The sequence below is a fragment of the Novosphingobium sp. ES2-1 genome (assembly GCF_015169775.1).
Lineage (GTDB): Bacteria > Pseudomonadota > Alphaproteobacteria > Sphingomonadales > Sphingomonadaceae > Novosphingobium > Novosphingobium subterraneum.
The window spans coordinates 223,366-281,036 of the sequence record NZ_CP063445.1 but is presented as its reverse complement, the minus strand read 5'-3'; the positions used below and the strand labels follow the sequence as shown (position 1 = coordinate 281,036).

Annotated in this window: 49 protein-coding genes and 1 tRNA gene (2 of these 50 only partly in view); 26 read left to right on the top strand and 24 right to left on the bottom strand. The window is 64.7% G+C overall.

Annotated features, from left to right (window positions below; genetic code table 11):
* Window positions 1–40, bottom strand: partial view of a thioesterase family protein gene (locus IM701_RS01345; protein WP_193827554.1) — the beginning only. 356 nt of this gene lie to the left of the window's left edge; the window shows 40 of its 396 coding nt (coding positions 1–40); it begins with the start codon at window positions 38–40; the stop codon falls past the left edge of the window.
* Entirely contained in the window at window positions 37–2,127 is a 2,091-nt protein-coding gene (locus tag IM701_RS01340) for a S9 family peptidase (RefSeq protein WP_370584342.1), read from the bottom strand. The genes IM701_RS01345 and IM701_RS01340 overlap by 4 nt, the downstream gene beginning before the upstream one ends.
* Window positions 2,128–2,183: 56 nt before the next feature.
* Between IM701_RS01340 and IM701_RS01335 the strand changes: the two genes are divergently transcribed.
* The 6 genes from IM701_RS01335 (at window position 2,184) to IM701_RS01310 (ending at window position 10,209) form a co-directional block, all read left to right on the top strand.
* The gene (locus IM701_RS01335; RefSeq protein WP_193827552.1) at window positions 2,184–3,989 is read left to right on the top strand and encodes an aminopeptidase P family protein; all 1,806 of its coding nucleotides are present in this window, start codon (window positions 2,184–2,186) and stop codon (window positions 3,987–3,989) included.
* Window positions 3,990–4,044: 55 nt separating this feature from the next.
* Window positions 4,045–4,413 (top strand): VOC family protein, encoded by a 369-nt coding sequence (locus tag IM701_RS01330; RefSeq protein WP_039336487.1) that lies wholly within the window; start codon window positions 4,045–4,047, stop codon window positions 4,411–4,413.
* Window positions 4,414–4,649: 236 nt separating this feature from the next.
* Window positions 4,650–5,264 (top strand): EF-hand domain-containing protein, encoded by a 615-nt coding sequence (locus tag IM701_RS01325; protein WP_193827551.1) that lies wholly within the window; start codon window positions 4,650–4,652, stop codon window positions 5,262–5,264.
* A gap of 6 nt (window positions 5,265–5,270) precedes the next feature.
* Window positions 5,271–6,008, top strand: a complete 738-nt coding sequence (locus tag IM701_RS01320; protein WP_193827550.1) for a response regulator — start codon at window positions 5,271–5,273, stop codon at window positions 6,006–6,008.
* 6 nt (window positions 6,009–6,014) lie between these two features.
* A complete protein-coding gene (locus IM701_RS01315; protein WP_193827549.1) occupies window positions 6,015–7,406 on the top strand; it encodes a HAMP domain-containing sensor histidine kinase in 1,392 nt (463 codons plus the stop codon).
* Between the two features lie 136 nt (window positions 7,407–7,542).
* Window positions 7,543–10,209, top strand: coding sequence for a M1 family metallopeptidase (locus IM701_RS01310; RefSeq protein ID WP_193827548.1), 2,667 nt, complete (start codon window positions 7,543–7,545; stop codon window positions 10,207–10,209).
* 216 nt (window positions 10,210–10,425) lie between these two features.
* Here the strand turns inward: IM701_RS01310 and IM701_RS01305 are convergent, their stop codons facing one another.
* Together IM701_RS01305 and IM701_RS01300 are read right to left on the bottom strand one after the other, a co-directional pair.
* Window positions 10,426–11,094: a hypothetical protein gene (locus IM701_RS01305; protein ID WP_193827547.1), complete on the bottom strand. Its 669-nt coding sequence runs from the start codon at window positions 11,092–11,094 to the stop codon at window positions 10,426–10,428.
* Window positions 11,095–11,217: 123 nt separating this feature from the next.
* A complete protein-coding gene (locus IM701_RS01300; RefSeq protein WP_193827546.1) occupies window positions 11,218–12,792 on the bottom strand; it encodes a helicase HerA-like domain-containing protein in 1,575 nt (524 codons plus the stop codon).
* 118 nt (window positions 12,793–12,910) lie between these two features.
* On the opposite strand from IM701_RS01300, the gene pabB reads away from it, so the two are divergent.
* Genes pabB through arfB form a run of 4 tightly spaced genes read left to right on the top strand, consistent with a single transcriptional unit; the run spans window position 12,911 to window position 16,949 of the window.
* Window positions 12,911–14,680 (top strand): aminodeoxychorismate synthase component I, encoded by a 1,770-nt coding sequence (pabB, locus tag IM701_RS01295; protein WP_193827545.1) that lies wholly within the window; start codon window positions 12,911–12,913, stop codon window positions 14,678–14,680.
* Between the two features lie 4 nt (window positions 14,681–14,684).
* Window positions 14,685–15,854: a pyridoxal phosphate-dependent aminotransferase gene (locus tag IM701_RS01290; RefSeq protein WP_193827544.1), complete on the top strand. Its 1,170-nt coding sequence runs from the start codon at window positions 14,685–14,687 to the stop codon at window positions 15,852–15,854.
* Window positions 15,854–16,534 carry an RluA family pseudouridine synthase gene (locus IM701_RS01285; RefSeq protein WP_370584357.1) on the top strand — a complete coding sequence of 227 codons (681 nt, stop codon included), beginning with the start codon at window positions 15,854–15,856 and terminating at the stop codon, window positions 16,532–16,534. The genes IM701_RS01290 and IM701_RS01285 overlap by 1 nt, the downstream gene beginning before the upstream one ends.
* 1 nt (window position 16,535) lies before the next feature.
* On the top strand, window positions 16,536–16,949 hold the full coding sequence (gene arfB / locus IM701_RS01280) for an alternative ribosome rescue aminoacyl-tRNA hydrolase ArfB (protein WP_039336351.1): 414 nt from the start codon (window positions 16,536–16,538) through the stop codon (window positions 16,947–16,949).
* 10 nt (window positions 16,950–16,959) lie between these two features.
* Here the strand turns inward: arfB and murA are convergent, their stop codons facing one another.
* Entirely contained in the window at window positions 16,960–18,243 is a 1,284-nt protein-coding gene (gene murA / locus IM701_RS01275) for a UDP-N-acetylglucosamine 1-carboxyvinyltransferase (RefSeq protein ID WP_039336350.1), read from the bottom strand.
* 137 nt (window positions 18,244–18,380) lie between these two features.
* On the opposite strand from murA, the gene galU reads away from it, so the two are divergent.
* On the top strand, window positions 18,381–19,283 hold the full coding sequence (gene galU / locus IM701_RS01270) for a UTP--glucose-1-phosphate uridylyltransferase GalU (protein ID WP_039336349.1): 903 nt from the start codon (window positions 18,381–18,383) through the stop codon (window positions 19,281–19,283).
* An 18-nt stretch (window positions 19,284–19,301) separates the two neighbouring features.
* Here galU and IM701_RS01265 read toward each other — a convergent pair whose 3' ends face one another.
* Complete coding sequence (locus IM701_RS01265) at window positions 19,302–19,976, bottom strand: TetR/AcrR family transcriptional regulator (RefSeq protein ID WP_193827543.1); 675 nt, start codon at window positions 19,974–19,976, stop codon at window positions 19,302–19,304.
* 157 nt (window positions 19,977–20,133) lie between these two features.
* On the opposite strand from IM701_RS01265, the gene IM701_RS01260 reads away from it, so the two are divergent.
* The 3 genes from IM701_RS01260 to IM701_RS01250 all read left to right on the top strand — a co-directional run bounded on the left by IM701_RS01260 (window position 20,134) and on the right by IM701_RS01250 (window position 25,145).
* On the top strand, window positions 20,134–21,243 hold the full coding sequence (locus IM701_RS01260) for a Gfo/Idh/MocA family protein (RefSeq protein WP_193827542.1): 1,110 nt from the start codon (window positions 20,134–20,136) through the stop codon (window positions 21,241–21,243).
* Between the two features lie 13 nt (window positions 21,244–21,256).
* On the top strand, window positions 21,257–22,312 hold the full coding sequence (locus IM701_RS01255) for a sugar phosphate isomerase/epimerase (RefSeq protein ID WP_062343281.1): 1,056 nt from the start codon (window positions 21,257–21,259) through the stop codon (window positions 22,310–22,312).
* 388 nt (window positions 22,313–22,700) lie between these two features.
* Window positions 22,701–25,145: a TonB-dependent receptor gene (locus IM701_RS01250; RefSeq protein ID WP_193827541.1), complete on the top strand. Its 2,445-nt coding sequence runs from the start codon at window positions 22,701–22,703 to the stop codon at window positions 25,143–25,145.
* Window positions 25,146–25,221: 76 nt separating this feature from the next.
* Here IM701_RS01250 and IM701_RS01245 read toward each other — a convergent pair whose 3' ends face one another.
* A complete protein-coding gene (locus IM701_RS01245; RefSeq protein WP_230487751.1) occupies window positions 25,222–25,836 on the bottom strand; it encodes a thioredoxin family protein in 615 nt (204 codons plus the stop codon).
* Window positions 25,837–25,871: 35 nt separating this feature from the next.
* Complete coding sequence (locus IM701_RS01240) at window positions 25,872–26,039, bottom strand: hypothetical protein (RefSeq protein WP_193827540.1); 168 nt, start codon at window positions 26,037–26,039, stop codon at window positions 25,872–25,874.
* On the opposite strand from IM701_RS01240, the gene IM701_RS01235 reads away from it, so the two are divergent.
* From IM701_RS01235 to IM701_RS01225, 3 genes are all read left to right on the top strand, one after another.
* A complete protein-coding gene (locus tag IM701_RS01235) occupies window positions 26,038–26,790 on the top strand; it encodes an electron transfer flavoprotein subunit beta/FixA family protein (RefSeq protein ID WP_039337173.1) in 753 nt (250 codons plus the stop codon). The two genes, IM701_RS01240 and IM701_RS01235, sit on opposite strands and share 2 nt — an antisense overlap.
* On the top strand, window positions 26,790–27,722 hold the full coding sequence (locus tag IM701_RS01230) for an electron transfer flavoprotein subunit alpha/FixB family protein (protein ID WP_193827499.1): 933 nt from the start codon (window positions 26,790–26,792) through the stop codon (window positions 27,720–27,722). Before IM701_RS01235 ends, IM701_RS01230 begins: the two co-directional genes overlap by 1 nt.
* A 123-nt stretch (window positions 27,723–27,845) precedes the next feature.
* Window positions 27,846–28,721: an energy transducer TonB gene (locus tag IM701_RS01225; RefSeq protein ID WP_169745742.1), complete on the top strand. Its 876-nt coding sequence runs from the start codon at window positions 27,846–27,848 to the stop codon at window positions 28,719–28,721.
* A 168-nt stretch (window positions 28,722–28,889) separates the two neighbouring features.
* Here the strand turns inward: IM701_RS01225 and IM701_RS01220 are convergent, their stop codons facing one another.
* The 4 genes from IM701_RS01220 to IM701_RS01205 are packed head-to-tail and all read right to left on the bottom strand — an operon-like array spanning window position 28,890 to window position 31,844.
* Window positions 28,890–29,573 (bottom strand): glutathione S-transferase family protein, encoded by a 684-nt coding sequence (locus tag IM701_RS01220; RefSeq protein ID WP_062347572.1) that lies wholly within the window; start codon window positions 29,571–29,573, stop codon window positions 28,890–28,892.
* A 16-nt stretch (window positions 29,574–29,589) separates the two neighbouring features.
* Window positions 29,590–30,249 (bottom strand): CoA transferase subunit B, encoded by a 660-nt coding sequence (locus tag IM701_RS01215; protein WP_193827539.1) that lies wholly within the window; start codon window positions 30,247–30,249, stop codon window positions 29,590–29,592.
* A gap of 24 nt (window positions 30,250–30,273) precedes the next feature.
* Window positions 30,274–31,137, bottom strand: a complete 864-nt coding sequence (locus IM701_RS01210; RefSeq protein WP_193827538.1) for a hypothetical protein — start codon at window positions 31,135–31,137, stop codon at window positions 30,274–30,276.
* The gene (locus tag IM701_RS01205) at window positions 31,134–31,844 is read right to left on the bottom strand and encodes a CoA transferase subunit A (RefSeq protein WP_193827537.1); all 711 of its coding nucleotides are present in this window, start codon (window positions 31,842–31,844) and stop codon (window positions 31,134–31,136) included. Before IM701_RS01205 ends, IM701_RS01210 begins: the two co-directional genes overlap by 4 nt.
* Window positions 31,845–31,938: 94 nt before the next feature.
* Between IM701_RS01205 and IM701_RS01200 the strand changes: the two genes are divergently transcribed.
* Complete coding sequence (locus IM701_RS01200; protein ID WP_193827536.1) at window positions 31,939–32,820, top strand: LysR family transcriptional regulator; 882 nt, start codon at window positions 31,939–31,941, stop codon at window positions 32,818–32,820.
* 63 nt (window positions 32,821–32,883) lie between these two features.
* On the opposite strand, the gene IM701_RS01195 is transcribed toward IM701_RS01200, so the two are convergent.
* The 5 genes from IM701_RS01195 to lgt all read right to left on the bottom strand — a co-directional run bounded on the left by IM701_RS01195 (window position 32,884) and on the right by lgt (window position 37,835).
* On the bottom strand, window positions 32,884–33,705 hold the full coding sequence (locus tag IM701_RS01195; RefSeq protein ID WP_039337160.1) for a cytochrome c1: 822 nt from the start codon (window positions 33,703–33,705) through the stop codon (window positions 32,884–32,886).
* A gap of 32 nt (window positions 33,706–33,737) precedes the next feature.
* Window positions 33,738–35,030, bottom strand: coding sequence for a cytochrome b N-terminal domain-containing protein (locus tag IM701_RS01190; protein WP_193827535.1), 1,293 nt, complete (start codon window positions 35,028–35,030; stop codon window positions 33,738–33,740).
* 11 nt (window positions 35,031–35,041) lie between these two features.
* Window positions 35,042–35,605: a ubiquinol-cytochrome c reductase iron-sulfur subunit gene (petA, locus tag IM701_RS01185; protein ID WP_039337156.1), complete on the bottom strand. Its 564-nt coding sequence runs from the start codon at window positions 35,603–35,605 to the stop codon at window positions 35,042–35,044.
* Window positions 35,606–35,892: 287 nt separating this feature from the next.
* Window positions 35,893–36,939, bottom strand: coding sequence for a class I SAM-dependent methyltransferase (locus IM701_RS01180; protein ID WP_193827534.1), 1,047 nt, complete (start codon window positions 36,937–36,939; stop codon window positions 35,893–35,895).
* Window positions 36,936–37,835 (bottom strand): prolipoprotein diacylglyceryl transferase, encoded by a 900-nt coding sequence (lgt, locus tag IM701_RS01175; RefSeq protein WP_193827533.1) that lies wholly within the window; start codon window positions 37,833–37,835, stop codon window positions 36,936–36,938. Before lgt ends, IM701_RS01180 begins: the two co-directional genes overlap by 4 nt.
* 167 nt (window positions 37,836–38,002) lie before the next feature.
* Here lgt and IM701_RS01170 point away from each other — a divergent pair, with 167 nt between their 5' ends.
* The gene (locus tag IM701_RS01170; protein ID WP_193827532.1) at window positions 38,003–39,706 is read left to right on the top strand and encodes a class I adenylate-forming enzyme family protein; all 1,704 of its coding nucleotides are present in this window, start codon (window positions 38,003–38,005) and stop codon (window positions 39,704–39,706) included.
* 22 nt (window positions 39,707–39,728) lie between these two features.
* Here the strand turns inward: IM701_RS01170 and IM701_RS01165 are convergent, their stop codons facing one another.
* The 3 genes from IM701_RS01165 to IM701_RS01155 are packed head-to-tail and all read right to left on the bottom strand — an operon-like array spanning window position 39,729 to window position 41,665.
* Window positions 39,729–40,220 (bottom strand): asparaginase domain-containing protein, encoded by a 492-nt coding sequence (locus IM701_RS01165; protein WP_039337149.1) that lies wholly within the window; start codon window positions 40,218–40,220, stop codon window positions 39,729–39,731.
* Window positions 40,221–40,253: 33 nt separating this feature from the next.
* The gene (locus tag IM701_RS01160; RefSeq protein ID WP_193827531.1) at window positions 40,254–41,021 is read right to left on the bottom strand and encodes a hypothetical protein; all 768 of its coding nucleotides are present in this window, start codon (window positions 41,019–41,021) and stop codon (window positions 40,254–40,256) included.
* Window positions 41,021–41,665 carry an RNA polymerase sigma factor gene (locus tag IM701_RS01155; RefSeq protein WP_193827530.1) on the bottom strand — a complete coding sequence of 215 codons (645 nt, stop codon included), beginning with the start codon at window positions 41,663–41,665 and terminating at the stop codon, window positions 41,021–41,023. Before IM701_RS01155 ends, IM701_RS01160 begins: the two co-directional genes overlap by 1 nt.
* A 307-nt stretch (window positions 41,666–41,972) precedes the next feature.
* Here IM701_RS01155 and IM701_RS01150 point away from each other — a divergent pair, with 307 nt between their 5' ends.
* The gene (locus IM701_RS01150; protein WP_193827529.1) at window positions 41,973–45,149 is read left to right on the top strand and encodes an autotransporter outer membrane beta-barrel domain-containing protein; all 3,177 of its coding nucleotides are present in this window, start codon (window positions 41,973–41,975) and stop codon (window positions 45,147–45,149) included.
* Window positions 45,150–45,205: 56 nt separating this feature from the next.
* Here IM701_RS01150 and IM701_RS01145 read toward each other — a convergent pair whose 3' ends face one another.
* A complete protein-coding gene (locus tag IM701_RS01145) occupies window positions 45,206–46,531 on the bottom strand; it encodes a family 1 glycosylhydrolase (RefSeq protein ID WP_193827528.1) in 1,326 nt (441 codons plus the stop codon).
* An 86-nt stretch (window positions 46,532–46,617) separates the two neighbouring features.
* Window positions 46,618–47,529, bottom strand: coding sequence for a LysR family transcriptional regulator (locus tag IM701_RS01140; protein ID WP_039337142.1), 912 nt, complete (start codon window positions 47,527–47,529; stop codon window positions 46,618–46,620).
* A 156-nt stretch (window positions 47,530–47,685) separates the two neighbouring features.
* Here IM701_RS01140 and IM701_RS01135 point away from each other — a divergent pair, with 156 nt between their 5' ends.
* The 6 genes from IM701_RS01135 (at window position 47,686) to IM701_RS01110 (ending at window position 57,493) form a co-directional block, all read left to right on the top strand.
* On the top strand, window positions 47,686–48,975 hold the full coding sequence (locus IM701_RS01135; protein ID WP_230487750.1) for a tetratricopeptide repeat protein: 1,290 nt from the start codon (window positions 47,686–47,688) through the stop codon (window positions 48,973–48,975).
* A 17-nt stretch (window positions 48,976–48,992) separates the two neighbouring features.
* Complete coding sequence (locus IM701_RS01130; RefSeq protein ID WP_193827527.1) at window positions 48,993–53,759, top strand: hypothetical protein; 4,767 nt, start codon at window positions 48,993–48,995, stop codon at window positions 53,757–53,759.
* 139 nt (window positions 53,760–53,898) lie between these two features.
* The gene (locus IM701_RS01125; RefSeq protein WP_193827526.1) at window positions 53,899–54,780 is read left to right on the top strand and encodes an SH3 domain-containing protein; all 882 of its coding nucleotides are present in this window, start codon (window positions 53,899–53,901) and stop codon (window positions 54,778–54,780) included.
* Between the two features lie 99 nt (window positions 54,781–54,879).
* On the top strand, window positions 54,880–55,566 hold the full coding sequence (locus tag IM701_RS01120; RefSeq protein WP_039337291.1) for a response regulator transcription factor: 687 nt from the start codon (window positions 54,880–54,882) through the stop codon (window positions 55,564–55,566).
* Entirely contained in the window at window positions 55,563–56,909 is a 1,347-nt protein-coding gene (locus IM701_RS01115; protein WP_193827525.1) for a HAMP domain-containing sensor histidine kinase, read from the top strand. Before IM701_RS01120 ends, IM701_RS01115 begins: the two co-directional genes overlap by 4 nt.
* Entirely contained in the window at window positions 56,906–57,493 is a 588-nt protein-coding gene (locus IM701_RS01110; RefSeq protein ID WP_193827524.1) for a hypothetical protein, read from the top strand. The genes IM701_RS01115 and IM701_RS01110 overlap by 4 nt, the downstream gene beginning before the upstream one ends.
* Window positions 57,494–57,516: 23 nt before the next feature.
* On the opposite strand, the gene IM701_RS01105 is transcribed toward IM701_RS01110, so the two are convergent.
* Together IM701_RS01105 and IM701_RS01100 are read right to left on the bottom strand one after the other, a co-directional pair.
* Window positions 57,517–57,590: transfer RNA gene (locus IM701_RS01105), tRNA-Cys, on the bottom strand.
* Between the two features lie 75 nt (window positions 57,591–57,665).
* Window positions 57,666–57,671, bottom strand: the 3' portion of a protein-coding gene (locus tag IM701_RS01100; RefSeq protein ID WP_193827523.1) for an RNB domain-containing ribonuclease. Its footprint extends 1,383 nt past the window's final position; 6 of the gene's 1,389 nt are visible here — the last part of the coding sequence; the start codon falls outside the window, past its right edge; it ends in the stop codon at window positions 57,666–57,668.

The following is a 57,671-nucleotide window of genomic DNA, read 5'->3' as shown; positions in this document are numbered from 1 at the left end:
CGGGGCCTGCGGTAAAGGTGAGGGTGTGGCGGTTACTCAAGCATCCACCCCCAGCTGCCACAGGATGAAGGCGAACTCTTCCGCCGTTTCCTTTAAGGATTCGAACCGGCCCGACTTGCCGCCATGGCCCGCGCCCATGTTGGTCTTGAGGATCAGCTCGTTGCCGTCGGTCTTCACCTCGCGCAGCTTCGCCACCCACTTGGCAGGCTCCCAATAGGTCACGCGCGGGTCGTTGAGGCCTGCAGTCACCATCAGCGGCGGATAGCCCTGCGGCTTGACCTGATCATAGGGCGAGTACGACTGGATCAGTTCGAACGCCGCCTTGTCCTCGATCGGGTTGCCCCATTCAGGCCACTCGCCCGGTGTCAGCGGCAGGTCCTCGTCAAGCATGGTGTTGAGCACGTCGACGAACGGCACGTGGGCCACGACCGCGCCCCACAGGTCTGGATCGGAATTGATCACTGCGCCCATCAGTTCACCCCCGGCCGAACCGCCGGAAATGCTGATCTTGCCAGCCTGCGTGAACCCACGCTCGATCAGGCCCCTGGCGACGTCGACGAAGTCGTTGAAGGTATTGGTCCGCGCTTCCAGCTTGCCCGCCTTGTACCACGCGCGGCCAAGATCGTCGCCGCCGCGGATATGCGCGATGGCATAGGCAAATCCGCGGTCGACAAGGCTCAGCCGCGTGGTCGAGAAGCCCGGCCCGATGGCGATGCCATAAGCGCCGTAACCATAGAGGTGCAGCGGACCGCCCTGTTCCCCATTGATGGCCGCGCGGTCCTTGCGCCAGACCACGCTGACCGGGACCATCGTGCCATCGCGCGCCGCAATTTCCAGCCGCGCCGTGTCATAAAGCGAAGCATCGTACCCACTCGGGATTTCCTGCACCTTGAGCAGGGTCAGGCTGCGGGTGGCCACGTCATAGTCATAGGACGACGCCGGGCTGACCATCGATTCATAGCCGACGCGCAGCACGCTCATGTCCCATTCGGGATTGTCGCCAAGCGAAGCTTCGTAGCTTGCTTCGGGAAACTCGATCGGTTCGATGCGAGACGGATCGTCGTAATAGCGCACCTCGATCCGGTCCAACCCGCGCACACGCCCTTCGGTCACGTAGAAGTCGCGGAACAGGTCGAACCCGGTAAGGTAGAAATCGTCCGTTCCCTCGATCAGCGTGGTCCATTCGCCGGGGTTCGCGAGCGGCGCGGTGGCGAGGCGGAAGTTCTCGTGGGTATCGTTGGCGTGGATATAGAGAACGCCATCGCGCTCATCGACATCGTACTCCACGCCCTTCTGCCGGGGTTTGACCAGCAGGGGTTCGGCAAGAGGATCGTCCGCCGGAACCAGTCGCACCTCGCCCGTCTCGTGGTCGCCGGTCGAAATGATCAGCCACTTCTCGTTGGCCGAAAGCGACGCACCCACGCGGAAGCCCTCGTCGTCCTCGTGATAGAGTTCGACGTCGTTCTCCAGCGGCTGGCCAATCCAGTGCAGGCGCGCGTTGTCCGTCCGCCAGTTCTCGTTGGCAAGGCTGTAGACGAGGCCGGTGTCGTCCTTCACCCAGATCAGTCCGGAAAGCGTGCCGGGGATCTCGTCGGGCAGGACCTCCCCGGTGGCGATGATCTTGATGCGGGCCGTGAAGCGTTCGGAGCCGTTGTCATCCACCGACCAGGCGAGCTTCGTCCCGTCCTTCGACACCGCAATCGCGCCAAGGCGGAAGTAGTCCTTGCCCTCGGCCAGGGCGACTTCATCCAGAATCAGTTCATCCGCGCTGCCATCGTCGGGCGCGCCAACCGGCCTGCGCCACCACTTCTTGTATTCGGCGCCTTCCTCGAACTCGATCCAGTAGAGGAAGTCGCCATCCTTCTGCGGCACGGACTTGTCGGCTTCCTTGATGCGGGCGCGCATTTCCTTGAACAGGGCGTCGATGACCGGCTTGCGCTCGGCCATGCGAGCCTCGAACCAGGCGTTCTCGGCTTCGAGATGGGCAAGCACGGCCTTGTCGGTGACCTCGGGATAGCCGGGATCGCGCAGCCAGGCGTAATCGTCGGAGACGGTCAGGCCATGATGCGAAAAGCTGTGCGGAATGCGGGCGGCGACAGGAGGTGTGGCAATGCTCATCCCCCGCATCTATGTTGCGTGCATGATGCCCGCAAGGCGGGCCGCCCACATTCAGGACCGATCCCATGCTGATGCAAACTCATGAAGCCCGCCTCGACGCCTTGCGCAAGCAGCTTGCCAAGGACGGGCTGGACGGCTTCGTCATCCCCATTTCTGACGAACATATGAGCGAATATGTCGGCGCCTATGCCCAGCGGCTGGAATGGCTAACCGGCTTCGGCGGCTCTGCGGGCACGGCGGTGGTGCTGGCCGATGAAGCCGCGATCTTCGTTGACGGACGCTATACCCTGCAGGTGCGCGATCAGGTCGATGGCAAGCTGTGGTCGTACCAGTCGGTGCCGCAGACCAGCGTTGCGGAATGGCTCGGAAAACATGCTCCGCAAGGTGCGAAGATCGGCTACGATGCCTGGCTCCATGCCAAGAGCTGGGCGCAATGCGTTGCCTCCGCACTCGAACCGCGCGGCGCCTCGCTGGTGGCAGTCACAGACAACCCGGTCGACGCGGTATGGCAGGACCAGCCGGCGCCCTCGCTCGCTCCGGCCGTGCCTCATGCCACCGAACACGCCGGCAAGTCGGCAACGGAAAAGCGGGCCGATGTGGCCGAGTGGCTCGCATCGCAAGGGCTCGACGCTGCGGTCATCACTGCGCTCGATTCGGTGGCCTGGCTGCTCAACATTCGCGGCGAGGACGTGGATCGCACGCCCGTGGCGCTCTCCTTCGTCATCGCCAATGCCGATGGCACCGCCGACCTGTTCATCGCGCCCGAAAAGGTCACGCCCGAACTGACGGCGCATCTCGGCAACGCGGTTCGCGTCCAGCCGCGCGAGGCCTTCGTCCCGGCGCTCCAGGCGCTCAAGGGCAGGAAGGTGGCGGTGGATCCCGAACGGGCGGTGGCCGCGATCTTCCAGGCGCTCGAAGGGGCCGGTGCGCAAGTCGTTGCCGTCACCGATCCGGTCGTCCTGCCCAAGGCCATCAAGAACCCCGTGGAACAAGCTGGCCACCGCGCCGCACAGGCCCGCGATGGCGCCGCCATTGCCCGCTTCCTGCGCTGGATCGAGGTCGAAGCGCCCAACGGCACCGTGACCGAGCTTTCCGCAGCCGACCGCCTGCAAGCCTTCCGCGCCGAGGGCGGGCTGCTCCGCGACCTCTCGTTCGACACCATTTCGGGCGCCGGGCCGAACGGTGCGGTGGTTCACTATCGCGTCAGCGAGGAGACCAGCCGTACGCTCGAGCCGAACAGCGTCTACCTCGTCGATTCGGGCGGGCAGTACGTTGATGGCACCACCGACATCACCCGCACCGTCTGGGTCGGACCTGACGCGCCGCATGCGGAAGTGAAGGACCGCTTCACCCGCGTGCTCAAGGGCCACATCGCGCTGGCCCGCGCCGTGTTCCCCAAAGGCACCGCCGGCAGCCAGCTCGACAGCTTCGCCCGGCAGTTCCTGTGGTCCGCTGGCCTCGACTACGCCCATGGCACCGGCCACGGCGTCGGCAGCTTCCTCGCCGTCCACGAAGGCCCGCAGCGCATTGCCAAGGCCAGCGGCGGGCAGGCGGGCACCGGCCAGCCGCTCATGCCGGGCATGATCCTCTCAAACGAACCGGGCTACTACAAGGCCGGCGAATACGGCATCCGCATCGAAAATCTCGTGCTGGTCGAAAAGCGCGACATTCCCGGAGCTGAGGGCGAGTTCTACGGCTTTGAAACGCTCACCTTCGCCCCGATCGCCCGCGATCTGGTGGATATCACCCTCCTCTCACCCGATGAGCGCGAATGGCTCGACACTTACCACGCCAAGGTGCGCGACGTCCTCGCCCTGCAGCTTTCCGGTGACGATCTGATCTGGCTGGAAGCGGCCTGCGCGCCCTTGTGACGGGGCATATGTTCACGTATTGTTCCTTATCGACTCAAAGATGAGGAGCAATGCGATGATCGGATACGTCACTGTCGGCACGAATGACCTGGCCAAGGCCGCAGCGTTCTATGATGCCATCGCTGCAGAAATGGGCGTGGGCCGGATGATGGAGTTCGAGACCGGGATTGCCTGGGGCGTGCCCGATGGCGCTGCCGGAATTGCGGCGATGAAGCCTTTCGACGGGCAGCCCGCAACGGTGGGCAATGGCGTCATGGTCGCGCTACAGGCCAAGGACAAGGAACAGGTCGGGCGCCTCCACGCCATTGCGCTTGCCCATGGCGGCACTTGCGAGGGCCAGCCGGGACTGCGCGGTGGTGGCTTCTACGCCGCCTACTTCCGCGACCCCGACGGCAACAAGCTCAACGCCTTCGTGATGGGCTGAACGCAGGCATATCCGCCCGCGCTTGCACGCGGATGAACGCTCCGGTGCAGGCGCGACAAATTGCGACAATAAACCCGCGTCCCCGGCATAGTCGCGCGACAAGCTGCGCCTAGATAGGGACTACAGGAACTGCGGTCGCTGGTTTTCAGTCCCCCCTGAGCAAGGCACTCCCTCCCCCTCTCCTTGCCAAGTGCCAGTGGCCGCAGTCTCCTCCCTCTACTGACGGGAACTAACCGATGAAGAAATTCCAGATTGCGGCTGCCGCTGCAGTGACGGCCACGGCCTCGCTCGCGCTCTACGCCGCCTCGCCCGCCTTTGCGCAGAAGATGGATGCCGACGGCGACAAGACCATCACCTGGGCTGAAGCCAAGGCCAAGTCCGACGAGATGTGGGTAAAGCTCGACGTCAACAAGGACGGCAAGCTCGACCAGGCCGACAAGAATGCCAAGTGGGCCGAGAAGTTCGCCGAGATCGACACCGACAAGAACGGTTCGATCAGCCGCGAGGAATTCATTGCCCATCACCAGCAGATGAAGGGGCCTGAAGGCCGCGATGGTGACCGCAAGGCCGGTCATGGTGGCCGTGGCCACGGCGGCATGAAGGGCATGATGATGGGTGGCGGCATGGCCATGATGGCCGATGCCAACAAGGACGGCACCGTCACCCGCGCCGAATTCGACGCTGGCGTGAAGGCGCACTTCGACATGGCCGATGCCAACAAGGACGGCAAGATCACGCCGGAAGAGCGTCGTGCTTCGATGAAGGCGATGATGGGCAAGATGAAGGGCCCGCACGCCGGCCATTTGGGTGCGATGGGTGATGGACCTCCGCCGCCCCCTGAGGCTAACTGATCCACGATGAACGAAGCGCCGATCCGACTGCTCCTGGTCGATGACGAACCTGCGCTGCGCGAACCCCTGGCGGACTATCTGGTCCGGCAGGGGTTTGTCGTGACACAGGCCGGCACCGCCGCCGAAGCCCGCAGCCGCCTGCTCGAAGCAGGCTGCGACCTTGTGCTGCTCGACATCATGATGCCGGGCGAGGACGGCCTTTCGCTGTGCCGCCATCTGGTCGAGGCCAAGCGCCTGCCCGTCATCTTCATCACCGCCAAGGGCGAATCGACCGACCGCATCGTCGGGCTGGAGATCGGTGCCGACGACTACGTGGTAAAGCCGTTCGATCCGCGCGAACTTGTCGCTCGCATCCGCTCGGTCCTCCGGCGCGCGACCAAGCAGTCGAGCGAGGTTTCGGACGCGGTCATCTATGAATTCGAGGGCTGGCGGCTCGATCCATTGAAGCGCCGCCTGATCGACAGCGAAGGCGCGGTCGTCGCCATTTCCTCGGCGGAGTTCCGCCTGCTCATGGCCTTTCTCGACCACCCCCGACAGGTGCTCGATCGCGATCGCCTGCTCGACATGGTGCAGGGCCGCGAGGCGCATCTGTTCGACCGCGCTGTCGACAACCAGATCTCGCGCCTGCGACGCAAGGTGGAGGGCGACAGCCGCAACCCGCAACTGATCCAGACGGTGTGGGGCGGCGGGTACATGCTTGCCGCAGAGGTGCGCAAGCGTCCCGCCACTTCGGACGAAAGCTGACCGGGCGTGAAGAACCTCCGCTTCTGGCCGCGCAGCCTGCAGGGGCAGGTCCTGCTCGCCATCGCCTTGGCACTGCTGGTAGCGCAGACCATTTCCGCCGTGCTGATCTGGCGCGAACAGAATCATCGGCGCGAAGTTTCCATGGTGAGTTCGGCCGCTTTTCGGCTGATTGGCCCCAGCCCTGAAGAACGCCGCCATCGACACGGGGATGCCGATGATCGCCCGCCCCCGCCGTTCCGCATCGAACATTCGCAAGATTCACTCTATCGCCCCGGCGAGCGGCGGCTGCCCCGCGTCGAGCACGAACTGAGCGAAGTCCTGAACGCGCAGGGCGTGGAGACCGCCGAGGTGCTGGTCTTCGAACGCGATCCGATGCGTGACGGGCCGAGCATCGAATTCTGGAACCGCAATCGCCGGAAACTGGAATTGGTCTCGAAGGAGCCCATGCCCCGCTTGGTCATTGCCTCGATACGCAGCCCATCTGGCGGCTGGACCTCGACCCGCGTGTTCACCGAAGGCGGTGAAATGCGCGTGCTTGCGCCGCTCGTCGGCCAGACCATCGTGCTGTACCTGGTGCTGGTCGGCACGATGGCGCTGATCCTGCGGCGCATGGCCCGCCCATTGAAGGCCCTCACCCGCCGGGTCGAGGACTTCGCCGGCAATCGCACATTGGATGGCCAACTCCAGCCAGAGGGACCTGAGGACATCCAGGGCCTGATCGTCGCCCACAATGCGATGGAAGCGCGAATCGCGGCAATGCTCGATGAAAAGGACGTCATGCTCGGCGCGATCGGGCATGATCTCAAAACCCCGCTGGCGGCGCTACGCGTGCGGATCGAGGCCGTCGACGACGATGTCGAGCGCGCCCGCATGGCTGCGACGATCGAGGACATCAACCGCTCGCTCGACGATATCCTGTCGCTCGCCCGCGTCGGACGGCCGTCCGATCCACTCGAGCCCACCGAGCTTTCGGCACTGGTCGCCGACGTGATCGGCGAATTCGAGGACATGGGCGAACCGGTGGAACTGGGTGACACCGACCGCGTCGTCCTGCCTGTCCGCGCGACCTGGATGCGGCGCGCCCTGCGCAATCTCGTCTCCAACGCAATCCGCTATGGCGATCGCGCTCGCATCACGCTCGCCCGCGAAGGCCGAGAGGCTGTGCTGCGGATCGAGGATGACGGCCCCGGCATCCCCGAGCATAAGATTGCGCGGATGATGGAGCCGTTCACCCGGCTCGATGCCTCGCGCAACAGCGGCACGGGTGGCACCGGGCTCGGCCTGACGCTCGCCCGCGCCATCGCCGACCAGCACGGCGGCACGCTGACGCTCACCAACCGGCGCGGCGAGAATGGCATTGCCGGACTCACCGCAACCATGCGCCTGCCGCTCGGTTAAGCCACCGCTCATCCCCGCCGCAATAGTCAACCGACCTTCGTCGGTGCGCGCCTGCCGTTCGTCGAAAGGATTCGCGCAGTGGTCGACCGGTTGCTAGTGCAACCAATCTTCATTGCGCCGGGGAGTCATGATCGGCATGCGTACCATTTCACTTGTTTCCGCTTTCGCTCTCGCTGTTGCGACCGTTGCCGTCCCCGCCACGGCGCAGGCGCCGCTCAATCCTTCGGCTGCAGCGGGCGTCCACACCGATCTTCCCCGCGTGGCGCACCCCTCGCACTACACCATCTCGATCACCCCGGATGCCAAGGCGCTGACCTTCACCGGCACCTCCTCGGTCGATCTCGAAGTCACCGAAGCCACGCCCGCGCTGACGCTCCACGCGCTCGACCTGAAGATCGCCACCGCCACGCTCACGCCCGCAGGCGGCGCAGCCATGCCCGTCACCGTGACGATGGACGCCAAGAGCCAGACCGCAACCTTCACCGCCGCCGCACCCTTGAAGCCCGGCAAGTACCGGCTCGACACCAGCTATTCGGGGATCATCAACACGCAGGCCAATGGCCTCTTCGCGCTCGATTACCCTGACAAGGTGACCGGCAAGGAGGTGCGCGGCCTGTTCACGCAGTTCGAAGCACCCGATGCCCGCCGCTTTGCGCCGATGTTCGACGAGCCGATCTACAAGGCGACGTTCGACCTTTCCGCCACCGTGCCGGCCACGCAGATGGCCGTCAGCAACATGCCGATCGCCAAGGAAGAGCAGCTCGCGGGTGGCATGAAGCGCGTGACCTTCGGCACCAGCCCGAAGATGTCTTCGTACCTGCTGTTCTTCGGCCTGGGCGACTGGGAGCGGATGACCAAGGAAGCCGCCCCCGGCGTTCAGGCTGGCATCGTCGCGCCCAAGGGCAGCGGCGAGCAGGCCCGCTTCGCGCTGGACGAACTCGCGCCGCTGATCCCCTACTATTCCGAATACTTCGGCCAGCCCTACCCGCTGCCCAAGATCGACAACATCGCCGCACCCGGCCAGTCGCAGTTCTTCTCGGCCATGGAGAACTGGGGCGCGATCCTGACGTTCGAGCGCATCCTGCTCAACGATCCCGCCATCACCAGCGCTGCTGCCCGCCAGAACATCGTCACCACGCAGGCGCACGAAGTGGCGCACCAGTGGTTCGGCAACCTCGTGACCATGGCCTGGTGGGAAGACCTCTGGCTGAACGAGGGCTTTGCCAGCTGGATGGAAACCAAGGCCACCGCGCACTTCCACCCCGACTGGTTCCCGCTGCTCGAGCGCGTGAACGGGCGCGATGCGGCGATGGGCCTCGATGGCTTCAAGACCACGCACCCGATCGTGCAGGAGATCAAGACCGTCGACGAGACCAACCAGGCTTTCGACGCGATCACCTACCAGAAGGGCGAAGCGGTCATCTCGATGCTCGAGGCGTTCGCGGGCGAAAACGTGTGGCGCGATGGCCTGCGCGCCTACATGCGCGATCACAAGTTCGGCAACACCCGCTCGAAGGACCTGTGGCAGGCAATCGAGAAGGCCGGCGCTCCCGGCCTCACCGCCATCGCCACCGATTTCACCACCAAGCCCGGCATCCCGCTGGTCAAGGTGACGGGCATGACCTGCAAGAAGGGCGTTTCCACGCTGACGCTGCAGCAGAGCGAATTCAGCGTCGACCGCAAGGACGAAGTCGCCGCCAAGCCGCAGCAGTGGAAGGTCCCGCTGATCGTCTCGGCAGGATCGGGCGAGCCGGTGCGCACCATCCTCGATGGCGGAAAGGCGACGGTAACGGTCAATGGCTGCGGCCCGATCGTGATCAACGCCGGCCAGCTCGGCTACTACCGCTCGCTCTACACGCCGCAGATGCTGACCTCGCTGAAGAAGGCGATGCCGACGCTCCAGCCGGTCGACCAGATGGGCCTGATTGCCGACAACCTCGCGCTCTCGTCGAGCGGCTACCAGCCCTATGGTCCGGCGTTCGATCTGCTTGCCGCGATCCCCGGCAATGCCAATCCGGTGGTGCTCGGCAATGCCTTCGGCGATTTCGTCGGCGCGTGGCGCGTGCTCGACAAGGATCCTGCCGCGCAGAAGAAGCTCTATGGCAAGGTCGCCGGAACCTACAAGCCGCGCCTCATGGCGCTGGGCTTCGAGCCCAAGGCCGATGAGCCGCTGCGCGATGCCGACCTGCGCTCGACGCTGATCGCGGGCTTCGGCACGATGGGCGATGCCGACGTCGTGGCTGAAGCACGCCGCCGCTTCGCCATGCTCGCCAGCAACCCCAAGGCCCTGGACGGTCCGCTCAAGACGACTTGGCTCAACATCGTTGCCCGCAACGCCACCAAGGCCGATTGGGACGCGATCAAGGCCATGGCCGCGGCCAGCAACAGCGCGGTGGAACGCCAGTTCCTCTACACCCTGCTGGGCCGCCCTGCCGATGCCTCGCTGGCCAAGGCGGCGCGTGAGCTTGCGCTGACCGACGCGCCGGGCAAGACCACCAGCGCGGCGATGATCGTCGCCTCGGCAGGCCTGCACCCGGACGAGACCTATGACTTCGCGCTGGCCAACCGCGAGAAGATCGAATCGCTGGTCGACGCGCAGAGCCGCGTGACCTTCATCGCCAGCCTCGGCGGGCAGTCGAACGATCCGGCGATGATCGAGAAGCTCAAGGCGTTCAAAGCCACGGTCCCCGCCGAAGCCGCCCGCCCGGTCGACCGCGTGATCGGAGTCCTCACCGAAAAGGCCCGCACCCGCCCGCAGTTCATCAAGGGCCTGACCGACTGGCAGAACGCGAAGGGGAAGTAATACCGACCGCAGACTCATCCCCTCCCCGCCGGGGAGGGGTTAGGGGTGGGGGAGCGAGGCAAAGCCGAGCGTCCACGCTCGCCGTGGTACACCCCCACCCAACCTCCCCCTCAAGGGGGAGGAGCGTTACGGGCCGCGATCTTTTCCGCTCGCTGCCAGCAGACCGAGCGGCAGCAATTGAGTGGATTGCCGAACGTCCGCTTTCGTTGAGGCGGATCACATTTCGGAGTTAAGCTTTGCCCGTCTGCGAGCCGCTGCGTAGACGCTTTCATCAATTTTCAGCGATGGGGCCGACTCGGCGTGATAGGTCCAGTTAGTGAGGCAATTCCACGCACGATCGGTGGTGCCTGGCGCAATAAGCGTAAGCGTAGCGAAACCTTCTGACGATGTGCTGAACCGGTAATGCGCCGTATTGCTCCTGCACGCGGCCATAGCTTCGGGCAACGACCGCGCGGCACAAGCCGCTTGCTGCTGTTCGTTGTGATTAATGACGAGATACTGCACGCCGCACAGAACGGTTGGCAAGCCTACGGCGACCGCACAACGAAACCCTGAGGACTTGCGCGGCAGGAACAATAGCGTGCCTCCGAGGAAGAGTCCGACAGAACATGCCATTCGCGACCAGAACACTGCCTCGTCACTCTCGCACGGCGGCAATCCATAGCGCAGAAATGTTACGGCCAAGGAATAAAGCAGATAAAGATAGCCTGTAAAAGTCAAGGCAGCGAATAGAGTAACAACGAATTTTGGATTTTCACAAAACGGTGCCTTTCTGTTTGGAAGTGGATCGAAACCTGCGATCAATGAGGTGTGAGTTATTTGGAAGAGCCGGAGCAAAACCAAAGGGCCGAATAACATCGCAGCCAAGACTAAGTTTAAGATCATATCCCCTGCCCCTTACTGACGCTCATTCTGCCACGAACATTGCCAATAGGGGTTGGCAAGCATTCATAGAGAAAAGCTGAAGCCCAGCGCAGCCAACACGGACTTACCCGCCCAGTCCAAGACCTACCGCAACAACCCACCCAAAATCCCCCGCGCAAAGCGACCAAGCGCCTCGCCGCCGATCGAGGTAGCGATCGAGCCGACCATTGCGGTCACGCCCGATGCCACCGGTGCCGCGCGGGATTTCTTGCCGGTGATGCTGGCGGCGATCACGGCGCCTGCGGATGAGGCCACCGCGCCCGCCGCAGCTTTCCCTGCGCGCTCCCACATCGTCGTCGTCCGGCGCGGCGAGGCGCGTTGGGCCTCTTCGCCCTGCTCCTCCACCTGCTGTGCCGCCGCTGCCGCGTCAGCCGCTTTCTGCGCCAGCACTTCGGCGGCGGATTCGCGGTTCACTGCCTTATCGTACTTGCCATCGAACGGGCTGACCGACTGGATCACCGCGCGCTCCTTCGGCGTCAGTGGTCCAAGCCGCGAGCGCGGCGGGGCGATCAGGGTGCGCTGGACGACCGAGGGCGAGCCGTCCTCGTTCAGCGTCGAGACCAGCGCCTCGCCGACTTTCAGTTCGGTGATGACCGTCTCGACATCGAGATCCTTGTTGATGCGGAAGGTCTCGGCCGCCGCGCGGATCGCCTTCTGGTCACGCGGGGTGAACGCCCGCAGCGCGTGCTGCACGCGGTTGCCGAGCTGGCCTGCGATCTTCTCCGGAATGTCGATCGGGTTCTGCGTGACGAAATAGACGCCCACGCCCTTCGAGCGGATCAGGCGCACCACCTGCTCGACCTTCTCCATCAGCGCCTGCGGGGCATCGTCGAACAGCAGGTGCGCCTCGTCAAAGAAGAACACCAGGCAGGGCTTTTCCGGATCGCCCACTTCGGGCAGCGCCTCGAACAGTTCGGACAGCAGCCACAGCAGGAACGTGGCGTAAAGCTTGGGGCTCTGCATCAGCTTGTCGGCGGCGAGCACGTTGACCATGCCGCGGCCCTGATCGTCGACCTTGAGGAAATCGTTCACCTCGAACGCCGGCTCGCCGAAGAAGCGGTCCGCGCCCTGGCTTTCGAACGCGAGCAACTGGCGCTGGATCGTGCCGACGCTGGCCTTGGAGACATTGCCGTAACGCGTGGCAAGCGCACTGGCGTTCTCGGCACAGGCGACGAGAACGGATTGCAGATCGGGCAGGTCGATCAGCAGCAGGCCATTGTCGTCGGCATAGCGGAAGGCGATGTTGAGCACGCCTTCCTGCGTCTCGTTGAGGCCCATCAGCCGCGCCAGCAGCAGCGGGCCCATTTCGGAGATGGTCGTGCGGATGGGATGGCCAGATTCGCCATAGAGGTCCCAGAACACTGCCGGATTGTCGGAATAGGCATAGTCCTCGATGCCCAGTTCCTTGGCCCGCGATTCGAGGGAAGCGGCGTGCTTGAAGGTCGGGCTTCCGGGCATGGCGATGCCCGCAAGGTCGCCTTTCACGTCGGCCATGAACACGGGTACGCCGCGCGCCGAGAACTGTTCGGCAATGCCCTGCAGCGTCACCGTCTTGCCGGTGCCGGTCGCCCCCGCGATCAGCCCGTGGCGGTTGGCGCGGCCAAGGCGCAGCACCTGCCGTTCGCCGTTGGAACCGAGGCCAAGGTAGATATCGTCCATGCACAGCACCCCATCGATTTGGCCTGAGACTAAGACGCAGCCGCGCCCCTTGCGAGGGGTTTTTGCATCCGGAGCGGGGAACGGCTAGAGCGCGCTCGCCAGAGACAATGACCCGCCCATGACCCGCGCCCCCTTCATCCTGCTCGACGATGCCCGAACCGAAGGCGCCAGCGACGCGCGCCTCTATGAGGACGTGCGCGAACTCGTCGTTGCGCGCCGGGCCGATGAAGTCGAGGCCGCGCTGGCGCAGATCGCCGCCACACCGGGCGATTGGGCGGGCTACCTTGCCTACGAGGCCGGGCTGGCGCTCGAACCGCGCCTTGCCCCTCTGGCGGCAGAGCGCACCGGCGCGGCAGGCCCGCTGGTGTGGTTCGCCCGGTTCGGGAAGGTCACTCGCATGGCCAGCGCCGCCGTCGAACGCTGGCTCGCCGCAACCGCCACGGGCTCCGGGAGGCTCGGCCCGATGGGCGCGGCCATCTCTTCCGGTGGCTATGCCAAGGCCTTTGCCCAGGTGCAGGAAGCGATCCGCGCCGGAGACATCTACCAGGCCAACCTCACCTTCCCGCTCGCCGGCACGTGGGACGGCGATCCGCTGGCGATCTATGCCGATGTCCGCCGCGATGCCCGGGCAGGCTATGGCGGCGTGATCTGGGACGGCGCGCACTGGCACCTCTCGTTCTCGCCCGAACTGTTCTTCAAGCTCTCGGGCGGGGAAGCCCGCGTCCGCCCGATGAAGGGCACGGCTCCGCGAGGGAGCACCCCGGAAGAGGACGCGCGGTTCAAGGCGGACCTCTCGGCCAGCGTTAAGGATCGCGCCGAGAACCTGATGATCGTGGATCTCATGCGCAACGATCTGTCGCGCGTTTCGCGCCCCGGTTCGGTCCGTGTCGAAGCCCCGTTTGCCATCGAGAGTTACCCCACAGTTCACCAGATGGTCACGACAGTTCGGGCAGAGTTGGATTCTGGCCAGGACGTGCGCAGCCTCCTGCGCGCCATCTTCCCCTGCGGCTCGATCACCGGCGCGCCCAAGATCCGCGCCATGGAGATCATCCACCAGGCAGAGCGTGATGCGCGCGGGGCTTATTGCGGTTCGATCGGACGGATAGACCCCTCTGGCGATGCCGCGTTCAATGTGGCAATCCGCACGGTGCGCCTCTCGCCCGATGGTCGCGCCGTGATGGGCGTGGGCTCGGCCGTGGTCGCCGATTCCGCAATGATCGGCGAATGGCGCGAATGCGTGGTGAAGGGGAATTTCTTGCGCTTGTCTGCCGGCCATGCCGACCTGATCGAAACGATGGCCTTCGATCCCGCCAAGGGCATCGAACTGCTCGAACTGCACCTCGAACGCATGAAGGCGAGCGCACTGGCCTTGGGCTTCAGCTTCGATCGCCACGCCGTGCGCAATGCGATCCATGCGTTGTGCTTCGATCTCGACAAGCCGTCCAAGGTGCGGCTGGTGGCCTCCAGGGGCGGTGCCCATGCGCTCGATGCCAGTGACATGCCCGCGCCGCTCGAAAGCCTGACTTGCGCAGTCTTGCCGCTGCCGGTTTCGGACGGAGACTGGCGCCTGCGCCACAAGACTACCGACCGCGGCTTCTACGAAGCAGGCCTGGCTGCCGCGAACAAGGCCGGGGCCGGCGAGGCATTGTTCCTGCGCGATGATGGCCTGCTCACCGAAGGCACCTTCACCAACCTGTTCGTCGAACGCGATGGCAAGCTGCTCACCCCGCGCGCCGACCTCGGCCTGCTGCCGGGCGTGCTACGCCGCTCGCTGATCGAGGCCGGACGGGCCGTCGAGGCTGACCTGACGCTTGACGATCTCGCAGGCGGCTTCCTCGTCGGCAACGCCCTGCGCGGGTTGATCCCGGCGCGCCTGCTCGGCTCCTGAACCCATGACCCAGCTATCCCAAGCCCTCGCGCGCATCGCGCCATCGCGCACCACCGCCATCACCGACCGCGCCATCCAGCTTCGCGCCGAAGGCCGCGACGTGATCTCGCTCTCGGTGGGCGAGCCGGACTTCGCCACGCCCGCCCACGTCGTAGAGGCCGCCAAGGACGCGCTCGACGCAGGCGACACGAAATATACCGCCGTCGTCGGCACGCAGCGGTTGCGCGAGGCCGCCGCGCTGCATTTCAAGCGCGACCTTGGCATCGCAGTTCCGCCCTCGCAGATCATCGTCAGCGCAGGCGGCAAGCAGGCGATCTTCCACGCCCTGCTCGCCACGCTCGATCCGGGCGACGAAGTGCTGATCCCCTCCCCGTGGTGGGTGAGTTATCCCGAAATCGTGCGCTTTGCCGGCGCCGAAGTCTTGGACCTGCCGACCGATGCCGCAGGCGGATTCCGCATCACCGCTGCCCAGCTTGAAGCGGCGATCACGCCCGCCACCCGCTGGCTGCTGCTCAACAGCCCCGGCAACCCGACCGGCGCGACCTACCCGGCCGAGGAACTGCGCGCGCTGGGCGAAGTCCTGCGCCGCCACCCGCGTGTGCTGGTGATGAGCGACGATATCTATGCGCCGCTGCGCTATGGCGAGGGCCTCCATGCCACGCTGGCGGTGGAATGCCCGGACCTTGCCGACCGCATCCTGACTGTTTCCGGCGTATCCAAGAGCCACGCGATGACCGGCTTCCGCATCGGCGTTTCGGCGGGCCCGGCTTGGCTCATCGGCGCGATGGGGCGCCTGCAGTCGCACTCATCGGGCAACCCGGCCTCGATCTCCCAGGCAGCCGCCGTTGCCGCATTCGAAGGCCCTCAGGAGTTTCTGCTGGACTGGCGCGAACGCTTCCGCGCGCGGCGCGACATGGTCTGCGCCGCGATCAACGCGATACCCGGCCTGTCCACCCCGATCCCAGACGGCGCATTTTATTGCATGGTCGATGCCACCCCGCTGATGGCGCGTTTCGGAGATGACGAGGCACTGTGCCTCCACCTGCTCGAAAGCGGCGTGGCAGTCGTCCCGGCCTCGGCATTCGGCGGCAAGGACGGCTTCCGTATCAGCTTCGCGGCGGACGAGGCAAAACTCGAGGCAGCGCTGCGGCGTATAGCAAAGGCGGTAGCGTGATCGACTTTTCCATCCTGTTCGAAGACGGTGAAGCGCTGGTGATCGACAAGCCGGCAGGATTGCCGCTCGATCCTCCGCGCGCCGGTGGCGACAGTCTCGAGAACCATCTCGACGCCTTGCGCTTCGGCTTCCAGCGCGAACCGCAACCTGTCCACCGGCTTGATCAGGATACCTCCGGCTGCCTGCTCCTCGCTCGCAATCCCAAGGCACTGAAGCGCTTTTCGGCCGCCTTCGAAGCGCGCGAGGTGGAGAAAGTCTATCTCGGCATCGTTGCCGGCGAAGTGCAGGGCGAAAGCGGCACGATCGAACTCGCCCTGTCCAAGATCAGCTCAGCCGAAAAGGGCTGGCGCATGATCCCGGCCAGGAAGGGCAAGCCCGCCGTCACGCACTGGAAGGTGCTGTCGCGCAAGCCGGGCATGACGCTGGTCGAATTTCGCCCCGAAACCGGGCGCACCCACCAGATCCGCATCCACGCACTTGCGGGGCTGGGCCACGCGCTTGTCGGCGATCCGATTTATGGTGACGGAAAGCTTGCTTGGCGCACGATGCTCCATGCTTCGGAACTCGTGGTGAAGCGCGAAGGCAAGCCGCCGATCGACGCCTATTCACCGATGCCGCTCGACTTCGCAGCCTTCGCCTTCGAGCTGCCAATAGCAGAACAACCGGAAACCGAGGCCTGACATGTCGCCCGATGCTCTCGTCGCCCATGCGCTGACGCTGGTCGAGGAGAGCTTCATCGCCTCGGCCGGGCCGGGCGGGCAGAACGTCAACAAGGTGGCAACCGCCGTGCAACTGCGGCTCGACGTCTTCATGCTGCGCCTGCCGCCGGAGATCTTCCACCGCCTCAAGACGCTGGCGGGCAGCAAGATGACCGCGAAAGGCGAGATCGTGCTGACCGCGCGCAGCTATCGCACGCAGGAACAGAACCGCGAGGATGCAAGGAAGCGGCTGTCAGAACTGCTGCGCGAAGCCTGCAACCTGCCGCAGAAGCGCGCCAAGTCCCGCCTAAACCGCGTCGGCAAGACCGAGCGGCTAGCGGGCAAGAAGATCAGGGGCGCGGTAAAGGCCGGACGCGGCAAGGTCCGGCTGGATTGATCGCCGCCCCTCAGTCGCCCCCGACGCGATCGATCTCGGCGCCGAGCAGCGAGAGCTTCTCTTCGAGCCGCTCATAACCGCGGTCGAGGTGGTAGAGGCGGTGCACCTGCGTCTCGCCCTCGGCTGCAAGACCGGCAATGACCAGGCTCATCGAGGCGCGGAGGTCCGTTGCCATCACTTCCGCGCCGGTCAGCTTGTCGACGCCATGGACCACGGCGGTGCGGCCCTTGGTTTCGATCCGTGCGCCCATGCGATTGAGCTCGGGCACGTGCATGTAGCGGTTCTCGAAGATCGTCTCGGTCAGCACCGAGGAACCCTTGGCCAGGCACAGCATGGCCATCAGCTGCGCCTGCATGTCGGTAGCAAAGCCGGGGTAAGGCGCGGTCGAGAGCGTGACCGGCTTCAACGGACCTTCCGCTGCAACGAACAGCCCGCCCTTGCGCGGCTCGACGTGCACGCCGGCATCGCGCAGCGCCTGCACGGTCGCTTCCATGTCCTCTATGCGAGCGCCCTGCAGCATGACCTCGCCGCCGGTGATCGCAGCGGCGCAGGCATAGGACCCGGCCTCGATGCGATCGGGCATGACCATGTAGGTCGCGCCGTGCAGGCGGTCGACGCCATGAATCGTCAGGTCCGAAGTGCCAATGCCTTCGATCTGCGCGCCCATCGCCACCAGCAGGTTGCACAGGTCGACGATTTCCGGCTCCCGCGCGGCATTGTGCAGGGTGGACTTGCCCTTGCACAGCACGGCGGTCATCAGCGCATTCTCGGTCGCCCCGACAGAGACGACGGGGAACGAATAGCGCCCACCGGGCAGGCCACCGTCAGGCGCAATTGCGCGGACGTAACCGGCAGCCAGTTCGATCGTCGCGCCCAGTGCTTCAAGCGCCTTGAGGTGCAGGTCGATCGGGCGGTTGCCGATGGCGCAGCCCCCCGGCAGCGAAACCGTCGCCTCGCCCGCACGGGCCAGCATCGGGCCAAGCACGAGGATCGACGCGCGCATCTTGCGCACCAGATCATAGGGCGCGACCGACGACGTCAGACGGGTCGCCTGCAGCGTCATCACGCGGCCGAAGTCCTCGGGGCGCGCGCCTGCGATCGACGTGGAAACCCCGAACTGGTTCATCAGGTGCTGGAAGCCGTCGATGTCTGCCAGGCGCGGCAGGTTGCGCAGGGTCACCGGCTCATCGGTCAGCAGCGCGCAGGGCAGCAGCGTAAGGGCCGAATTCTTGGCGCCGGAGACCGGCACCGTTCCCGAAAGGCGCTTGCCGCCACGGATGATGATCTTGTCCATCGCTGCCGTTTATCCGGTTTTCAGGGCGGTGCAAGCTTGGGGCATACGATAACGTGACGAGGCGTGCTTGACATTTTCACTTAGTAATTGTGCAGTGCATCATGAGGATGCAACAAAGCATGGATATTGGCTGACAAATGAGTTCCGACACTTCGCGAAAGCCGATCCGCAAGGCCGTTTTTCCGGTAGCAGGGCTTGGCACCCGCTTTCTGCCCGCCACCAAGGCGATCCCCAAGGAAATGCTGCCAGTGATCGACCGCCCGTTGATCCAGTACGCGGTGGATGAAGCACGCGAGGCCGGAATCGAACAGCTCATCTTCGTGACTGGCCGCGGAAAGACCGCCATCGTCGAACACTTCGACACCGCCTACGAACTCGAACACACCATGTCCGATCGCGGCAAGGCGCTCGAGGTGCTGGAGCCCACCCGCATCCTGCCGGGCAATCTCGTTACTGTGCGCCAGCAGGTGCCGATGGGTCTGGGCCACGCCATCTGGTGCGCCCGCGCGGTCGTCGGCAACGAACCATTCGCTATCTTCCTCCCTGACGAGATGATGGTCGGCGAGCCCGGCGGCAAGGGCGGTTGCATGAAGCAGATGGTCGATGCCTACAACGAAGTGGGCGGCAATCTCATCTCCGTGCTCGAAGTCCCGCAGGAGGAAGTGTCCAGCTATGGCGTGATTGCGCCCGGCAATCGGGTTTCGGATTCCCTCACCGAAGTGACCGGCCTGGTCGAGAAGCCGAGGCGCGAGGATGCGCCTTCGAACCTGATCATCTCTGGCCGCTACATTCTCCAGCCGGAAGTGATGCGCACGCTCGAAAGCCAGGAGAAAGGCGCGGGCGGTGAAATCCAGCTGACCGACGCCATGGCGCGCATGATCGGCCAGCAGCCCTTCCACGCCGTGAAGTTTGACGGACGCCGCTTCGACTGTGGCAGCAAGACCGGCTTCGTCGAGGCCACGCTGGCGCTGGCGCTTGAACGTCCAGACATGGCCGACGATGTCCGCGCGATCATGAAGCGGCTGTTGGCCGAAGGCTGAACTTCGGCCCGTCCCCCGTCATGGAGCGCGAAGGTAGGCCAGGCACATCCGGCCGAGTTCGCGCTTCAGGACTTCCCAGTCATAATCATGCGCCGCTTCGCCCGAGGAGCCGAGGCTGAGCTGGCGTGCCATCGTGGCGAAGACGATCTTGTAGGCCGAGTTGGCCTTGGTCTCGTGGTCCGTGCCGCCAAACGTCTCGCGATACCGCAGCATCGCGTCCATGCCGCGCTGGGTGGCGCGCAAGGCGTGATCCTTGCCGGGCTTCGATACGAGCGGGTCGAAGGTCGCCCGCTCCATCGCCAGGCGCAGCAGCGGCGCATTGACTCGCAGCACTTCGGCATATCCCGCCACATAGCGCGGCATGAATTCGTCGAGCGTGGGCGACTGCGCCAGGACATCGGCGACCATCGCCTCTTCGTCCGCCGCGATATCCTCGAGCGCCCGCGCGATCACAGCGCGCACGAGATTGTCCTTGCTCTGGAAACGCAGGTAGATTGAACCGATGGAGACGTTGCCCTTCTGGTTCACATCCTGCAGCGTGAAGTCCTCGCTGCCGCGCTCCAGCATGAGTTCGCGCGCCGCGTTCAGCATCCGCTCGAGCGACGCCTTGCTGCGGCCCTGCTGTGGCTTTCGGCTGACCGTTTCCACTGCCAGTTCCGATTCTTCGGCCTGCCTGTCCGCGCCTCGTGCCATTGCTTACCCGTTCGCCCTTAAAGGAAATTCGTATTCTAGAATGCGTGGGCGGTTTGTTGCACGATTTGACGGGAAAGGCGATGGTCAATCGGCGTACTCGCGCTTGACCCCTTGGATTTTCAAAATAGAACAGACTTTCTAAAAATTGGAGATATCGATGCGTCGGTTGAGGATGGGAATGATCGGTGGTGGTCCAGGGGCGTTCATCGGGCCGGTACACCGCTTTGCAGCGGAACTGGACCGCGAAATAGAGCTCGTCGCCGGCGTCTTCTCCAGCGATGCCGCACGCAGCGCTGCAGCGGGCGAGAGCTACCGTATTGATCCTGCCCGCGCCTATCCCACGCTTGACGCCATGTTCGCCGCCGAAGGGGCGCGGGAGGACGGGATCGACTTCGTCTCGATCGTCACGCCCAACCACAACCACCTGCCCTCTGCCCGTGCCGCACTCGCAGCCGGCTATCCGGTGATGACCGACAAGCCGCTCACCGCCACGCTTGCCGAAGCGCATGAACTGGCCACGCTCGTCGAAACCGCGGGCAAGCCCTTCGGCGTGACCTACACCTACTCCGGCTACCCGCTGGTCCGCGAAGCTCGCGCCCGCATTGCCGCTGGCGAGATCGGCACCGTCCGGAAGGTCGTCGTCGAATATCCGCAAGGCTGGCTTGCTGGCGAGGCCGTTGGCAAGCAGGCCGAATGGCGCGTCGATCCTGCCAAGGCCGGTCTCGGCGGTTGCATCGGCGACATCGGCGTACACGCCTTCCAGCTTGCCGAATTCGTTACCGGCCTGCGCGTCACCGAACTGCTGGCCGATCTGGGCGCAGTCGTGCCCGGCCGCCTGCTCGATGATGACTGCTCGATCCTCCTGCGTTTCGACAACGGTGCGCGAGGTGTCCTCCTCGCCAGCCAGATCGAGGTCGGCGAACTCAACGGCCTGCGCATCCGCGCCTATGGCGACAAGGGTGGCGTGACCTGGAAGCAGGAAGAGCCGAACACTCTCACGATCAACCGGCTCGATGGCACCTGCACCCTCGTCCGCTCCGGCACTGGCGTTCTGAGCATCGATGCAGCATCGCGCACCCGCACCCCCGGTGGCCACCCCGAAGGATATCTCGAAGCCTTCGCCAACCTCTATCGCGATTTTGCCGCCCTCCTGCGCGGCGAAAGCGCCCCGCTTCTGCCCGGTATCGCAGAAGGCGTGCGCGGCATGACCTTCATCGACACCGCCGTTTCCGCCAGCCGCGACAACGCCGGCTGGGTCAAGCTCTAAGGAGTAATCCGCCATGAAGACCATCAAGGGCCCCGGCATCTTCCTTGCCCAGTTTGCGGGCGACGCCGCGCCGTTCAACAGCCTTGAGACCATCGCCGACTGGGTGGCGGGGCTCGGGTACAAGGGCATTCAGATTCCCAGCTGGGACGGCCGCCTGTTCGATCTGGAGAAGGCTGCGACGAGCCAGACCTACTGCGACGAGATCAAGGGCATGCTCGCCGACAAGGGGCTGGAGATCACCGAGCTTTCGACCCACCTGCAGGGCCAGCTCGTGGCCGTGCACCCTGCCTTTGACGCGCAGTTCGATGGCTTTGCCCCGGAAGCGGTCCACAACAATCCCGCAGCTCGGCAGGAATGGGCCGTGCAGCAGATGAAGCATGCGGCCAAGGCCAGCGCCAATCTCGGCTTGAAGGCGCACGCCTCGTTCTCAGGCGCGTTTGCCTGGCCCTATTTCTATCCCTGGCCCGCGCGCCCGGCCGGTCTCGTCGAAGACGCTTTCGACGAGCTCGCCCGCCGCTGGAAGCCGATTCTCGACGTGTTCGACGAGAACGGCGTCGACGTGGCCTACGAGATTCATCCCGGCGAGGACCTTCACGACGGCGTGACGTTCGAGATGTTCCTCGAACGCGTCGGCAACCATCCGCGCGCCAACATCCTCTACGATCCCAGCCACTTCGTGCTGCAGCAGCTCGATTACCTGGCCTTCATCGACATCTACCATGAGCGCATCAAGTGCTTCCACGTGAAGGACGCCGAATTCCGGCCCAACGGGCGCTCGGGTGTCTATGGCGGCTACCAGTCGTGGGTCGATCGGCCCGGACGCTTCCGCTCTCTGGGAGATGGACAGGTCGATTTCCCCGGCATCTTCAGCAAGATGGCCGCGAATGATTATGCCGGCTGGGCCGTGCTGGAATGGGAATGCGCGTTGAAGCATCCTGAGGTCGGCGCGGCCGAGGGAGCACCCTTCATCGACCGCCACATCATCAAGGTCACCGAGCATGCCTTTGATGATTTCGCCGCTGGAGGTGCGGATCGCTCTCTCAACGCGAAGCTGATGGGAATTAGCTGAACCATCAACCCTTCATCATCGGGGCGCCGCCGAGACGATCGGCGGCGCCTTCCTTTTTGCCCAATCGCATTTACGCGATGAATGACCTTCCATGAAATTTGTTTCCTTTGTGTATCAAGTCATGGCGCGTAGCTTTGCAGCATCGGCGGGTATATCTGCCTTCCAGAGTCTCAGACTATGGCAAAGGCAAAGCTTGGTATTTTACTGTATGATGGGCCGGCGGCAGAAGCAGATCGCACAGAGCCTCATTTGAGCTCTCCGTGGCAAAAATGCCGCAAGGTGTCAGAACATTTCCACCAATAGAATTTATGTTCTAGTTTTTCAGATTCTAATCTGCTAACACGCTGCCACGCCCAACGTGGCGCCACCTGGGGAGGAACTGAAAATCATGCCCAAGACCCTGTACACCCGCACCCTTTTGGCGAGCGCCTGCGCGCTGGCTTTCGCCCTGCCCGCCCATGCACAGGAAGCGGCCGAAGAGGCAGATCCCAACGTCATCATCGTGACTGCGCAGAACCGCGCGCAGAACGTCAACGACGTTCCGATCGCGATCAACGTGGTGAATGCCGAGCAGCTGCAGCAGGCCGGCTTCTCGAACATGAACGACATCGGCAAGATCGCCCCTGCGGTGCAGCTCAACCAGGACCAGGGCACCATCAAGGTTACCGTCCGCGGCGTCGGCACCAACTCGAACGACGAATCGCAGGACACCTCGGTCGTCGTGAACATCGACGGCGAATACATGAACCGCCCTCAGGCGCTCAGCATCGCGCTGTTCGATCTCGATCGCGTCGAAGTGCTGCGCGGCCCGCAGGGTACGCTCTACGGCCGCAACTCCACCGGCGGAGCCATCAACTTCATCACCCGCAAGCCGGGCAAGGAATTCGCCGCCAACGCCTCGGCCAGCTATGGCAACTACAACGCCGTGCGCCTTGACGGCGGCGTGACCGTTCCTTTGGGTGACATCGGTGGCGTCCGCGTTGCCGGCTTCTATGACGAGCATGATGGCTATGTGAAGCACCCGGCACGGCCATCCTACAATGCAGGGTACACTTACCCGGCGTTCCCAGGCGGTCGCTCGGACGACAACAAATCCTACGGCGTGCGCGGATCGGTCCAGCTTGAGCCGACCGATGCCCTCACCGTCTATTTCGCGGGTGAATACGCCAAGCGCGAATTCACGCCGCAAGCCTTTGCATCGGCTGATCTCAATGCTGCTGGTGTACGCCCGACCAACGCCAGCTGCTCTACCGCCAGCGGCTTCACGGCTGTCGCGCCACTTTATGCTGCTGCGCAGAATCAGGTTCTCTGCATCCCGAACGAGACCAACCTTCTGGCGGCCGTCAATCGCGGGGAATATGCAGCGCCCGCCTTCGGTCTCGGCAAGCTGACTCAGGACACTTATGCCCTGCGCGGCCGCGTAGCTTATGAGGTGAGCGAAGCCCTGACGATCTCGTACATTGGCGGCTACCGCAAGTTCGAGGGCACGCCGGGCCAGTTCCTGACGCTGCCGGTCACCTACCGCTCATTCAACTGGGACCAGCGCACCAGCACGCAGAGCCACGAACTGCGCTTCAACGGTGAAGTCAATGGCATCACCTACCAGGTCGGCGGATTCTACTTCAAGGAGACCGTCAACGCCGAAAGCAGCTTCGTCACCACCTTCGGCCCGAACGTCGTGACGCTGTCCTACTTTGATCGCGACATCACCAGCGAGAGCAAGTCCGCTTTCGGTCAGGTCGAGGTCCCACTCGGCGAGACGCTGACGGCTGTCGGCGGCCTGCGCTACACCGAAAACTCGCGCGATGCGATCTACAAGAACGCGGTGCCTTTTGCGCGCACCAATGCAGCTGGCCAGCCGATCGATCCTCCGGGACCGCCAGACTTCCTCCTCTTCAATGGTGCCATCAGCCCGAAGAACTTTGCCGACCTCAAGTACAAGAGCATCATCCCGCTTTCCAGCAAGGAAGACCGGGTCACCTGGCTTGCCGGCCTGAACTACAAGCCCAACAGCGACACGCTGGTGTTCGCCAAGGTCTCGACCGGCTTCAAGGGCGGTGGCTTCGACTCCGTGGGCGACTACAAGCCGGAAACCAACACGGCTTACGAGCTCGGCTGGAAGCAGACCTTTGGCGACAAGGGCCAGCACCAGTTCAACCTCGGCGGCTTCTACTACGATTACAAGGACCTGCAGGTCTCGGTCCTGCTCGACACCACCGTCGGCGGCCAGACCTTCAACGCGGGCAAGGCCAAGATCTGGGGCATCGAAGCTTCGGCTGACTTCGCGCTGAGCGACAACGACCGCTTCCATGCTTCGGTCAATTACCTGAACGCCGAATACAAGGAACTGTTCGCGCAGTTCAACGTGTTCTGCCTGCCCACCGCCGGCAATCCGCAGAGCGTCTGCAACAGCCGCAACGGCATCGGCGATCTCGATCCTGTCACCGCTGGAGTTCAGCAGCCGAACTTTGCAGGCAACCGTCCGCCGTTCTCGCCGGAATGGGTGATCACCGCAGGGTATGACCATACTTTCGACTTCGGCAATGCAGGCACCCTGCGCGCCAGTGCGAACACCACGTTCAAGAGCAAGTACTTCACTGACTTCTACAACTACCGCGATGGCACGCAGACCGCCTTCACGCAGACGGATGTCAGCCTTGAATACAAGCCCGAGAACGAGCGCTTCTCGATCACGGCCTTCGCCAAGAACCTCGAGAACGAACGCCCGCTGACTTACGGCAGCTTCATCTCGGCAGGCCCGAACGACGACGTGTTCAACTGGCAGTTCGGCACGCCGCGCACCTACGGCGTCCGCCTTGCGGTCGACTTCTAAGTCAACACCGGGTCGCAAATAAAGAAGGGGAGCGCATCGCCGCTCCCCTTTTTTGTTGCCTGCAATCTGCGGAGCCTCAACCCCAGGACGGGTCCTTCCCCGGTCGCCACTTGATGCTGCAACCGGCGCTTGGATGCTGCGGCTGCGGTGCGGCATCTCCTGCCAGCAGCGCATCCACGGCGCGCCGCATGTCTTCGCCCGTAACCGGCAGGTCCGTTCGCAGCGGCGGCAACCCCGGCACCGGCGGGCGATTGATCTGCGGCCTGCTCGCATCGAACTGGCCAGCATAATAGAGCAGCCGCTCGCGATCGTAGAGGAAGAAATCCGGCGTGCAGATCGCGTTATAGGCCAGCGCCACGTCCTGCGTTTCGTCATGCAGATAGGGGAACGGAAAGTCCTTCTCCGCCGCCAGCTTCTGCATGTGCGGATAGTCGTCCTCGGGAAAGTCGTCGGGCCAGTTCGATGATATCGCCACCACCTGCAGACCCTTGGGCTGGTACTCGCGTGAGAAGGCAATGAATTCGTCCAGCACGTGCAGCACGAACGGGCAGTGATTGCAGATGAAGGCCACCAGCAATGCAGGGCTTTCGGCATAGTCGCCAAGGCTGCGCAGATGCCCTTCGACATCCGGCAAGCAAAAATCCGGCGCGGGCTTGCCGTAGTCGAGTTGGCGCGAGAGTCTCAGCATCATCCCTTCTCCTTTATTAGAATCTCCATTCTTTTACGTCATTTCGCGTCGCGGGCCAAATGCCGATCGCCTTGGGCCAACTGCAAAGTTTCGCTTTGCACCTTTGCAAATTTACCGTGGACACCACCCACATTCCACGTCATCGCGAGGATCGAGCCGGTGCCTTTTGGCATCAACGGCATGGCATTGGCAGGAGCACGACGCATGAAAGCCCTGGTCTGCGTGAAGCGGGTGATTGACTACAACGTGAAGCCACGTGTGAAGGCGGATGGGAGTGGTGTTGATCTTGCGAACGTGAAGATGAGCATGAACCCGTTTGACGAGATCGCGGTCGAGGAAGCCATTCGCCTGAAGGAAAAGGGCGTGGTGAGCGAGATCGTGGCGGTGTCGGTGGGCGTTGCCAAGAGCCAGGAAACGCTGCGCACGGCGCTGGCGATGGGTGCGGACCGGGCGGTGCTGGTGCAGGTCGAGGACGGCACCGAGGTCGAGCCGCTGGCCGTGGCCAAGATCATCAAGGGCATTGCCGATGAGGAGCAGCCTGCTCTGATCATCACCGGCAAGCAGGCGATCGACGATGACAGCAACCAGGTCGGCCAGATGGTCGCCGCGCTGCTGGGACGGCCCCAAGGGACCTTTGCCAACGAAGTTTCGGTCGAAGGCGATGCGGTTGTCGTCAAGCGCGAGATCGACGGCGGCCTGCAGACGGTGAAGCTGGCGCTGCCCGCGGTGGTCACCACCGACCTGCGCCTCAATGAGCCGCGCTACGCAAGCTTGCCCAACATCATGAAGGCCAAGTCCAAGCCGCTCGCCACCAAGTCGCCCGCCGACTACGGCGTCGACATCGCGCCGCGCCTCAAGACGCTCAAGGTCAGCGAACCGCCGGTGCGCTCAGCCGGCATCAAGGTGCCCGATGTCGACACGCTGGTCGCCAAGCTCAAGGAAATGGGAGTAGCCTGATGTCCAAGGTTCTCGTTCTCGTCGAACACGACAACGCTTCCGTAAAGGACGCCACGCTCGCCGCCGTCACTGCCGCATCTCAACTGGGCGAAGTGACTGCGCTGGTTGCCGGATCGAACTGCGACGCTGCTGCACAGGCTGCTGCGCAGATCGCCGGCGTCGCCCGTGTGCTCAAGGCCGACGACGCATCGCTGGGCAACGCGCTCGCTGAAAACGTCGCCCCGCTCGTCGCCGGGCTGATGGCCGATTACGACGCCTTCGTCGCCCCTGCCACGACCACCGGCAAGAACGTCGCCCCGCGCATTGCCGCGCTGCTCGACGTGATGCAGGTCTCGGACATCCTCTCGGTCGAGGGGCCCAAGACCTTCACCCGCCCGATCTACGCCGGCAACGCCATCGCCACGGTAGAAAGCTCCGACGCCAAGCTGGTCATCACCGTGCGCGGCACCGCCTTTGCCAAGGCTGCCGCCACTGGCGGCAGTGCAGCAGTCGAAGCCGTCAGCGCCACCGGCGACAGTGGCCTGTCGACCTTCGTCAGCGCCGAGATCGCCAAGTCGGAGCGGCCGGAACTGACCAGCGCCAAGATCATCGTCTCGGGCGGCCGCGCGCTGAAGGACGCTGCCACGTTCGAGCAGATCATCACCCCGCTCGCCGACAAGCTGAACGCCGGCATCGGCGCATCGCGCGCCGCGGTCGACGCAGGCTACGTGCCCAACGACTACCAGGTCGGCCAGACCGGCAAGATCGTGGCTCCCGAAGTCTACATCGCCGTCGGCATCTCGGGCGCGATCCAGCACCTTGCCGGCATGAAGGACAGCAAGACCATCATCGCCATCAACAAGGACGAAGACGCGCCCATCTTCCAGGTCGCCGACATCGGCCTCGTCGGCGACCTCTTCACGCTCGTCCCGGAACTGACCGGCAAGCTCTGAACCCCACTCGACCACAACGCCACGCTGGAGTGTTTCCCCGGGGAAACACTCCAAATGGGTTAATAGCCCCGCTTGCGAGAGCGGGGCTTTCTGTTTCTCTTGTTCATGACTAAGCTAATGTACATGAATAAGACTTCCCGGACCCTGGGCACGTATGCCGCCATCTTCGCGATGGCAGCGATCCCGCGGCCGCTGCTCGCCTCCACGCCCGAAATGCTGTCCTCTCGCACTGCATGGATCGTGCACTATGCCGATGACAGCTGCCGCCTCGGCCGGGAGTTCGGTGCCGAGGGCGACAAGATCATGGTCATACTCGACCAGTTCGCGCCGGGCGACGTCTACCACATAACCTTGGCAGGGAAGGGCACGGAGCGGCTGGGAAAGACCGGCAGCGATGCCGACATGGGTTTCGGCCCGGAGCTGGCTCTGCAGAAGCAGGTGGGTCTGATGCGAGGCACGAATACGGCGGGCGAGCCGGTCGTGGTGCTCGGGCCGCTCGACTTGCTCAACCGCGATTCTGAAGGGGCCCATCCGCCTGCGACTGCAGCCGAAGTTGCGAAAATTCGCGAGTTGCGGATCAGGAGAAAGTCGGAGGACCTGACCTTCAGACTGGGAACGATGACTTCGGCACTGGCTGGAATGAGGACCTGCACCGCGGATCTCGTCAAGCTGTGGGGGCTTGATCCGGTCCAGCAACAGAATCTCGCCAGCCTTCCTGCTCCTCTGACGTCTCCAAGCAAGTGGCTGAAGTCGTCCGACTATCCGAAGAAGGCGCTGCGCAAGAACGAGCAGGCCCTCGTCAGCTTCAGGCTGATGATCGACGCAAGCGGGACGCCGACGCTCTGCCGGATTCAGGTCGCCACCCAATCGCCCGAGTTCAAGGAGCTCACGTGCGAGCTGCTGATGAAGCGCGCCCGCTTCGAGCCTGCGAGGGACCGGTCGGGCACCGCTGTGCCCAGCTATCACGTCAACACGGTGAGATGGATTGTCGCCGACTGAGTTGCATGCCATGCAACTGCAAATCCGTCCTTCGCACTTGCAGAATCGGGCTCGGAATCGCACATAGGAGAGGCCTTTCAGGCATCCTCTCCCAAACTTTCCAAGGCTGGTCTTCGGACCGGCCTTTCTTTTTGCGCAATTGACTCGTGGGAAGGTAGCTGTGGCCTGTCAGGCCCTGCGATAGTCCGCGATGATCTCGCCACATTCGGCCAGCTCGGCCTCGTGGCCTTCCTCGCGCCACGCTTCGTCCAGTGCCTCCGCTTCCCACTGCCGCATTGCCGGGTGGTCGAGCATGTGATCGACCCAGGCCTGTCCTTGCCCGACATCGAGGCCATAGGTGCGGATGCGAAAGGCGACGGGGGCGAAGAAGGCATCCAGCGCGGTAAAGGCGGAGCCGGCGAGCCATGGGCCGCCAAAGCGCTCCAGCCCTTCCTCGAAGATCTCGCGCACCCGCGCCACGTCACGCACGAGGGCAGGCCGCATCGGGCGAGGCGTGACCCGCACCCCGACATTCATCGTGCAGTCGTTGCGCAGCGCCGAGAAGCCGCCGTGCATTTCGGCCACGGCGCAAATGGCGAAGGCGCGCGCCGCTTCATCGGCGGGCCAGACGCCGTCGTGCCGCTCGGCCAGGTAGAGCGCGATGCCCAGCGAATCCCACACGGTCCGCGCGCCATCGAGCAGGACCGGCACCTGCCCGGTAGGCGAGAAGGCACGAAACTCATCGTAGTTTGAGGGCTTGGTGAAAGGCTCGACCCGATCGGTGAAGGCAATGCCGAGCGCCTTCATCAGCACCCATGGTCGCAATGACCAGCTCGAATAATTCCGGTTCGCCGTGATCAGGACATAGCTCACCGGGACACTCCTCTTGTCATTCGACGTAATGCGCCGTCGTGCGGGCGCGGACCTCCTCGGCCGATACGCCCGGCGCGCATTCGATCAGCTTGAATGGGGAATTGTGGTCGGGCCGCTGGAAAACCGCAAGGTCGGTGACGATCATGTCGACCACGCCCTTGCCCGTAAGTGGCAGGGTGCAGGCGGGGATGAACTTGGGGTCGCCGTTCTTGGCGCAGTGTTCCATGACCACGATGATCTTCTTGACGCCTGCGACGAGATCCATCGCGCCGCCCATGCCCTTGATCATCTTGCCCGGGATCATCCAGTTGGCGATGTCGCCATTTTCGGCCACTTCCATCGCACCCAGCACGGTCAGGTCGATCTTGCCGCCGCGAATCATCGCGAAGGACTGCGCACTGTCGAAATAGGCCGAGTGCGGCAGCTCGCTGATGGTCTGCTTGCCGGCGTTGATCAGGTCGGCGTCCTCTTCCCCCGCGTAGGGGAAGGGGCCGATGCCGAGCATGCCGTTTTCGGACTGCAAGGTCACGGTCATGCCGGCTGGCACGTGGTTGGCCACCAGCGTCGGGATGCCGATGCCGAGGTTCACGTAGAATCCGTCCTGCAGTTCGCGCGCTGCGCGCGCTGCCATCTCGTCGCGGGTCCAGCCGGTCTTCAGCCCGTCATGCGTGGTCATCGGTCTAAGCTCTTTCGTGTCGGATCACTTGATGGGGGGCGGCGCCAGGAACCAGCCTGCGCCGATGAATTGTTCGAGCGCGATGCCGACCGGACCGTCGGGATTGCGCAGATAATCGAAAACCTCGTCGAAATCGGCCTTGCGATCACCCACGATGGCCAGGACGCACCACTCCGCGTCGGCTCGGTCAAGCAGTTGCTGCTTGCGCGTTTCGGCTCCTGAGAGGAGCATCACCTTGTCGATGCCGAGCGGGTCCAACCCGGTCGCCTTGAGCGTCGTGCCAAGCCGCTTCGACTGCGTCTGCGGCAACGAGGCGACCCAGACCACTGCCGTACCGGTGCCGCGAATGCGCCGGAGATGATTGGCAAGCCCTGGTTCCGGCGCAGGCGGATCGTCCAGATCGAAGGTGCCCGTGCCGGGATCGAGATCGATCAGCACGGCGCTGCGCTGGTCGGCGCAGGCTCGCATCCGGGGAACCTCGACCAGACTGCGCTGGTCGAGCAACGCCGATTTGCGGACCTTGCCAGTCCTGCCGGCCTCCGCCTGTGCCAGCACATAGGCGGCCATCGCCGCATAGGGATCTGCGCTGTCGGCCAGAGCGCCTGCCATCCCTGCGGGCTGAGCAGCAGGGGGCTGAACCGGAATTGGTGGGGCAGGCTCGGCCTCGGCAACGGCCGGAGCCAGCAGCGGCGGAACAGCGGAAACCCCTTGGCCAATCGAGACTTCGGGGCGTGGCGTCGTGGCAGCGGCTTCGCCGCCGCCCTTTCCCTTGGCAGCCTTAGCCCCCAGCGCACCGGTTGCTGCCAGCGGCGCGATGGCGGCAGCGACGCAGCCCGAAAGCTGCGTTGCCGCCAGCGCCGCCAGCAGGGGCAGCGCGCGACGGATCACGCGGCCTCCCGCTCGCGCACGGTGCGGAACTCGATCTTCTTGTCGTAAGGCGCGCCGACGATCATGCGCTGCACATAGACGCCGGGAAGGTGAATGCTGTCCGGGTCAAGCGAGCCTGCGGGCACGACTTCCTCGACCTCGACCACGCAGACCTTGCCGCAGGTGGCAGCGGGCACGTTGAAGTTGCGTGCAGTCTTGCGGAACACGACGTTGCCAGTCTCGTCTGCCTTCCACGCCTTGACCAGCGCGATGTCGGCGAAAATGCCGCGTTCGAGGACATATTCCTGTCCGTCAAAAATTTTGGTTTCCTTGCCCTCGGCAACGAGCGTGCCGACGCCGGTCTTGGTGTAGAAGCCGGGAATGCCGGCGCCTCCAGCGCGCATGCGCTCTGCCAGGGTGCCCTGGGGGCAGAATTCGACTTCGAGTTCACCCGAGAGGTACTGCCGTTCGAACTCCTTGTTCTCGCCAACGTAGCTGGAGATCATCTTTTTGACCTGCCGCGTGCGCAGCAGCTTGCCGATGCCCTCGTTGTCGATTCCGGCATTGTTCGAGGCGAAGGTGAGGTCCTTAACGCCCGAATCGCGCACGGCATCGAGCAGGCGCTCTGGAATGCCGCAAAGACCGAAACCGCCGCAAGCAATCAGCAGGCCATCGCGCAGCAGGCCATCGAGCGCAGCATTGGCATCGGCATAGAGCTTCTTCGACATCGGCAGACTCTCCTTTTCGCCTGAGGTGCTAGCACAGGATACAAATTGAAAAGAGCGATTGTTTTTTATCACAATCGATAACAGTCTCTGATCAATGAAACGGATTGCGATCTACCACCTGGAAACGCTGCTGTGGATCGCGCGGCTCGGCACCTTTCGCGCTGCGGCCGAAAGGCTGAACACCACGCAGCCCGCCATATCCGCCCGCGTGCGCGAGATCGAGGAGCAGTTGGGCATCGCGATCTTCCGCCGGGAGGGGCGCAACATGGTGTTGACCGCGCGCGGGCGACGGCTGGTGCAGGAGTGCGAGCCGCTGTGGGCAGGGTTCGAAAAGGCGCTGCTGACGGCGTCCGGCTTCGAGGGTGCCAGCGGCGTCGTGCGGATCGGTTCAGGCGAGATTGCCGCAGCATCGTGCTTGCCGGGCTTCGTCCATGCTATCGAGCAGGACTTACCCGGAGTGACACTGGAGCTGGAGCTGGACCTGACCGCGCGCATGTTCCAGCAACTGCTTGGCGGCACGATCGACCTTGCTTTCCTGGCGGGACCGGTGGCGAGCCCGGGCATTCGGACCACGCCTATCGGTTCAGTCGGCCTCGTCTGGGCAGCGAGCGCGCGGACGGCAGCGGCGGGCGGCTTTGCCAATCCCCTGCCGGTGTGGTCGATTCCGGATCTCTCGCCGCTGCACGGCGTGACGATGGAGACGCTCGAAGCCAACCGCGTCACGCCGCGCTCGATCGGCACCTGCAACAACGTGCGCACGTTGATCGATATCGTTACCGGCGGCGGCGGCGCGGCAGTGCTGCCCGAGCCGATGGTGCGGCCACTGCTGGAGGCGGGCATACTCGCCGAGGTTCTGCCGGCCCCCGCCCGCAAGATCCGCTTCGAAGTGGCCATCCGCAACACCGAGAGCGATCCGCTGGTGCTGGAACTGTTCCGGCGGGCGAGCGAGCTGAGGATCGATGGCACGCCCGACTGACACGCGAAAAAGGCCACCGTTTCCGGTGGCCTCGTTCGTTTCGCCTGTTAGGCCTTGAAAGGCTTATTCGCCCTTCTTGTCGGCCCAGACGTTCTTCTTGGCAAGGTATGCCAGAACCGTGGCGACGAGCAGGAAGCCAAGGACGGCCCATCCGGTCTGCTTGCGCTTGTCCAGCTTGGGTTCGGCGGACCAGATCAGGAATGCCGAGACGTCTTGAGCCATCTGGTCGACGGTTGCCTTGGTGCCATCCGAATAGGTCACCTGACCCTCGCCGGTCAGCGGCGCCGGCATCGAGAGGTTCAGGTTGGCGAAGTACGGGTTGTAGTACAGGCCATCCGGAGTCTTGGCATCCGGGAACTTCTTGAGCAGCTCGGCAGGCTGTTCCTGATAGCCGGTCAGCAGCGAGGCGACGTAGGCGCCACCGTTGTGACGGGCCTTGGTGATCAGCGACAGATCGGGCGGGCTGCCCTGACCGGCGTAGTACACGGTCGGGAAGTAGTCGGACGGGATGTTGTCACGCTCTGCGCGCTCACCGGTCTTCGGATCGAAGGTGGGCTGCTTGGTGCCCCACTCCTTGGCGATCGCCTTCACTTCGGCTTCCGAGTAGCCGAGGGCGGCGAGGTCACGGAAGGCGACATGCTTGAGCGAGTGACAGGTGGCGCAGACTTCCTTGTAGACCTGGAAGCCGCGCTGCAGCTGCTGCTTGTCGAACTTGCCGAAGGCCCCGTCGGACGCGAACTTCACGTCCTTGGGGTGTAGGTGGAACTCGTGCTCTGCCGTGGGTGCAGCGGGTTCCGAGATCGCCGAGTAGGCGCCATTGCCGAACGACCAGAGCAGTGCGACGGCGAAGAAGAGGCCGACTAGGGGGCCAAAAAGACGGACCATGGGGTTCTCTTTCTCTTGCGCTTCGTACCGGCTCAGGCGGCCGCAGGGTTGGCGTTGAGCACTGCGCTCTCATCCTTGCCGAGCACGGCTTCGGTGATCGAGAACGGAAGCGGTTCCGGCTTCTCGATCGACGAGACGATCGGCAGGATGATGAGGAAGTGCGCGAAGTAGTACAGCGATGCCAGCTGGCTGAGCATCACGTAGGGCTCTTCGGCCGGAGCGCCACCGCAGTAGAACAGCACGGCCATGGTCGGAATCAGGCCGAACCAGAAGAACTTGCGGAACAGCGGACGGTAGTGGCCCGAACGCACCGGCGAGGTATCCAGCCAGGGCAGGAAGAACCACACCAGGATCGCGCCGAACATCGCCAGCACGCCCATGAGCTTCGCCGGAATGAAGAAGAAGTCATAGGTGAAGGCGCGCAGGATCGCGTAGAACGGCCAGAAGTACCATTCCGGAACGATGTGCGCAGGGGTCGAAAGCGGGTTTGCCGGGATATAGTTGTCCGGGTGACCGAGCGCATTCGGTGCGAAGAACAACACAGCGCAGTAGATCAGCAGGAAGACGCCCAGACCGAAGCCGTCCTTCGCCGTGTAGTACGGGTGGAACGGAACGGTGTCGCTCTCGCTCTTCACTTCGACGCCGGTCGGGTTCGACGAGCCGGGGATGTGCAGCGCCCAGATGTGCAGTATGATGACACCTGCGATCACGAAGGGCAGCAGGAAGTGCAGGCTGAAGAAGCGGTTGAGCGCAGCGTTGTCGGGCGCATAGCCGCCCAGCAGCCACACCTGCAGCGGTTCGCCGACGACCGGGATCGCGCCGAACAGGCCGGTGATGACCTTGGCACCCCAGAACGACATCTGGCCCCAGGGCAGCACGTAGCCCATGAACGCCGTTGCCATCATCAGCAGGAAGATGACGACGCCGAGCAGCCAGATCATCTCGCGCGGGGCCTTGTACGAGGAGTAGAAGAAGCCGCGGAAGATGTGGAGGTAAACCACGACGAAGAACGCCGAAGCGCCGTTGGCGTGCGCGTAGCGCAGCATCCAGCCCCAGTTCACGTCGCGCATGATGTGCTCGACGCTATCGAAGGCAACGCCAGCGTTCGCGGCGTAGTGCATCGCGAGGATGACGCCGGTCACGATCTGAAGCACGAGGCAGAAGCCGGCGAGAACGCCGAAGTTCCACATGTAGTTCAGGTTGCGCGGAACCGGATAACCGGCGCCGACTGCGTTGTAGACGAAGCGGGGCAGCGGCAGCTTCTCGTCAAGCCACTGCGTCAGGCCATTGGCCGGCTTGTATTCGTTTGCCCAGGGAAAGCTCATGTTGCCTGTCCTCAGCCGATCTTCACGACAGTGTCGGAGATGAATGCATATTCGGGCACCTCGAGGTTCTTCGGTGCCGGACCCTTGCGGATGCGTGCGGCGGTATCATAGTGCGAACCGTGGCACGGGCAGAAATAGCCGCCAAACTCGCCCTTCACTTCACCTTCGCCCGCGCCCAGCGGCACGCAGCCGAGGTGGGTGCAGACGCCCATGGTGATGAGCCAGTTAGTCTTGCCTTCCTTGGTGCGCTCTTCCAGCGTCTGCGGATCGCGCAGCGAGGATGCATCCACCTTGTCGGCGGCAGAGACTTCTTCCGGCGTCAGGTTGCGGATGAACACCGGCTGCTTGCGGAACACCGCCTTGATCGCCTGGCCCGGCTGGATCGCCGAAATGTCGATTTCGGTGGAGCTCTGCGCCAGGACGTCCGCCGACGGCGCCATCTGACTTACCAGCGGGACCAGCACGGCAGCGCCGCCAACCCCCGCAAAACTCACCGCCGCGATATTGATGAAATCGCGCCGGCGCACGCCTTCTTCGGCCTGTGCCGAAGTGTCGATGCTTGCCTGTTCAGCCATTGAAATTCCCTGCCTGCTGCCGCCGCGCACGCGGATCGCGCACGGTCCAACTTGCCCCTTTGGAACGGCTCTGGAAATTGCCCATGGGGCTAACCACATGAACACCGGAACCGCACGGGAACCGGGCACGCGCAAATGCACGGCCCCGGCCCCCACTTGGCGCGCCTGATAGACGCAAAGCCACGGCTTTGCCAACAGGCATTTTGGTGCGGGAAACAGCCCTTATCCGGCCCTGTATTTCCGGGCGATTTCAAGCTTGCGACAATGGGTGGTGCGCGGTTTGCGCCTCAGGCGAATCCGGCGCCCTGTGGCCAATGCGGCCCTGCGAGTCCCATGACCTTGAACAGGACACCCATCTGCCCTTCGCCAGTCAACCGTTCGCGCGCGGCCTGGATTGCCTCGGCATGGGTCGGCGCATAGGCCGCCAGCGCGTCTGCCCGCGCATCGATCCCCAGCGCGCGCAGCCAGCGCCCCTGTTCGACCGTGCCGAGCCATTGCACTCCGCGCGATAGCGCGATCGGAGCCAGTGCCGAGAAATCGACATGCGCGGTGAGGTCCGCGTCGCCCGGATTGGAAAAGACATCGACCTTGCGATGCCCGCGCACCGCCTGGAGCGAGGAGCCTAAGCGCGGCTCGGCATGGCCATAGTCGATGAACAGCGCGGCGCCGCCCTGTCCGGCCAGCCTGCCTGCCACCTCGTAGACGACCGCTGCCGAAGCCGGGGATGTTTCGAGAATCGTGCCTTCCGGTGCTTCATGCCGACTCTGCGGCACAGCGGCATCCATCGGCGCCGTCCCTGCGACCGGGATCAGGCGCCCGTCGGCAATGCCGACCATGCGTTCGCGCCAGCCAGCCGGCGTGCGCACAAGCTGACGCACCGGCAGCGCATCGAGGAACTCGTTGGCAATGATCAGCAGGGGGCCGTCGGTCGGCAAGGTCGACAGGTCGGCATGCCAGAAGGCTGCGGGATGGAGTTCGAGCTGCAGCGCCTTGAGCGCGGTGCTCGTCTCCACGAAATGCACGCGGGGCGTCAGGCCATAGCGGCGCGCCGCGCCCAGCGCATCGCGTGCCAGCGTGCCGCGCCCCGGCCCAAGCTCGACGTAGTGAATCGGCTCAGGCCGCCCGGCGCGAATCCATATGTCGGCCATCCACAGGCCGATCAGTTCGCCGAACATCTGGCTGATTTCGGGCGCGGTGATGAAATCGCCCGCCGTTCCGAAAGGATCGCGGCTGGAGTAATAGCGCGCGTTGGATTCTGCCATGTAGTGCGCCACGCTGATCGGACCGGTATTGGCGATCAGGCGGGCGAAGGTCTCCAGCAGCGATGCACTCACGCCGGAAGCGCTCCGCCCGTTGCCACGGGTTGGCGCATCAAGCCGCGCAGCAGGAAGAACAGACCCACGGCCATCATCGGGACGGTCAGCCACTGCCCCATCGAAAGGCCGCTCTGCATGGCAAGGTCCAGCAACTGGGCATCGGGCTCGCGGAAGAACTCGACGGTGAAGCGCGACAGGGCATAGCCCAGCGTGAAGGTGCCGACGAGCAGGCCCGGCCGCCAGCGCGCCCTGGTCTTCCAGAACAGCACAAGCAGGACGATCGCCAGCACGAGTCCTTCCAGGATGGCCTCGTAGAGCTGGCTGGGGTGACGGGCGACCGGACCGCCGCCGGGAAAGACCATCGCCCAAGGCACGCCGGGACCGGCCTCACGGCCCCACAATTCTCCGTTGGCGAAATTGGCAAGGCGGCCGAACAGCAGGCCGAACGGCACGCAGACCGAGATGTAGTCGCACACGCGCACGAAGTTGAGCTTGCCGCGCCAGGATACCCAGGCGATCGCCAGGACGGTGCCGATCAACCCGCCGTGGAAGCTCATCCCGCCTTCCCAGAGCTTGATCAGGTTCTCCGGATGCGTCAGCAGTTCGGGGGCATAGAAGATCGCATAGCCCAGCCGCCCGCCCAGGATGATGCCGAGCGTTGCATAGAAGAACAGGTCGTCGGCATGGCGCTGCGCCATCGGCGCGCCGGGCTGACGCAGCATCTTCAAAAGGTGCCAGTAGCCCAGAACGATCCCGGCAAGATAGGCCAGCGAATACCATTTGAGCGCAAAGAACCCGAGATCGAGCGCGATCGGCCCGACGCCCAGATCCTCCCAGCGAATCGGCGTATGTCCGGCAGTTGCGGATGCCGACGCTACGGCAAGCGCGGTTGCTGTTGACACTAGTGACAGCAAGAGATGAACTCCCTAGAACTTTCAGGACAGAATGTTTTGGTTGGCCCGTTTTCGTGCTGTCAAACGCGCCCGATGAGGTAACGTATTGGCACAGGGAAAAGGTTGCAGGCAAACCCGAAAAAGGCGCGAAACAAGACAGCGTCAGGGTGAGGAGACGAAAGGGTAACATGAAGACCGAGCTGGACCTCGCCATGGACAGCGCCTTTGGCGCGCTCACTGCCGAAGGTGGCATGTTCCACACCGTCCCGATCGAGCGGTTCGGGCAGCAGTTGCCGATGATCGCCGCCGCACCGCCGCACCTGCCGGCCTACTTTGCCTACTTCTGCGCGACGCAGGGCGAGAAGACCTTCATCGTCGATGGCGACACCCGCCTGAGCTTTGCCGATGTCTACAAGGCGGCGCGCCAGGTCGCGGGTGGTCTGGTCGAAGGGCTGAAGCTGCAGAAGGGCGAACGCGTCGGGCTGGCGGCACGCAATTCGGCCAACTGGGTCATCGCCTACATGGGCGTGCTGATGGCAGGCGGTTGCGCCACCCTGCTCAACGGCTGGTGGCAGGGCGAGGAACTGGCCCACGGCATCGATCTGGTGAAGTGCCGCTTCGTCATTGCCGACGCTGCGCGTGCCGCCCGGCTCGAAGGTCACGCGCACGGCGCGCAGCTCCTGCCGATGGGCCACGATTGCCCTTACGAAGAGGGCCTTGCCGCGCTGCTCGCAAACGGTGGCGGAATGGAAACCATCCTGCCCGACCTTACCGGAGACGATCTGGCCACGGTGCTGTTCACCTCGGGCTCGACCGGCATGGCCAAGGGCGCCTATTCCGATCACCGCGGTGTCGTGCAGGGCACGATGAACTACGTCTGCCAGTCGGCGGCGATGCTGGCGATCCTGACGGCGCGGGGCGAAGGCCCGGCAGAAGGTTCGCAGCCGGTAACGCTGGTAAACGTGCCGCTGTTCCATGTGACCGGCGAAGTGCCGGTGTTCCTCCAGTCCTTCGCGCTGGGTCGCAAGCTGGTACTGATGCCCAAGTGGGACGCAGTGGAGGCGATGCGCCTGATCGAGCGCGAGAAGGTGACCTACTTCGTCGGCGTACCGCTGATGAGCTTCGAGATCGCCACCCATCCGGACCGCGACAAGTACGATCTTTCGACCTGCGTCTCGTTCGCCGCCGGTGGCGCGCCGCGCCCGGTCGAGCACGTCGACCGCATCCGCAAGGCACTGCCCCATGCCTTCCCGTTGCTGGGCTATGGCCTGACCGAGACCAATGGCGTCGGCTGCGGCAACCTGAACGAGAACTACCTCGCCAAGCCCGGCAGCACCGGCACGGCCTCGCGCCCGCTGGTCGATCTCGCCATCCTCGACGATGATGGCAAGCCGCTCCCGCAAGGCCAGGTTGGCGAGGTGTCGATCCGCTCGATCTGCAATTTCCTCGGCTATTGGGACAACGAGAAGGCCACGCGCGAAGCGATCATGCCCGATGGCTACTTCCGCACCGGCGACCTCGGCTACCTCGATCCGGAAGGCTACCTGTTCATCGTCGACCGCAAGAAGGACATCATCATTCGCGGTGGCGAGAATATCTCGTGCATCGAGGTGGAAAGCGCGATCTACGCTCACCCCTGCATCGCCGAGGCCAGTGTGTTCGGCCTGCCCGACGAGAAGTTCGGCGAAGTGCCCGCCGCCGTTTACCTTGCAAAGGAGGACTGCTCGGCCACCGAGGAGGAACTGCGCGAGTTCCTCAATGCGCACATTGCGCCATTCAAGATCCCGGTGCGCTTCTGGGAAGTGACGGAACCGCTCCCACGTCTCGGCACCGAGAAGGTCGACAAGCGCACCCTGCGCGAACGCTATACCAAGGAATTCCTTACGGCTTGACCGGCTGGGCAGGTTCGTGAGGTCAGACGCTCACGAACTTGCCGGCCGCGCGGTCCTTGCGAACCTTGAGGCCATCGAACACCTGGCCGCTCATCGCGATCCACACGCCGGGCGCCGCCACCTGCGCCGTGGCGAAGGCCATGCCGAGATTGAAGTGCGCGTCGGTCTCGGCAAAGCGCGCCGGTGACAGGGCGCCGGTCAGCACGATGGTCTTGCCGGCAATGTCGCTGAGCGCCTTGGCCGTTTCGGTCATCGTATCCGTGCCATGGGTAATGACGACATGGCGTTCGGGCGCCTCGCGCACCGCGGCGGCAATCAGCGCGCGGTCGGCGTCGGTCAGTTCGAGGCTGTCCTTGCGCATCAGTTCCATCACCCGGAACGGCAGCGCCACGCGCGCCTCGGCGATCAGCGCGGGGATTCCGCTCTCGACGATCTGGTATTCGCTCAATGCGTCGAAATAGGCCTTGTCGATGGTGCCGCCAGTGGTCAGCACGAGGATCGGTTCTTGTTGCATGGCCAAGCCCTTAGCCGAGCGTCAGGGCTGCGGCTAGTTGCCCGGCAGGGGAGGTGGCGGCGGGGCGGACCCCGTTGTCTGGCTGGGCAGCGCCTGCCCGCCCGGAAGGCCTGCGCCCGGCGCCCCGCCCGAAAAGCCCCAGCCCTGCTGCGGTGCCGGCGGTCCCATCAAACCGCGCGGCAATGCCGGGCGGGGCGAAGGGTCGGAAGTAGGCCCGGCAGTCTCGCGCGAGGGCTGCGCCGGGGTCGACGCAAGCTGCGCTTCGGGCACTGCCACGGGCGGCGCTACCGGGACCGACTCCTGGGCATCCGGCCTCTTTTCAGCCGCCGCACCGCTTCCGCGGGCCGCCGGAGGCAGGGGGACTTGCGCCAATTGCACCGGAGTTTCTGCCGCAGGCACCGCGATTGCGGAGGGCTGGGCTGCGGGTTGCTGCCGCGCCATCACCGTGGTTGGCCCGCCCGGTTGAACCGGGTTGTGCGCTGGCTGGCCAAGCAGCACGACGGCGGCAATAGCTGCCGCAGCAGCGGCAAGGCCGCCCACGGCAAACCGCACGCGCGAAGGCGCAGCCACCCGAGCGGGGCGAGCTTCAGCGCCAGTGAATGGAATCACCTGCGCCGTTTCGCGCGGCGTCGACGGCTCTGCAAGGGGTGCGGCTTCGGCGGGAAGCTGCGGCAACGCCGTAGCCTGTGCCACGATCCGCGCCGCAAGCCCCGGCGGCATTGCAGGACGCGGCGCCTTGTTCAGCATCGCATCAAGCGCCGCGCTGGCCTTCGCGGGGGAGACGGGAACCTCGCGCGCCATCACGCGTGGGCCTCGAGATCGGCACAACCGACGTCGCGCGCTTCCAACAGCGTGCGCATCTGCCTGCGGGCCCTGAACAGCAGCGATTCCATCGCCTTGATATTGAGATCAAGCACCTCGGCTGCAAGGGCGTTGGAAAAACCTTCGTAATAACAAAGGACCAATGCTGCGCGATAACGCTCTGGCAAGTCCGCCAGCGCGGCTGCCACCGCCCGGGATGCCTGGTCGGCCTCGATTCGGCGATCGGCGAGAGGCGTTTCGTCAGCCGGATCGGGCAACGCCTCGACCGTAACCACGCGGAAGCGGCGCTTCCGGTCGAAACAGAGGTTCATTGTCACCCGGTGCAACCAGCCCACAAGCCCAGCCCCGCTCGGGCTCCAGCGCGGCGCATTCTGCCACAGGCGCGCAAAGCAATCCTGCAGCACGTCCTCGGCTTCCGCGGCATCGGAGAGCATGCGCATCGCCACACGGTAAAGCGCGGGAGAATGGCGATCGACCAGCAAGGTGAAGGCATCGACTGACCCGTGTGCGACCTCTCGCATGAGGGCCGCATCGTCGAGCACCTCGCGATGGATCGGATCTGCAGCAATCAGGCTGTCTTCAGCCACCACCGCTTCCGAGCGCACGTCGCCGTAGAAGGTCAAGGTTACCTGCCGTTCGCACCAATCCCGCCGCCGTACGCAGCGAGGCCACGCCGCTGATTGCCGGTTCCTGCGTGAACGCCAGATTTACAGATCGCGTGAAACGGCTCGTCGCATTTATTTCGCAGTCCCGCCGAAGGGTTGCGCCCGGTGCTCCGTTTAGCGCTGCGGAGGCATTCCAGGGCAGCCAGTCGCCCGGCCATCCAACCTGTCGATCGGACAGCAGGTGCCCCCTGCCGCCCGAACACTTGGGCCCGCGCCGACCGCACCCCGGCGCGGGCCTTCTTTCCGGAATTTCGAGGGGTTACCCATGAACCGTCTGCGCTGCTCAACCTTCCTATCCTCGCTGGCAAAGGCGCCCGTGGCCCTTGTGCTGCTTGCGCCGCAGGCAAGCTTTGCCGCCACCCAGATCGATTCCAACCAGACCACCACGGTCAAGACTTCGACCGGAGGGAACATCTCGATCGGCGATGACGGCTCGATCACGCTGGAGAACGGCGGCAAGGCCATCACGGTCGATTCGAACAACACCGTGTTCATCGACGATGGTGGCTATATCGACAACTCGGGCGGCAAGGACGGCGACAGCGGGATCACGGTCAAGTCGGGCGTGACGACGACAATCACCAACGACGGCTCGATCTCGGTCACCGAAGACTTCACCGGTGAAGATGACGACAACAACAACATTGCCGACGGGCCGATCGCCTCTGCCAGCAATCGTTATGGCATCCACGTAGAAGCTGGCGGTACCACCACTGGTTCGATCGAAAGCACCGGATCGATCATCGTGGAAGGCCTCAATTCGGGCGGCATCGTGGTGGATTCCGATTTCGTGGGCGACATCTCCAACAGCGGGACGATCACGGTCATCGGCGACAACAGCGTCGGCATCTCCACCCAGGGCGTGACCGGCGATGTCACCGTCGAAGGCACCGTGTCCGTTGCCGGACGTGGCAGCCAGGCGGTCGCGCTGAATGGTGATATCGATGGGACCTTCCGCATCCAGGGCACGGTGTCCCAGGCATCGTCCTTCACCGCGGACGATGGCACCACGCTCACGCTGTCACGCGATGACCTGCGCAACGGCAAGGCCGCTGTCCAGGTCAAGGGCGACGTGACGGGCGGCATCCTGCTCGACGCGGTGCCCTACAACCTCGACGACAACGATACCGACGAGGACGACGACGGGACGACCGACTCTTCCGAAACGACGGGCTCGATCTCCTCTGTCGGGAGCAGCCCGGCGCTTCTCGTCGGCGGCGCGAACGCGATCACCATCGGCTCGGTCGAAGGACGCGACGGAACCTTCTCGCTGGCGATCGACGGTTCGATCAGCGCATCGAGCGTCTACAGCCGGACCGACGCCTATGCCGTCGTGATCGGAGGCCAGGGCGGTACGGTCAACATGAGCGGCGGCATCGGCGTCTCGGGGACGGTCTCGGCAACCACGGTCGATCAGAAGGCCGTGGCCATACTGGTCAACCAGGGAGCCACCGTTCCCAGCCTTTACAACAGCGGCACCATCAAGGCGACGATCAGCTCACCCGGCGAAGGGACCGCCTATGCGATCCAGGATCTGTCGGGCACGCTGACGACGATCAACAACACCGGGTTCATCACCGTATCCGGCTCGAGCACTGATGACCTGCGCGCCATCGACCTGTCCGCCAACACCTCGGGCGTGACGATCAAGCAGTATCTCAACGACATGGATGCCGACGCGCAGGAAGACGAACAGGCCGACGACGATTACGATGCCGACAATCCCACGATCTACACCTACATCGTCGGCGATATCCATACCGGCTCGGGCGACGACCTGCTCGATGTGGCATCGGGCCGGATCTATGGCGACACCTATCTCAATGCCGGGAACGACAAGGTCCTGCTCTCGGACGACAGCGGCTATGTCGGCGATATCCACTTCGGTGGCGGCACGGCCACGATGGGCATCTCCAATACCGCCTACTTCAACGGCAATCTCGATCTGGCCGGCAATCTTGGCACGCTGACGCTTTCCGACACAGCCAGGTTCTCGGGCACGCTGAGCAATGCGGACAATCTCGACGTCATCGTCAATGGCGGCTCATTCGGAGCAAGCGAGGCCACCACGCTCAAGTTCGACACTCTCACGGTCGGCGCCAACGGGACGCTCAACGTCTATGTCGACGGCTCGACGGGCACGGCCTCGCAGGTGGTGGTCAATTCCGCAACGTTTGCCAGCGGGGCAAAGATCAGCGCGAAGATCCCCTCGCTGGAAGATGCGACCGGGACCTACACGATCCTTACGGCAGGAACGCTCGAGGGATCGCCTTCGTTCGATTCGACCACGACCGAGCTTCCCGTCCTGTTCAACGGTGATGTCAGCGTTGAAGGTGAAACGCTGGTTCTCGATATCACCCGCAAGACCGCAGCCGAGCTTGGCCTTACCGCGCCACAGGCTGCTGCCTACGATGCCATCTATGCGCAAGGTATCGCGGCAGAGGACCTTGGCTCCAGCTTGCTGCAGGTCGATGACGAAGCCGCATTGCAGGGGCAGTTCAACCAGCTCCTGCCCGACTATGCCGGCGGCGTGTTCGATTTCGTGACCCGTTCCGGCCGGATCGCCTCGCGTCACCTGATGGACGACAGCTCGCTGTTCGATATCAGCAATGTCGGTGGCTGGTTCGAGCCGATCTATTTCCGCGGCTCGAAGGACGATACCGACAGCGTCGGCTTTACCGTCAAGGGCTGGGGGATTTCTGCCGGGCTCGAGCGGGTAACGGGCGTGGGCAACGTTGGCGTCTCCTTCGCCTACACCAAGGGCGACATCACCACCGGAGACTACCAGACCACTGATGCCAGCAACTACGAACTCGGCGCGTTCTGGCGTTACGGAAGCGGCCCGTTCTACGCCTTTGCCAAGGCCTCGCTTGGGCGGGTGAAGCTCAATTCGAGCCGCACGTTCACGGGTGAAGTGGATACGAGCGACCTGGTCTATAGCGCGGCCGGCAGCTGGAGCGGCTGGACCGTCGGAGCCCAGGGCGGCGCCTCCTACAAGGCGCAGCTCGGCGGGGGCTTCGCCATCAAGCCGATGGCGAAGTTCGACTACTACCGCCTGAGCGAAAAGGGCTATACCGAAAGCGGCGACGATGAGATCGCGCTGACCGTGGCCAAGCGCACTTCGGACCTTGTCACCGGGACCGGCAGCGTCACGGCCTCGTGGAGCGCGGGCGAATGGGCACGCGACGACCGGCCCTTCACGGTCGAACTGGAAGGCGGCTACCGCTCGCGTCTTGCCGGAAAGCTGGGGGACACCGTGGCCAATTTCGAGGACGGCGATTCCTTCCGCCTGACCGCCGACCGCATGAAATCGGGTTGGACTACCGAAGCGCGCATCCTGGCAGGCGGCATGGACTACACCTGGCAGCTTGCCGGCGGCGCCGAGCAGATCCAGGGCGGGATCGACTATTCCATCCGCGCTTCGCTGAGCGTCGCATTCTGATAGAAATGGCGGGTGACGAACGGCTCGTCACCCGCCATTCTTTGCGACATCTGGTCTCAAACCAGCGCGTTCGCCCTGGCGATCGCCCCCAGCACGCCAGCGCTCGGCCTGGCCTTCCGCTCGAACGTCACCGGGTCATAGCTGGCGAGACCGAACTTGGGCCGATAGCCGAAGATCCACTCGAAATTGTCGACCAGCGACCAGTGACAATAGCCGATCACCGGCACGCCATCGTCGATCGCCTGCTTGAGGCCCGCGAGCGAAGGCGGAATGAACGCCGCGCGCACCGCGTCGTCATCAATGCCGACGCCGTGCTCGGAGACCAGCACCGGCACGCCCGTCGCCGCATGGGCATACCGCACGGCGCCCGCCAGTGACGGTGGCCAGACTTCCGTACCTGAAAAATTGCGCATGCCGCCTTCGGGCGGAGGAAGCCTGCCCTTGTCGCCCCATAAGGCGCGCTCGTAGTTCTGCACGCCGATGAAGTCGTCGACCCTGGCCACTTCAAGCCATGACCCGTAAAGCTCGCCGCGCATGCGATCGCGGATCGAGTTCTTGCCGACCGCCTGATCGTCCAGCATCGCCAGCGACACGCCGACCGGAAGGTCCGGCCGCACCGCCTTGATCGCCGCGCGGCCCGCCTTGTGCGCGGCCAGCAGTCCGACTTGCAGTGCCGGCAGGTCTTCATAAGCCGCCACGTTGCCGCAAACCATTTTTTCCACGCCGAGCCGCTTGGCCGCCGTATCGAGCGTCAGCTTCTGGATATCCCACACCGGCTTTGGAAGCATGGGCTTGAGCAGCAACAAGATGTTGGGCTCATTCAGCGTGATCGCACTGTGCATCTGCGCGCCCATCGCCTGCGTCACGCGGGTGCAGTAGCGGGCGAACAGCTCGACGCTTTCGGGGTTGGTCCAGCCGCCCTGCGCGCTGAACCACAGGGGCGCGCTGAAGTGGCTGTAGGTGACGACCGGTGCGAGTCCCCGCGCCCGGCAGCCTTCCACGATCCGTCGATAGTGCCCCAGCATGCCCGTGCTGAACCGCCCCTTGACCGGCTCGATCCGCGCCCATTCCACCCCGAAACGATAGGTGTTGAGCCCGATCGACTTGGCCAGGTCGAGGTCACGCTCCCACAACAGGAAACTGTTGGCCGCATCGCCCGAAGGCTCGGCAAAGACGGTGGGCTGCTGGTGTTCGAGATACCACAGGTCTGACGTGGTATTGTTACCCTCGATCTGGTGCGGCGCGGTCGATGCGCCCCACAGGAAACCCTCGGGAAAGCGCGGGCTGGGGGCCGGTTTGCGGGTGCCCTTCGCAGAGAGCGAGGCACCGCTTGCAGCAAGGGCAGCAACGCCCCCGGCGAGAACGGAACGGCGATCGATCATGGTTTCTCCCAAGGCTTTGCCGCCCGGCCTACGCCGCGCAAGCCATCAGGTAAAATAACCGATTATCGCCCCGTTATCGGCCCAGCCTATGCCTCGGCGAGGACATCCAGCATCGCCCGCCCCAGCGGCGGCAGTCCCCGCTCCGCCAGATAGCGCACGCCCACGCTGCGCTCGAAGGTCGCCTCGCCGATCGCAATGGCCCGCAACACGCCGATAGTCAGCTCTGCCGCCGCTACCGTACGCGGCAGGATCGTCACGCGGTCGCTATGGCGGACGATGGCCTTGGTCGTCAGCAGTGAATCGCAGCGGATCACGTTCTGCGGCACGGCCACACCGGCAGCCAGGAACAGCGCATCGACCTGGCGCCGGAACGCGCCTTGCGCCTCGGGCAGGACCCACGGCAAGTCGGCCACCTCGCGCAGCGAAACACTGTCGCCCAAGGCATCGTGCCGCCGCCCCACGATCAGGGCAAAGGAATCGCGCGAGGCCGTCACTTCAACCAGATCCGGCGGACAGGCTTCGATCTCGGTCGTCACGAAGGCAAGGTCGAGCGAACCCTTGCGCAACAGATCGGTCAGTTGCGGATCTGGCCGCTCGATCACGCTCAGCGCGAACGGACCGACGCGCTCCTCCAGCCGCGCCACTGCCTGCGGCAACAGGCTGACCAGCGCGCCGGGCGTCCCGCCGATCCGCAACGGCCCGGCCACGTTGCGCGCAGCGTGGTCCACCTCGACTGCCGCCGTCTCCAGCAGCCGCACCATCGCCTCGGCCCGCTCGCGCAGTGCCTCGCCCTCGCGCGTCAGCACGATACCGCTGCGCGACCGCGCGAACAGCGTCACCCCCAGCCGCTGCTCCAGCAGCGAGATCGTGTTCGAAACTGACGGCTGCGAGATATTCAGCGCCCGCGCCGCGCCACTGATCGATCCGGTCTCGCACACTCGCCAGAACGTGGCGACAGCACGGGGATCAAGGCGGAGGCGCGATGGGGGCTTGCTCATGACTCTGGCTTAGCCTGCAAGCATAGCCTGTGTCTATGTGATAAGCCTCAGGGATCTACCCTACGGGCCTTGTCACCCCCGTGACGATCATTGTCATCGGACATCGCGCAACCCCCGCGATAGCTGGAATGCCATCATCCAGTCGCGAGGGGTACGATGGCGACCAAGCACCTTTTCCTGCAGGCGACGGCCTGCGCCATGGCCGTGGCGGCCGCGCTGCCAATGCCCGCGTTCGGCCAGGCGAACGAAGCCGAAGCCCGCTATGCCGCGCTTGCCGCGCAGGAGCGCCAGAAGGCCGGAGACCCGGCGTTCGACTACGCCCTCGGTCTGGCAGCGTCGGACGCCGGGCACTATGGCGAAGCCATCGTCGCCCTGCAGCGGGTGCTTGCCCGCCAGCCCGACAATGCCCCGGCCCGCGCCGAACTCGCCCGCGCCTATGCCCTGGCCGGTGACATAGACACCGCCCGCAGCCAGTTCGCCACCGTGGTCGACGATCCGACCATCCCCGACCCGGTCCGCCAGCGCTTCACCGGCTTCGTCCGCCAGTTCGACAGGCAGATCAAGGGCGGCGGCTCCGACCTTTCGGGCTTCGCGGAAAGCGCTTTCGGGCACGACAGCAACATCAACTCCGCCACCCAGCTCACCTCGATCACCATCCCGCTGTTTGCCGCGCTTGGCCCCGGCACCCTGGGCAACAACGCCCGCGCCCAGAAGGACAAGTTCTACGATCTTTCGGGCGGCATCTCGGGCGTCAGCGCGATAAGTCGGCAGGACCGCGTGTTCGGCTCGCTCCTCGGCAACTTCCGCGACAATCTGAACTCTGCCGCCTTCGACCAAGCCAGCCTCACCGGAACGGCAGGCTTTGCCCACACTTTCGCCAACCGCGATGTCGCCTCGCTTTCGGGGCAGGTCCAGAAGTACTGGCTCGGCCACAAGGGCTTCCGCACCGCCTATGGCGCGATCGGCCAGTACACCCACATGCTGAGCGGCGGAAAGGCACTGTCCGCCTCGGTGCAGTACACCCGCTTCGATTACGACCGCGACCCCTTACGCGATGCTGACCGCTTCGCCGTGGGCCTCGGCCTCGCCGCCCGCCAGTTCTCCGTCAACCTGATCGGCGGGCACGAGGAAACCCGCGCCCAGGCCGGCGATGCCGAATCCAATACCTTCGCCGGTGCCAGCGCCGGTGCCGAAATCCAGATCGCGCCCAAGGTCGCGGTGGTTGGTGGCGTGGCGTTCGACTTGCGCCGCTATGACCGCGCCGATCTGCTGTTCATGCGCAAGCGCCATGACGAGCGTGTCGACGTGACCGCTGCCGTCAAGATTGCCGTCCTGCCGCGCCTGTTCATCCAGCCCAAGGCCGCCTGGTCGCGCAACTGGTCGAACATCGCCCTCTACGATCACGAACGCTGGACCGTGCAGGCCGGCGCGCGCTTCGAATTCTGATCCGGGAGACCAGCCCCATGAAAGCCTCAGCCCTCACCGCCCTCCTGATCGGAGCCTCCAGCCTCGCACTCGCCACCCGCGCCCACGCGCAAGAGGTGGTCTTTGCCGACAATGCCGACCTTGCCGCCGCCGCCCTGCGTGGCGAGCGCGTGACCCAAGAATCCGGCGTCACCCAGATCCGCCTCTCCAGCGGCGCGATGCTTTCGTTCGTCGAAGGCGCGGAATTCCGGCTGCGCCCCGATGGCTCGGTCGATCTGTTCAAGGGCAACGTCACCGTGACCGGCGCGGGCATGAGCGAAACACTCGTCCGCCTCGGCGGTCAGGGAACGGGCAAGATTGCGGGCGCAGGCTCGTCGGGCAGCTTCTCGGTTGCCACCGACGCCAGCGGCAAGACGATGGCCACGGGCCGCGTTCTGACCGGCCTTGCCAGCATTGCCAACGGGCGCGAGGAGCGGCGCTTCAACGCCGGGCAGGCATGGGAAGTGGCCAACGGCCACCCGCGCCTTGCCACATCGGCCCCCGTCGCGCCCGCCCCGCGCATGACCCCGCAGCGGCAAGCGCAGCTTGCGGCACAGACGCCCGTGCCAACTCCGGCACCAGCGCCCGCATCAACACCGGCACCCGAACCGGAAGTCGCCTCGATCAGCGAAGGCGGTCCCGCCGCTGCTGCCGAGAACGGGGTGCCCGTGGTCCTCGGCGAAGCGCTCGCAGCAGCTGGCGCTTCGGGCGATATCGTCTCGTCAGGCCAGCGTATCGAAGCGGCAGTGGCCAACCCCAGCCTCGAAACTTTCCCTTCGAATGATCTTGCGGTTCTCGTCGCCTATGCCGCCCGGCTTGAAAGCCTCTACGGCGGCCAGCCCTTCAACCAGGCCCAGGCCGACGTGATCCGCGCTTACCTGAACTACCTCGCCAGCGGCCAGACCCAGGCGCAGTTCCTCACCGTCTATGCCGGGCTGATGGTGCAGTTCCTCGACTTCGTCCGTTCGGGCGCGGCGCCGTCCTCGTTCAGCGGCACTTCGCTGGCAGACATCAACGCCTTCATCTCCTACCGCTCGCGCACCGATGGCTTTGCCGCGCTGTCGAGCCAGAACCGCGTGCTGGTCGATGCCTATCTCGCCTTCGTATTAGGCGGCGGCAATGCCGACCAGTTCGTCACGCGCTACACCTCGCTGACGAGCGCCTACTTCGCCTATCTGCGCAGCGGCGGCGATCCGCTGGCGTTTGCAGGCGCGACCCAGGCGACGCTCAACGCCTATATCGGCTTCCTCAACGATTCCGGCCTGCTTGTGCGCCTTGCCGAAACCGACCGCGCGCTGTTGCAGGCCTATCTCGCCAATGGCGGCACCGCCTTTATCCACCAGTACCAGACCGCGCTGACCGCCTACTTCGCCTACCTCCAGAGCGGCCGGTTGCCGAGCCAGTACGGCGCCGCCGATCCTGCCGCACTGCGCCAGTATCTCGAAACCCTGCAGGCCACGGGCCTGTTCGAACAGGTCCTCGGCGCACAGGCGACGTTCTACGCGCAGTATCTCGCCTACCTGAAGCAGGGCGGCACAATCGACGGCTGGCAGGGCCTGCCCGCCAATGTCTTTGCCGGTTATGCATCCGCACTCAGCAGCTATCAGGCCTATCTCGCGGCGGGTGGCGTGCCCTCGGCCTATACCGCGCTCGATCCCGCCGTGCTGCGTCAGTACCTCGATGCCCTTGCCGCTGCTGGCGCGCTTGACCGGTTCCTCGGCGCACAGGCCACGTTCTATGCCCAATACCTGGCCTACCTGACCGGTGGCGGGACGATCGATGGCTGGCAGGGCCTGCCGTTCAACGTCTTCACCGGCTACGCCACGGCGCTCCAGGCCTATTACGAATTCCTGCAGAACGGCGGGCTGCCGTCTGCCTACACCGCACTGACGCAGGACGAAATCCGCCAGTATCTCGCCGCGCTTTCGGCAGTGGGCGCGAACGAGGCGTTCCTTGGCCAACTGGCCAGCTTCTATTCGGCGTTCTTCGCCTATCTCGCCAATGGTGGAAACCCGGACCTCTATACCGGCCTGCCCACCCCGCCGAACTACGAAGCCTTTGCCGATGCGCTTTCGGCCTATGTCGCCTACCTGCAGGCGGGCGGCGTGCCGAGCGCCTATACCGGGGCCGACCTCGCCTTGCTGCAGCAGTACATCAAGGCGCTGATCGACAGCGGCAAGCTTGCCACGTTGCTCGGCACGCAGGCGGAATTTCTCACCGCCTACTACGCCTTCCTTGCAGGCGGCGGCACGCCCGATGGCTACACGGCGCTGCCTGTCTACGCGACGTATGTCACCGCGCTCGAAGCGTACTACGCTTTCCTCGCAGGCGGCGGAAAGCCTTCGGAATACACGGCACTTACGCAGGCGCAGATTCTCGCCTACCTCAAGGCGCTGACCGACGCCGGCGTGCTGGCTGCCCTGTTCGACGGGGCGACGCTGGCCTTCATCCAGAGCTACTATGTCTACCTCGCGGATGGCGGCAACCCCGACCAGTTTTCCGGTCTGCCCGGCACCAGCGCAGCCAAGGTCGGCTACAACACCAGCGCCGAAGCCACGCTGATCACCTCGCCCGTCACTGCCGACATTACTGCCGAGGGGAAGATCAACCGCCTGCAGTTTTCGCAGAACGGCCGTCCGCTCGATTTCAACTACGCGGCAAACCCGGTCAACGTCGCCAAGGAATACGGCCGCTTCGGCGATGACGTCGCCTGGACCCGCTACTTGTCGGACACCTCGAACAATGCGGTGAACTTCAACAACCACCTCATCGTCGGCACGCCATCGGCCACGATCCCGGCCAGCGGGAAAGTCGACTATCGGCTCGTCGGCGGCACCGCACCGACTGACTACGGGGCGGCAGAAGGCGAAGTCGGGACATTCACCGGCAGCCTCGCGGTAAGCTTCGGCGCCGCGCCCAAGATCGGCGTGGCCATGGATGTAGTCGCGGGGAGCCGCAGCTGGCATGTCCAAACCGCAGGCGGCGCCGCCGATCCGACCAATGGCGGTTTGCTGATCGGCACGGACCGCGCCTTCGTCGGCACCAACGCGAACCTTGCCACCACCTCCACTTCCGGCGGCGGGTGCGTCTCGGCCTGTGGCACCACGCTCAACGGAAACCTGTTCGGCCAGAACGCCGCTTATGCCGGTTTTGCCTACAGCCTGTCGGACAGGTCCCTGCCCGGCTCCACCCAGATCAACGGCGTCGCCGTTTTCGGACAGACCGGAACGACGCTCGCCTATCTCGGAAAGGCTCCTGCATCGAATGTGCTGACTGGCTATACCGGCGGCTTCAACGGCACGTCCCCGCGCATAAACTTCATAACCACCCTGCGCCTCTCGAGCAGCACCCTGCTGGCGGGCAGCGAGCAGGGTTTCGATGCCCTGTCCTACACGCTCGATAGCAATGGCGGACTCACCAGCTACACCCGCGCTGGCAACTTCACCCGCACGCCAGGCACCATGACGATCAGCGACGTCGCAGGAGATGCCGATGTGCTTGTCGGTCGCTGGTCCGATGGCACCAACACCGGCGCAACTCCCTTTACCCTGACGGCAGATCAGGGCTTCCACTACATGCTGACCCGCGCCACGCCGACCGGCTTTGCGGCGCCGACCACCGGGACGATCGCCTACGACCTCCTCGCTGCCACCAAGCCGACCTGGATCGACGGCTCCGGCGCGCCCGGCACCTTTACCGGCAGCTTCAAGGTCAACTTCGGCCTCGCCCTGCCCAAGATCGCGATGGAGGCGAAGATCGTGATGCCGACCGGCGGGGTTGGCGGCGGCGCCTATACCTTCGATTTCACCACGACCGGCGGCCTTGCCGACATCACCCGGTCGACCAGCAACTTCAATATCTTCTCCAATCAGAGCTTCAGCTTCGTCGTCCCGGGTGACGACCACTCTGGTTCGTGCAATGGCAACGTTTGCTACCTTGCCGCCTTCGGCAACTGGGCCGGCAGCACCGACAAGCTTGCCCTGACCTACACCGCCGTCAGCACGGCCGGAAACGCCAGGAACATCATCGGCGCGGCAGCCTTCAAGATTGGAGCGGGGGCTGGAACGGGAAGCGGCAACACCACGCCCGCGGCTGCGCCGGACGGCATCGTCAAGTATGTCGGCTATCTCGGTGGCGGACGCTTCTCCACCTTCGAAAACGCAACGCCCGTCACCACCGACAGCAACGGCGGGCTCACGAAGGTTGATGGCTTCTTCGAGCAGAGCGGCGCGACCAGCACTGACGGTGGCAATGCCTCCGGAATCGTTGCCTGGTCGCGCTGGGTCAATGGCAACATCACCGGCCTTGCCGGAACGCCCAGCACCACGCTCGGAACAGGCGGCCTCGCCCAGGTCTGGGGCAAGCCTGCCACCAATGCGCCGACCTCCGGCAAGGTCGACTACGCCCTCGTCGGCAGCACTCGTCCGGCAACACCGAACGCCGTCGTCGGGACGCTCGACAGTGCGAAGCTCTCGGTCGATTTCTCCACCGCCAAGGTCGGGTTCGAGGCCGGACTGACGGTGTCAGGCCAGCCGGTCACCATGGCCACGAGCGGCGGCACGGCCACCCCCTCGATCTCGCTTCGCGCCAGCGGAACGACATTCGGTGCAGGGACCGGACAAATGACGCTGACCGGTGCCAGCGGGGCCTCGATCGAAGGCTTCCTCGCCGGGGTCGGGGCGACGCATGCCGGCGTCGGGTACTATGTCCAGACGACCACCGGCAATGTTGCAGGCGCCATCGCGTTCGGACCGAAGGCACCCTGAACACGTCAACGAAGATGACCGCATTTGTCACGAGAGTGACGGGATAGTTGTGTGGGAGTTGAGGGGGAGTTGCCGCAGAGTTCGCGAGAGTTGGAAAGGGGCCGCACGGGGGTGCAGCCCCCCTTCTAGGGGAAGACCGATGCTTCGCAGGACCTTGACTTTCGCAGTGCTCTCAATGGTTTCCACCGCTGCCCTGGCGGCCGAAAAGGAGCCGCCGGTCACGCTCACCAAGTGCGACAAGAGCTATGGCTCGGTCGCTCTCGTGGATGGCGATACGCAAGGCTGGACCAAGTACGGCCTGTCCTCCCCGCGCGAGCTGATCGCCGCCATGGCCCGAGAATCCGGCTGCTTCTCGCTGCACGATCCGGCCAGCGGCAAGCCCGCCACGTTCCTGATGAACGTCATCGCCGGTGACAAGGAAGAAGTCGACCAAGCCATTGAAAAGGCTAAGGGCGTTGCGATGGAAGGTCTCGTCCGCTCGGGCGCGGCAAGCGGAATGATGCGCAGCATTCCGGGCGCCGGCTCGATGCTCGGCATGTTCGGCGGGTTTGGCGGCAAGAAGAAGGTGGTCGCCGCCGGCATCCGCCTGATCAGCCCGGCCAATGGCCAGACCGTCGCCTCCGGCTCTGGCGAGGTCAAGAAGACCACGATTTCCTTCGGAAATGGCGGCGGGACCATCGGCGCGGTGGCCAGCGGTGCGACCGGTGCGGCCTATGCCGGAAGCAAGGACGGGCAGATGCTGATCGAGGCTTTCGTCAAGGCTTTCAACGGCTTGTCGGGCCAGGGCCCCGCCCTCGCATCGCTCGCTCCGGCTGCCGCGCCAGCACCGGCGGCCCCCGCCAGCGCGACCGCCGCAATCGACACCAGGATCTTTGCCGCGGCCGATCTCAAGTCCGCAGCTCTTCGCACCGTGCGCGCCGGGACCGCTCTCACACCCACCGGTCAGCGGCAAGGTCTGTTCATCGAGGTCCAGGACAGCTTCGGCACCAAGGGCTGGGTCTCGGTCGAGGACATGCGCTGAAACGCCCGCCAAACGAAGGGTTGCAAGGCCACCGTCCGGCGTGAAATGATCGCGCCGGACGGTTCGGCCAGGGGAAATGCCGGATCGGGGGCAGCGAAGATGGGCAATCTCAACATCCTCTACGTGGAGGACGATCCACGCGCCGCGCAGGCCGTGCAGGACCTGGTGCTGGCCGATGGCGACCGGATGGCATGGGAGCAGACCGGCACGGCAGGCCTGCAGCGCGCCGGGGCCGAGGACTTCGACGTGATCATCCTTGATCGCATGCTGCCCGATCTCGACGGCCTGACCATCGTTTCGCGCCTGCGTTCAGCCGGGGTGGGCACGCCAGTGCTGATGCTTTCGGCGCTGGGTCGCAGCGAGAACCGCATCGAAGGGCTGGAAGCGGGCGTCGACGATTATCTTGCCAAACCTTACGAGCCGCAGGAGCTGGTAGCGCGGCTGCGCGCGCTGCACCGCCGCGCAGCGGGTGCGGTTCACGGCGCAGTGATCATCTACGGCGCGTTCGAATGCCACGTGAAGGCGCGGACTGCATTCCGTTCGGGCAAGCACATCGCGCTTTCGCCCCGCGAGTTCGCGCTGTTTCGCTATTTCATGGAAAACGCGGGCGAAACGGTGACGCGCGAAATGCTGCTGCGCGACGTATGGAACATGAACTTCGATCCCCAGACCAATGTCGTCGACGTCAACATCGGCCGCATGCGCCGCAAGCTCGAGGACGGTTTCGCCGCGCCTGCGCTCGAGACGATCTGGGGCGCGGGCTATCGGCTGACGAGAGGCGAATGAAGCCAGCGCGTGTCCGGGCACGGTCGATCTTCGGCCAGCTGACGACAGCCTCGATACTGATCGCGGTCATCGCCGTGGGCGTGCTGTTCGCAGTCACCACGATCACCGTGCAGCGCCAGACAAGGGCCTCGCTTTCGGCCACCGTCTCGACCGACCTCGCCGGCCTGATCGACATATACGCAACGGCCGGGCGCGAGGAACTGCTGCGCCGGGTGGCCGACCGGCAGGCCGTGGTCAGTCTTGAAGGGCGGCGTTCGCATTACATGGTTGCCGATGGTGCGGGGCGGCTGCTGGCGGGCGACGTGCGCCGCTGGCCGCAGATCAACTCCGCGCGCTCCGAAGAGGGGTTCGTGACGCTGGCCGATGGCACCGAGGTCTATGCGCAAGGAGCCAGGCTTGCCCCGGACCTGCAATTGCTGGCAGCGCGCGAATATGACCGCGACCGCTCTGCGCTGGCGGTTCTTTCGGCGGCGTTCCTGGCGGTTGGCGCGGCGATTGTCGGTGCGGTGGCCTTCGTTGCGTGGATCACCGCCAGGCATCTTGCCCGCCGCATGGATGCCGTGAACGCCGCACTGGGCGCGGCGGCTGACGGACGCGCCGCGAGCTTTCCCGCCCGTCAGCGTGGGGGGGACGAGATCGACGAGGTGGCGGGGCACGGCGCACGCCTGCTGGCCCGGCAGGCGCAATTGCTCAAGGCCTACAAGCAGGTTTCAGAGCATGTCGCGCACGAGGTGCGGACGCCGCTGATGCACCTCGACAATCGGCTGGGGGCAGCGATGCAGGCTCGTCCCGAGAACGCGGGCGGCCCGATCGGCCAATCGCGCGAGGACATCCGGGCGATCCTTTCAATGCTTGATTCGCTGCTCGACATCGCCTCTGCCGAAAGCCGCCGGGGCGATCTGGCAGGGCTTGCCGAGATCGACATGAGCGCGCTGGCGGAGAGCCTTGCCGACCTTTACGAGGGCAGCGCCGAGGATGCCGGGCTGACGCTGGAAACCGCAATCGCGCCGGGCGTGACCATGCTGGGCGAGCGCATGCAGATCACCCGGCTGCTTTCGAACCTGCTCGACAACGCGATCAAGTACGTGCCCGAAGGAGGGCGTGTGCGCCTGATCCTCCGTCCGGGGCCAAGCGTGACCGTCGAGGACGACGGCCCCGGGATTCCGCGCGACCAGCGCGACCGGGTATTCGAACGCTTCTCCCGTGCGACCGCGCCCGGCGACAAACCCGGCCACGGCCTCGGCCTTGCCCTTTCACGCGCCATTGCCGAACGCCACGGCCTTGTCCTGAGGCTGGGCGACGCCCCGCGCGGCGCGCAGTTCATTCTGGAGCCTGCCCCATGAAACCCTTTGCCCTGACTGTCCTTGCCTGCGTCGCCGCGCTGGGCGGGTGTGCTGCCAAGACGCAGAGTGCCGACCGTGAGGTGCCAGTGAGGGTGGTATTGACCAATTCCTCAGGGCCGACCGAAGCCGTCGCTACACTTCTGGCCGAGGCGGACAGTTCGCAGGGCGATCCGCAGAAGTTGGGCATGATCCTTGCCGCGCTAGACTCCTTCGGAGCCCGCGCGATGCCCGGGGAGCCCGATCCGGTGGCCAAGTGGCGCGCAAGGGCCGTGATGCCCGATACGCCGCCTTATCGCGGGCGCGTGTTGGGGCCGGCATACAAGGCGGGCATGCTCAACCCGGGCGCAACCGTACGTCTGCCGCAGTTGTTCGATGGGGGACGATCCGCCCGTGTTTCCGTGGCGACGCCCGGACAGGCCGCGCTCGATTTCACGGTACTGGACGGTGAGGCCAGGCCAGTCTGCCCGCCCGCCAAGGCACGGACCCGCGAATGCATGTGGACACCGCTGTTCAGCGGACGCTTCGAGATCGTGCTGACGAATCCGTCCAGCAACGCCGCGGGCTATTACCTGGTGATAGACTGAAGAAGCGGCAGCCCTGGCAAGTGTGGAGGCCCGAGCCGGAATCGAACCGGCGTAAACGGATTTGCAATCCGGTGCGTAACCACTCCGCCATCGGGCCTCGATCGCAGGAGCTGCGTGGTTCGGCGCGGTTAGCCGGAAGATCGCGTTGCCGCAAGCGGTTCTTGTGCAGGGGTCAGCT

Bases quoted from the DNA above. Each gene is read 5' to 3' on its own strand.
- IM701_RS01225 (WP_169745742.1), top strand. From the start codon at position 27,846: ATGAATAAGACTTCCCGGACCCTGGGCACGTATGCCGCCATCTTCGCG.
- IM701_RS01165 (WP_039337149.1), bottom strand. From the start codon at position 40,220: ATGCAACAAGAACCGATCCTCGTGCTGACCACTGGCGGCACCATCGAC.
- IM701_RS01230 (WP_193827499.1), top strand. From the start codon at position 26,790: ATGTCCAAGGTTCTCGTTCTCGTCGAACACGACAACGCTTCCGTAAAG.
- IM701_RS01290 (WP_193827544.1), top strand. From the start codon at position 14,685: ATGACCCAGCTATCCCAAGCCCTCGCGCGCATCGCGCCATCGCGCACC.
- IM701_RS01310 (WP_193827548.1), top strand. From the start codon at position 7,543: ATGCGTACCATTTCACTTGTTTCCGCTTTCGCTCTCGCTGTTGCGACC.
- IM701_RS01330 (WP_039336487.1), top strand. From the start codon at position 4,045: ATGATCGGATACGTCACTGTCGGCACGAATGACCTGGCCAAGGCCGCA.
- IM701_RS01305 (WP_193827547.1), bottom strand. From the start codon at position 11,094: ATGATCTTAAACTTAGTCTTGGCTGCGATGTTATTCGGCCCTTTGGTT.
- IM701_RS01190 (WP_193827535.1), bottom strand. From the start codon at position 35,030: ATGAGCTTTCCCTGGGCAAACGAATACAAGCCGGCCAATGGCCTGACG.
- arfB (WP_039336351.1), top strand. From the start codon at position 16,536: ATGTCGCCCGATGCTCTCGTCGCCCATGCGCTGACGCTGGTCGAGGAG.
- IM701_RS01260 (WP_193827542.1), top strand. From the start codon at position 20,134: ATGCGTCGGTTGAGGATGGGAATGATCGGTGGTGGTCCAGGGGCGTTC.
- IM701_RS01145 (WP_193827528.1), bottom strand. From the start codon at position 46,531: ATGATCGATCGCCGTTCCGTTCTCGCCGGGGGCGTTGCTGCCCTTGCT.
- IM701_RS01110 (WP_193827524.1), top strand. From the start codon at position 56,906: ATGAAACCCTTTGCCCTGACTGTCCTTGCCTGCGTCGCCGCGCTGGGC.
- IM701_RS01205 (WP_193827537.1), bottom strand. From the start codon at position 31,844: ATGTCGAAGAAGCTCTATGCCGATGCCAATGCTGCGCTCGATGGCCTG.
- IM701_RS01125 (WP_193827526.1), top strand. From the start codon at position 53,899: ATGCTTCGCAGGACCTTGACTTTCGCAGTGCTCTCAATGGTTTCCACC.
- IM701_RS01140 (WP_039337142.1), bottom strand. From the start codon at position 47,529: ATGAGCAAGCCCCCATCGCGCCTCCGCCTTGATCCCCGTGCTGTCGCC.
- IM701_RS01215 (WP_193827539.1), bottom strand. From the start codon at position 30,249: ATGACCACGCATGACGGGCTGAAGACCGGCTGGACCCGCGACGAGATG.
- IM701_RS01160 (WP_193827531.1), bottom strand. From the start codon at position 41,021: ATGGCGCGCGAGGTTCCCGTCTCCCCCGCGAAGGCCAGCGCGGCGCTT.
- IM701_RS01135 (WP_230487750.1), top strand. From the start codon at position 47,686: ATGGCGACCAAGCACCTTTTCCTGCAGGCGACGGCCTGCGCCATGGCC.
- IM701_RS01240 (WP_193827540.1), bottom strand. From the start codon at position 26,039: ATGCGTCGTGCTCCTGCCAATGCCATGCCGTTGATGCCAAAAGGCACC.
- IM701_RS01120 (WP_039337291.1), top strand. From the start codon at position 54,880: ATGGGCAATCTCAACATCCTCTACGTGGAGGACGATCCACGCGCCGCG.
- IM701_RS01130 (WP_193827527.1), top strand. From the start codon at position 48,993: ATGAAAGCCTCAGCCCTCACCGCCCTCCTGATCGGAGCCTCCAGCCTC.
- murA (WP_039336350.1), bottom strand. From the start codon at position 18,243: ATGGACAAGATCATCATCCGTGGCGGCAAGCGCCTTTCGGGAACGGTG.
- IM701_RS01250 (WP_193827541.1), top strand. From the start codon at position 22,701: ATGCCCAAGACCCTGTACACCCGCACCCTTTTGGCGAGCGCCTGCGCG.
- IM701_RS01235 (WP_039337173.1), top strand. From the start codon at position 26,038: ATGAAAGCCCTGGTCTGCGTGAAGCGGGTGATTGACTACAACGTGAAG.
- IM701_RS01245 (WP_230487751.1), bottom strand. From the start codon at position 25,836: ATGATGCTGAGACTCTCGCGCCAACTCGACTACGGCAAGCCCGCGCCG.
- IM701_RS01325 (WP_193827551.1), top strand. From the start codon at position 4,650: ATGAAGAAATTCCAGATTGCGGCTGCCGCTGCAGTGACGGCCACGGCC.
- IM701_RS01115 (WP_193827525.1), top strand. From the start codon at position 55,563: ATGAAGCCAGCGCGTGTCCGGGCACGGTCGATCTTCGGCCAGCTGACG.
- IM701_RS01255 (WP_062343281.1), top strand. From the start codon at position 21,257: ATGAAGACCATCAAGGGCCCCGGCATCTTCCTTGCCCAGTTTGCGGGC.
- IM701_RS01265 (WP_193827543.1), bottom strand. From the start codon at position 19,976: ATGGCACGAGGCGCGGACAGGCAGGCCGAAGAATCGGAACTGGCAGTG.
- IM701_RS01200 (WP_193827536.1), top strand. From the start codon at position 31,939: ATGAAACGGATTGCGATCTACCACCTGGAAACGCTGCTGTGGATCGCG.
- IM701_RS01300 (WP_193827546.1), bottom strand. From the start codon at position 12,792: ATGGACGATATCTACCTTGGCCTCGGTTCCAACGGCGAACGGCAGGTG.
- galU (WP_039336349.1), top strand. From the start codon at position 18,381: ATGAGTTCCGACACTTCGCGAAAGCCGATCCGCAAGGCCGTTTTTCCG.
- IM701_RS01195 (WP_039337160.1), bottom strand. From the start codon at position 33,705: ATGGTCCGTCTTTTTGGCCCCCTAGTCGGCCTCTTCTTCGCCGTCGCA.
- IM701_RS01335 (WP_193827552.1), top strand. From the start codon at position 2,184: ATGCTGATGCAAACTCATGAAGCCCGCCTCGACGCCTTGCGCAAGCAG.
- petA (WP_039337156.1), bottom strand. From the start codon at position 35,605: ATGGCTGAACAGGCAAGCATCGACACTTCGGCACAGGCCGAAGAAGGC.
- IM701_RS01320 (WP_193827550.1), top strand. From the start codon at position 5,271: ATGAACGAAGCGCCGATCCGACTGCTCCTGGTCGATGACGAACCTGCG.
- pabB (WP_193827545.1), top strand. From the start codon at position 12,911: ATGACCCGCGCCCCCTTCATCCTGCTCGACGATGCCCGAACCGAAGGC.
- IM701_RS01340 (WP_370584342.1), bottom strand. From the start codon at position 2,127: ATGCGGGGGATGAGCATTGCCACACCTCCTGTCGCCGCCCGCATTCCG.
- IM701_RS01150 (WP_193827529.1), top strand. From the start codon at position 41,973: ATGAACCGTCTGCGCTGCTCAACCTTCCTATCCTCGCTGGCAAAGGCG.
- IM701_RS01170 (WP_193827532.1), top strand. From the start codon at position 38,003: ATGAAGACCGAGCTGGACCTCGCCATGGACAGCGCCTTTGGCGCGCTC.